The following is a 57,671-nucleotide window of genomic DNA, read 5'->3' on the forward strand; positions in this document are numbered from 1 at the left end:
AGGGTATAATTCTGAGACCTACTATTATTTTGACAGGGTATAATTCTGAGACCTACTGATATTTTGATAAGTGTTAAATAACCTCTAAATTAACAACATTTCCAATTTCTGTCACGACATTCTTCAAATATTCATTTGCCCGGTTCTTCCTTCCAACCGCATAAATGCCAGTCGTTCGATTAGACTTATGATTAGCAGCTCCTTGGGCCAAATTAATGTCAATCACTGGAACTTTGTCAGAAAGTTCATCCAGTATATCTAAAAAAAGATGCTTCAATGAATAGAAATCTTCCGTTACTTCAATCGGTTTTCCATTTTCATCAAGGATATTTTTATTGTTTTTGACAATCCTTGACCATTTTCGGGTAATAGTTGTTGGTTTTACAGGTTCAAGTCCAGGACACTGAAAAACTGCAAAAACATAATCATCTTCATAAATACATTCATTCAAAATTTCTGTCCATAATGGCAAAGCTTCGGGAATGATCACTTTTGTTTCCCAAATGTATTGCCTACCTTTTTTTATCAAAACAACATATTCCTGATTTTCCAAATCCACATGTTTTCTTTGAACTCGTAAAAGTTCGGCGGAACGTGCGCCGGAAAGGAAAAATATTTGTGTGTATCTGTAAAATTCATAATGATTTCCCTGCAGATATTTCAGAATGATATTAACATTCTTTTTTGTCAATACCTTACGAATTTTTGTAGCTTCAATTTTCTTTGTGATATCTCTGACCGGATTGTGGTCAATACACCCATATTGGATCAATTCCCTGAACAAAGTCATTAGATAATGTCTGAATTTATTATAAACAGACGGCGTTAATTTCATTTTTTCCAAAAGGTTTTTGATGTGCCAAATCTTGATATCCTTAATAAAAATAAAATCATATCGCAATACTTCGATAAACTTCTGCATACGATTAACTGCACAGCGAATTTGCTTCAGATGATGCGGTGATGCTGAAATTGTATTCTGTGAAATTGTCAAAGCTTCATAAAGGAATAGATCTGGACGTAGTTCTTCCGATTCAGAGACCATGTACTGTTTAGAGATGGGGTTAAAATTATGGAAATCTAAACCTTTTATCATTTCTTCTTTTGTGGCCTCAACCGCCTTTTTCCGTTCAATAATGTTGTCAAAAACATTGACCTTCATTCGGTATTGAAATCCTTTTGGGTACTTGGACTCAAATAACGGGTCGTAAAATATGCATTGAACAAACCATTTCTTTTTAAGGTCTTCCTTGGACCGTAATTCTTTGTAATTTTTAGGTGAGATGAATACTTCTGTTCGAGAGCATCCGTTCTTGAGATTTTTCATTTTGGCAGAGTTTAATGTTGTCGTTTATGTTGTCGTTTAACATTAAATGCCGTTGTCGAGGTAGTAAAAAAATCAGGAAACCCTTTTGTGGGAGTGGGTTTCCTAATTGTGAGCGCGAAAGGATTCGAACCTTTGACCGTCTGCTTAGAAGGCAGATGCTCTATCCAGCTGAGCTACGCACCCATTTGTAATTTTTAGAAATTACTAAAACTTGTCGGGGCGGCAGGATTCGAACCTGCGACCTCCTGGTCCCAAACCAGGCGCGATGACCGGACTACGCTACGCCCCGTAGATTTTTTTTTGCGGAGGGTAAGGGATTCGAACCCTTGCGACCCTTTCGGGTCGACAGTTTAGCAAACTGCTCCATTAACCACTCTGGCAACCCTCCTTGCAATATTTTAAAGACCGTTTGTTCCTCAATTGCGAGTGCAAATATAGAACAGTTTTGTATATCTACCAAACTTTTTTTCTGTTTTTTTTTCATATTTTTGAATCATAAATACTCCGTAAAACACTTACAGATGCGTAATATACTATATCTCACAACCTTAGGAATAATTATCATTTCCTGCGGTTCACAACAAAAAAATGTAAAAAGTAAAACACCAACTCTTCCGAATGCCCCAAAACCTTTCATCGCAGAAAAAAAGCCACAAATAAAAGAAGATGAAGGCGAATATTACAAGGTCAATATTGCAGATATTACCAAAAATGACAATACCATAAGCTATGGCTCCATCGTAAGCGCAAACCCAGTAGGTTACAAAATCACAAAAAATTATTTTCCGGCTATTGGACAAAACTTCCGCCAGAGATATGTGATTTTACATTACACTGTACTTAATGATGAGAAATCTATTTCAACATTAACTCAACAATCTGTAAGTGCCCATTATTTGGTAAGCACACTTCCCGATAAAGAAATTTATCAAATCGTGGACGAAAATAAAAGAGCTTATCACGCGGGAATCAGCTTTTGGAGAAAAGACCAGCAACTGAATGACATATCTATCGGAATTGAGATCGTGAATCTTGGTTACACGACAGATTCTCTAAATAATAGAGTGTTTTATCCTTATCCGGAAGAACAATTCAGAAAAGTAGGAGCTTTAGTCAAGGATATTGTGACGAGATATAATATCCCGCCAACCAACATTTTGGCCCATTCCGATATTGCGCCAACAAGAAAACAGGATCCGGGACCACTTTTCCCTTGGAAGAGATTGTATGACGAATATCAGATCGGAATGTGGTATGATGAAACAGCAAAACAAACTTTCCTGGATCAAATATTAACAACCAACGATATTGCTTTACAATATAACAATCCTGAATTTGTTTCCAAGATCCAGCAGCAGTTGGTTCAATTTGGTTACGCACTGACAGTGAATGGGGTCTGGGACAAAACCACTAAGCAGACGATCGAGGCTTTCCAATTCCATTTCCGGCCAAGCAATTACAGTGGTATTATGGATGCGGAAACCTGGGCGATCTTGCAGGCTTTGATTCAGAAATATCCGCAGAAGTAAATAATAACAGCCTCGAAAACTAATTTTCGGGGCTGTTATTGTTATTGATAAAAATCTTACTTACTCAACAAAAGAGAAACCCATTCTTCTCTCTGGATTTTCTTTTCAAGCTTCAGATCTTGTTCTGTGCAGACCTCCAGAATATCATCCACATCGAAGAAGCAAAGTCCGGACAACAGCAATTTTCCACCATCTTCCAAAACGGAAACGTAAGTCGGGATATCGGAAATCAAAATGTTTCTGTTGATGTTGGCCAGAATTACATCAAATTTTTCCTTCCCAAGATTATCCGCACTTCCCAGTTCGATGTCCAATTCTACATTGTTACGCTCTGCATTTTCCTTGGAATTCTCTACAGACCATTCGTCGATATCAATAGCCACGGTTCTTCCCGCTCCTTTTTGTTTGGCAAAAATGGCTAAAACAGAAGTTCCGCAACCCATGTCCAGAACTTTCTTATTTTCCAGATCCATGTCCAACATCTGCTGAATCATCAAATGAGTCGTAGGATGATGACCTGTTCCGAAAGACATTTTTGGCTGAATCACAATCTCGTGCAGTTGTGGATTTGGTTCGTGGAATTCTGCCCGGATAAGCACTTTGTCTTCAACATTGATTGGCGAAAAATTCTTTTCCCATTCCTCATTCCAGTTGATATTTGGCATTTCTTCGTAGGTATAAGAAATTTCAACCTCATTATTCTGTAAGAGATAAATATTTTTCAAATCCTCTTCTTTGAAAAGATCTTTCTGGATATAACCCAAGATACCGTCATATTCTTCCGTGAAGCTGTCAAAACCGATTTCAATCAGTTCCGCCATCAATATTTCGTTCCAGGGTTGTAGAGGTTTTATTTTGAAATTGAATTCTAAGTAAGCTGCCATTTTTGATTTTTTGCAAATTTAGTTCATTTTAAAAACTATTTAAACTTGTTTTGAAAATTAAACCATATAGATACATAGTTCTTAAACAGTTCAAATAGTTTTCTCTAAGTGTCTATGTGGTTAATAGACTTTAATTCATTTTAATCTGATATGTAAATCCGACATGAAACCATCTTCCGGGCATGGGAACGAGATTGGTTTCGACATATTTTGTATTTGTCAGATTGTTGATCAAGATATAAAAATTAAGGTCTCTGATCCGGAAGTTAAGTTGTTCATCAAGGACATTATAACTTCCAAGGTTCACGCGTTCCGAATATTTATAGATCAATTGATTGCTGAAAAACTTCAAGAACTTCACACCCAGTTGCGCCACAAACTGGTGTCTCAGATTCTGCAAAGCATATCTGGAAAGTTCCTCATTTTTATATTGATTATCAAGATAAGTATAACTCAATCGATAATTCAGAAATGATAGTAATTGATGACTGAATTCTGTCTCAAAACCTTTTAAATTGATTCTGCCTACATTTTCCGCTGTCCAGGGACTTTCTGGTGCTGGTTTCAGCCAATCGATGCCATCACTTGTATTTCGGATGAAACCGCTCGCTTTCGCCAAGATCTTTTCATTCTGGAATCGATAGCCCAATTCTGACAAAACAGCACTTTCCGGAACCAAATCAGGGTTCCCGATTTCTGTTGGACTCTTATAATACAAATCGGTAAAAGTCGGAATCCTAAATCCTTTAGAAATCGCTCCAAAAACTTTATGATTAGGATTAAAAATAAATCCCACATCCATCCCGGGATACAGAAAATTATCGCCGGAATAATTCGCCCAGCTTGCTCCGGGATTGATCTCTAATTTTTGGTTAAAGAATTTGAACTGATGGTCAAAAAACACCTGTGTTACATCTCTTTTTCTTTCTCCAAGATTACTGCTGGTTAAAAATTCTTTTCTGTAATCGATTCCGACACTCGTAATTCCTATTGATGATTCATAGGTCCCGTTCACTGTTCCGCCAACGTTATTTCCGATGTGCATATTTCTGTAATACGAAGGATTTTGACGGATGAAAAGATACATATCCTGTCCTCTTCTCCAATAGACGCTGGAATTAACAGAGAGATTATTAAATTTCTGTTGATATTGTAAACTTACTACAGAAGCTTGCGTTTCTTCATATTGATTGATTGCTGTTGGTGAAGCATAAAAACCGTTCGCCCCGAATTTCTTCTCGGAAAAACCAGCCTGCAGGCTTACACTTCCATCATTCAGTTTTAATTTGTTTTGATAGAAAAAATTTCTGATTTGATAATCCGTATTGTACCGATAACCGTCGGAAACGCCATTGCTGATTGAGAAAAGATTCGTGAATTTTTCCGAACCAAAGGTTGCAGAGGCCGACAAATCATAAGTTTTGAAATCGCCACCTTGTGCTTTGATGGTTACTTGCTCTTCAGATGACGTTTTGGTAACGATATTGATGACTCCTGCATAAACATTTTGGCCGTAAAGTTTTGCCGATGAGCCTTTTATGATTTCAATCCTTTCCACCGCTGAAATATCAAACGGAATATTGAATGTGTTATGTCCTGTTTGCGAATCATTCATCCGGATTCCGTTAACCAAAACTAAAACCTGTTCAAAAGAACTTCCCCGAATGGTGATATCGCTCTGAACACCATTGGAACCTCGTCTTTTGATATCCAATCCGGAATAAAACTGAAGCAATTCATCTATACTCGTTGCCGGACTATTTTGGATTTGTTGTTTGGTAATGACAACTACATTTTCGTTGACATCATTATAAGGTGTTGATAAAAACCGACCTTGTAAGTTGACTTCATCAATGTCTTTTTCCTTGTTCTGCGCAAAACTGTGGACTGATAAAACCACAATAGACAGAGCCGTGAATATTTTCTTCATATAATTTCCTTTCAGATAATCGGGCGCAAATATAGAGATTAGCCTAATTCATTTAACCAATTTTGTATAATAATTTAACCTGAATTCGGGATAAGGAAATTATTAAATTATTGATTTTACAATGCTCAATTGTTTTTATCGCAAAGAAAAACAAAGGAATATACTCTCTAAAATGATTTTAAGTCAAACAATACCACTTCGTTTATCAAAGTAAAACAAAATTTTTGTCTCACTTTGATAAGTTTTACGCCCTTGTCTTTCTAAATTATTGAAAATCAAATAATCAATTTTTTGTTTGGCTTTGCGATTTATAAATCCTTAACCCGAACTCACGTTAATTTAAACATATCAAATCCCTCCGGGATTACTCACTAATAGAAAAATCAACGAACAACCATTCTATCTCCATCGGAACTAGTCTTCAAAAAACTTATCGTTTCTATTAACAGAACGTTCTTGCGGAACTTGAAAAAACGATTGGATTTTATGATATTATTGTGATGATTTACTCTGAAATGGTGTCGTGATTACTTATTATTTTTTCGTAAATTTGTTGGTCTTATTTTTACTATGGCTACAGCTTCTGAAATCGATATCAAAAAATATATTTTCGTTAAAAACGCACATCTTAACAACCTGAAACACATCGATGTTCTGATACCAAAGAACAAACTGATCGTCATCACGGGTGTCTCAGGAAGTGGAAAATCGTCACTCGCTTTTGACACGATTTATGCCGAAGGACAGAGACGGTATGTGGAAAGTTTGAGTTCCTACGCACGTCAGTTCTTGGGTAAATTGGAAAAACCGAAAATTGATGATATAAAAGGTTTGGCACCTTCTATTGCAATTCAGCAAAAGGTAATTTCGTCCAATCCGCGTTCTACGGTTGGAACTTCAACGGAAATCTATGATTACCTGAAATTGCTTTATGCCAGAGTTGGAAGAACTTTTTCACCAGTTTCCGGAGAAGAAGTCAAAAAAGACAGTGTAACGGACGTTATCGATTTCATTAAAAATTCTAAAAAAGACTCTACTTTTTTACTTTTGGCACCTTTGGCATTTGAAGTAAAAACCTTTGCTGAATTATTGAAAACATTAAAAGTTTCAGGATTCACAAGATTGGAAGTTAATGGCAATGTTGCCGGGATCGAGGATCTGGAAAGCTTCGGATTCGTTCCTGAAAATGGCATGACAATCAATTTGGTCATCGACAGATTCAGTTATGAGGAAGACGAGAATTTCTTACAACGATTAGCGGATTCTATCCAAATGGCGTTCTATGAAGGTCACGGTTATTGTTCTTTAAAAAATACCGAATCAGGGAAAATCCGTGAATTCTCCAATAAATTTGAACTGGACGGAATCATTTTTAACGAACCGAATGTCCATTATTTCAGTTTTAATAATCCTTACGGCGCTTGTCCGACTTGCGAAGGTTATGGAAAAGTGATTGGAATTGATGAAGACCTTGTGATTCCGAATAAAAATCTTTCGGTTTATGAAGATGCTGTGGCTTCATGGAAAGGTGAAAGTATGAGCGAATGGAAAAAGGAGTTCATCAAAAAAGCTAAAGATTTCCCGATTCATAAGCCTTATCACCAATTAACCAAAGAGCAGAAACAATTCCTTTGGAAAGGTGACAAAACCAGAAGTTTTCCAAGCATTGATAATTTCTTCAAAATGCTGGAAGAGAATCTTTACAAAATACAGTACAGGGTGATGCTTTCGCGCTATCGTGGAAAAACCATTTGTCCAACCTGTGAAGGATTAAGATTAAGGGAAGAAACAAGTTGGGTGAAAATCGATGGACATAATATCCAATCGTTAATTGAATTGCCTTTGGACGAATTACTTCCATTAATAAAAAGCTTAAAACTCAACGACCACGACAGAGAAATCGCCAAACGTCTGACTTACGAAATCGAAACAAGATTAGAATTCCTGACGAAAGTTGGTCTTGGTTATCTGACCTTAAACCGAACTTCAAACACCCTTTCCGGTGGCGAAAGTCAGAGAATCAATCTGGCAACAAGTTTGGGAAGTTCGCTTGTGGGTTCCATTTATATTCTGGATGAACCAAGCATTGGTCTGCACTCTCGAGATACGGAAAATCTGATCGGCGTTTTAAAACAACTTCGAGACCTTGGAAATACAGTGATTGTAGTAGAACACGATGAAGATGTGATGCGGGAAGCAGATTACATTATCGACATTGGCCCGGAAGCGGGTTATCTTGGCGGAGATCTGGTTTTCAGTGGTGATTATAAAGAGATGATGAAAGCGGATACTTTGACCGCAAAATATCTGAATGGCGATTTGAAAATTGAAGTACCAAATAAACGAAGAAAAACAAAAGAATTTATTGAGATAAAAGGTGCCCGTCAAAATAACCTGAAGAATATTGATGTCAATGTTCCGTTGGAGTGCCTAACGGTTATCACAGGCGTTTCCGGAAGTGGGAAATCGACTCTGATGAAGGAAGTGATGACGAATGCCATCCAAATTCAGTTGGGAATGGGTGGAAAAAAGGCGGATTATGACGCTGTGGAATTTCCAAAAAAACTGATTCAGAATATCGAATTGATCGACCAAAACCCAATTGGAAAATCGTCCCGTTCCAATCCTGTAACCTATCTGAAAGCCTACGATGATATCCGAGACCTTTTCGCTAAGCAAAAATCAGCCAAAGTCCAGGGTCTGAAACCAAAGCATTTCTCTTTCAATGTAGACGGCGGAAGATGTGACGAATGTAAAGGTGACGGCGTGATTACCGTTTCGATGCAGTTTATGGCAGACATCGAGCTGGAGTGTGAACATTGCCACGGAACGCGTTTCAAAAAAGAAATCCTCGAAATCAAATACGACGAGAAAAACATTTCCGACATCCTTCATATGACGGTTGACGAAGCGTTGGAGTTCTTCAAGGAAAACCACGAAGAAAAAATCGCGACCAAGCTAAAACCGCTTCAGGATGTTGGTTTGGGTTATCTGCAATTAGGCCAGTCCTCTTCTACTCTTTCCGGAGGTGAGGCTCAGCGAGTGAAGCTGGCATCGTTTCTTGTAAAGGGTGTGACAACGGACAAAACGTTATTTGTTTTTGATGAACCTTCAACTGGTCTGCATTTCCACGATATCAAAAAACTACTGGCATCGCTTCAGGCATTGATAGAATTGGGACATTCGGTTGTGGTAATTGAGCATCAGCCGGATATTATCAAATGTGCCGACCATATCATCGACGTTGGTCCAAATGCAGGAAAATACGGTGGCAAAATTGTTTTCACAGGAATACCGGAAGATCTGGTGAAGGAGAAGAAGTCTTTTACAGCGAAATACATCAAAGAAAAACTCAAATAATAAAGTTATCCACAAAAAAATGTGGATAAGTATGAAATTTTAACATTCAGTTTACATTTCGTATTGTTTTTCTTTCTAAATTTACAATAGAGATTTAGGAAATGATCACAAAATTTGCTTTTGACCCAATTGGAATTACTCAAATTAAATTTGATATAAAAATTTAAAGGATAGCATTGTCGGCTGTCCTTTTTTGTTGTTGTCTAACTAAAAAAATGAGATGTTTTTATCTACTGAACCGGCTTCTAAAGAGTCGGTTCTTTCATTGCTAAAACTCTTTAAAATTCATAAAAAAAAATTTTCTCGCAGATTTTTCTGATTAAGCAGATTAATTCAACTCTTGTATCCGCAAAATTTGCTAAATCAGCGAGAGTTAAAAATATTTTACAAAAAAAGACTGTCTCTTTCGAAGCAGCCCTTTCCTTTTCATTCTACAATCTATCTATTTAGAAGCATTCACATTGATTCCAATTTCAATGTCTTTGCTAATCATCCATTCAGCAGGGTCAGTTTCATCAGTCCCGAATTTGATTCCCCAATCTGCTCTGTTTACAGTAAATTTAGCTTCCAAGCTCGCTTTGCCTTCAGCAACAGTCACTTTCGCAGGGAAAGAAACGTTAAGCGTTTTTCCTAACAACGTCAAATTTCCGCTTACAGTTTTGTTAGCTCCGGCAATCGCATCTTTTGGAAGTTCTCCAGCCAAATCAGCTACAGCAGTGATTTTGAAATCAGAAGTTGGTTGTTTCTCAACATCAAAGAAATCAGCATTTTTAAGGTGCGCTTCTAGGTCAGCGGGTTTTTTATCAGCCTCAGTTACAGAAGCAGGGTCAACTTTCAAAGTCGTCATATCGATTACAAAATCTCCAGAAGTTACCGCATCATTTTCAACTGTAATTTCTCCAGATTTCAAGTTAAGCGTACCCCATCTTGGCGCAAATCCACCTTTGTGGAACGCTTTCCAATTTACTTTAGATGCCGTCAAATCCACGTTGTAAGCTTCACCGGTTTTTGCAGCAACTTCTTGCGCATCTTTTACAGTTTCTTTTTTGTCGTTACAAGCCGTGAACAACAAAGCTGCTCCTATAAATGCTAATACTGTTAATTTTTTCATAGATAATATTTTAAATTAATAATTTTTCTTGTAGCAAAAATAATACCTCAAGCCTTATTGAGTATTGATGTAGGTTAATAAAAAACAAGACTGATAATAAAGAAATATTATTCAAATTCCTTTGAAACGCCCAGCCCAAACAAAGCAAAATCGTAAACCGCCGGATCATCTGGATTATATTTTCTGAGAATCGCATCCAACTCTTCCACTGCCTTCCAGTCGTTTTGTTTTCTTGTTAATATTCCTAATTTTCGGGAAATATTGGCGGTATGAACATCTAATGGAACGGATAAAAACTTCGCATCGATCTTTTCCAAAATTCCAAAATCTACACCTTTTTTATCTTTGCGGACCATCCAGCGCAAAAACATGATCAGTCTTTTGGAAGCCGAATTTTTGTAAGGTGAGCTCACGTGTTTTTGTCCGCGATGTTTTTCGGAAATGAAATGATTTCTGAAACGTTCGATGGAATGATAAAAATTGATTTCGTTTTCATTAATGAGAAAAGCATCTTCCAGACTTTCAAATTGGCTATAAATTCTTTTAAAATTCCTTAAGAAGAAAATGAAATCTTCGTGATTAAATGTCCTATGAATCGCTTTCTGTGGAATTCTCGCCAAATCAGAATCGGTGAAATTCATTACAAAATCATACGGCGAATTTCCCATTAGCTCCATCATTTTGTTGGCATCATTGATAATAGATCTTCGGTTTCCCCAAGCGATGCTTGCTGATAAAAATCCAGAAATTTCAATGTCCTGTTTCAAAGAAAAACGGTGTGGGATCTGAATCGGATCATCCGTAATAAAATCGGGAGAATTGTAAAGTTCCGCTTTCTCATTCAGCAAATCGAAGATGTCTTTTTCCTTTAATACCATTCTTCAAAAATACGGATAAGTTTTATCGAAAAGTCTCAAAAAATTATTGATATGATGCAAAAAAGTCGCAAACTTTCCGATTCGAAAACATTTGCGACTTAATAAATTAATGTCCTAAAATCTAATATCTAGATTCTAACAGCTAATTTCTTTTTTATCTTCCAATCACTTCTGTAATTGGTTTTCCAATTGCTCCACTTGGGAATTCGATGTGAAGTAATGCTGAGATCGTCGGCGCAATATCTGTCATATAATAATCGCCGTTGCTCTCACCATGCTTGATTCCCCAACCCATAAAAATCAATGGAATGTGAGAATCATAGGAATTCCAGACGCTGTGCGTTGTTCCTTTTTTCGCATAGGTCGGTAACATTCCGTCGTGCGAAATGATCTGGATATCGCCGCTTCTCTGCCAGTTATAACCATTGATGGCTCTAGATTTTATCGGCTCCGGAATCGCTGACGAGCCAATCTTTTTCAAATCAACAGCGTACAAAACTCTCGGGTCTTTGTTCAGATTATCGATGATCGTTGTTTTGATTGCTTCTTCATCAAGATCTTTCTCTTTGATCAGATTCTGATTCAGGTAAATTTGATAATTATCGATGCCAAGAATCAACTTAGAATTAGCATACTTTTTCTCCAGTTCGGCACCCAGATTTTTTTCCATTCCCTCATCAAAGAAACCACCTAAGATTTTATTGGCTCTCAGGAATCCTTCCGCATTTGCACCACCGTGGTCAGCAGACAAGAACACCAGGTAATTGTTCTTCCCTACCTTTTCATCCAGCATCTTGAAAAAAGCAGCCAAATCTCTGTCCAGTCTGATGTAAGTATCTTCAACCTCGATAGAATTCGGGCCATAGGAATGTCCTACGTAATCTGTCGAAGCCAGGTTAATCGCCAGGAAATCCGTTTCAGTTCCTTTTCCTAAAGCATAATTATCCAAAGCCGCTTCAGCAAACCTCAGCGTCAAAGTATTTCCGAAAGGTGTTGTTCTGATAACGCCTTTTTTAGTGGCATAGTCCGTCAATAGATTTTTATAGGGGAACACGGGTTCTTTCGCTGTTCCAACCGGATATTCCCATTCTACATTATCCGCCGTACTTTCTGTGTATTCATTAATTGGTAAAGCTGTTTCCCAGCCACTAGCCAATAATTTTTCAGGAACTTTCTGGTCGTTGAAATCTTTCACCCATTTTGGCAGTTCATTCATATAATAAGAACTCGTAATGAAGTTCCCGGCAGAATCATCAAACCAAAAAGCACCGGTCGGGTTGTGACCAGCAGGTAAAATCGAAGCACGGTCTTTCAAAGAAACGCCGACGACCTTTGATTTGAAATTACTCGCAATCCTCAATTGGTCTGTAACTGTCGTTGACCAAAGGTTCTTTGGGGAATGACTTCCGTTTCTTCTGTTATCTGTTCCAACTGGATCTACACTATCGTCTGTTGTGCAGTAAACATTTTTCCCGGTTTCCTTATCCGTCCAGTCGTTCCCGGCAATCCCATGAATAGAGGGAACTGAACCTGTATAAATAGAAGTATGGCCAATCGCCGTAACCGTCGGAATGTAAGGAATATGTACATTATTAAGAGAGTAACCTTCTCCCAAAAGCCTTTTGAAGCCGCCCTTACCAAACTTTTTTTCGAAGCGGTAAAGATAATCCCAACGCATCTGGTCCACTACTAATCCTACAACTAATTTTGGTCTTTCTCCTGAATTTAATCTTGTTTTCTGCGCATTTACATTTCCAAATGTAGCCACAGCCAAAATGAAAATCTGAATTTTTCTGAACATTGAATCACTTTTTATTGAAGTCCAAATTTAAGGCTTTCAAAAGTTTTGGGATATGAAATCTCATTAAACTTATTTGAATATTTAACTCAGATAGAAAGACCTTATTAATTCACCTTGATAAATCAATCAAAATTACCTTGATGAATTGATAAAGTTATCTTGATGAATTAATATAATCATCCAAGCAGTTCTAAAGTACGATTACAATAAACAAAAAAGAACGGACAAATTTGCCCGTTCTCTTCAATATAAAATTTAACAATTCTATTTTCCGCCGCCGGAATTTTTCTCGACATCGGTTTTAGTATTTTCCTTGACTTTCTGGTTTCCGAAACGTTTCACGAATGTGAGCGAGAATCCATACCAATCCCATTTATTATAATTTTTCACAGTACCAATCTGGCTGTAAGTTGTCGTGTTCATACTCGGTCTTTTGAAGATATTCATCAGCTGTAAGCTGGTTTCAATCTGAGAAACCGGGAAAATCTTGGTCACAGAAATATTGTGAAAAAAGTTGTACTTATTTGCAACTGAGTTTCCGTAATTCTGATTATCAACGCTGAACCATCCGCTGATATTAATATTCTTATTGAATAAATTGGTATAAGAAAGATTGGTAGAACCGCCAATGTAGCTGATATAATTGTTATCACGGCTCAATCCGTTTCTGATATTGAAATCACTGTTATCTATGTAGTACCACCCAAGTCCGAAGTTCACATTCAGTTTATTTTTCAGGAAGTTTTGATTGGTGTTGGCAAAAAGGTAGAACTTTTCTACTTTTCCTTTGAAATTATCCGGAAAAGAAATCGTTTTCCCATCTTCTTCTTTATAATTGGTCCAATAATCCTGGTCAGTAAACATATATCTGGCCGAGATAAAGTATTTTTTAAACAAGCCAAACTTCAGCACCACTCTATCGCTCGGATTTGGAAGAAGCTCCATATTTCCCCGGTAATAGATTCCGCTATTACTAGGCATTTCAAAAGGATTGAATTCCGAAAACCAAGGTCTCCAAAGGTTATGATTGTAAGTCAAGCTCAAATCATAATTGGTACTGAAAGAATACTTAATCAATAGATTCGGCAAAAACGTACCATAAGAATCTTTTCTTCCCTGATTCCCTACATTTTCTCTGATTTTGAAATCGATGTGTTCATATCGCAGACCAACTCTGGTTTCCAATTTTTCAAAAAATGTTTTGCTGTAATTGAAATAGAGTGAATTGATGTTGTCCGTATAATGAAAATCGCTGTTTGCATTTTTGGTTCCATCCATCAAGTCCAGATAAGCATTTGGGATCACATTATTATTAAAATCTGCTTTTCCGCCGACTTCCAGAGTTCCACCTTTTCCTAATGGCGTTGTGAAATCTACTTTCACATAATAATTTCTGTTTTGAGTATCAGAATTAATCAAAGTCTGTTCAGTTGCCGGAATATTATTCCATATTGGTTCCGCATCCTGTTCATCAAAGCTTTTCAATGTTCTTCCTGTAGAGCCCTCGCTTGTTTCGTAATTAACTCCGAGATTGACGTCCAGAATTTTGTTCTTTTCTTTATCATAATATTTGTAGAAAAAATTGGTCCCCAAAGTATTATTAAGGTTAGAACCCGACAATTTTTGGTAATCAATTTTCTTAAAGTTATTATCATCATACGACCTTATAAATGAGTCCGTTCCAGAGTTATTATCACCTCTGAAATATTCCATCACAAGACCGATATTGTTCTTGTCATTCAGTTCATATTCAGAACTGGAAGAAAAAGACGGATTCTTGTTGATATAAGTACTTTTGGAATCAATTAATTCCCGGTTTTTATTGGTATAATAAGAAAACTCGCTAGAATTTTTGGTAATGAAAACATTATCATTATAACTTCCCGTGAAAGTCTGAGTGAAATTTTTCTTATGATAGTTAAGGTTCAAACTCCCATACTGATTATTCTTGGTATTCTGAGTATTAGTAAGAGAAATGCTTCCCTTCATACCTTCATCATCCCGCTTTTTGAGAACGATATTAATAACCGCTCCGGTTGCTTCATAGCGTGAAGACGGACTCGTAATGACTTCGATTTTCATCAGGTTATCTGCAGGAATGGTCTTTAGATATTCCTTCAGTTCCTTTCCTGTAAAAACCGATTTTCTGTCGTTGATATAAACCGTTACCGATTCCCCTTCCGCTTTTACATTGTCATTGTTATCGATGCTTACCAAAGGCGTCATTCTCACTATATCCCAAGTTGTATTTCCTGCCAGGATAGAGCTGTTTTCCACATTGAAAACTGTTCTGTCGGCCTTACTTTGTACAGTCGGTTTTTTGGCGATAACTGTGACCGCTTCTATTTCTTTGGATTTAAGAGTGTCTTGTGTCTGGGCAAATGTGATTGCAAAAGAGAGTAATCCCAATAAGGATAAAGCTTGCTTCATTGTTATAGTTTATTTGTAAAGATAAGACAACTCAAAAAGGATAATGTTACATCGAAAGTCAATTAAATTTATATTAAATCGAATTTTAATTAAATTTGAAAGAAAACAATTACATACAGTGAATACAAAAGTTAATGAACATATAGAAAAGTCCAGACAATGGAAAAATGAGATGAGCGCATTGAGAACCATTATCCTGGATTGTCAATTGACAGAAGACCTCAAATGGGGAAAACCGTGTTATTCCTTTAGCAAAAAGAATATTGTCATTATCCAAGGTTTTAAAGAATATTTTGCACTTCTGTTTTTCAAAGGCGGAATTATGAAAGACCCTGAGCATCTTCTTGTAAAAATGGGAGAAAATACACAAGCCGGAAGACAAATGCGATTTGAAAATGTTCAGGATATTCTGGACAAAAAATCAATTATCAAGGATTATATTTTCGAAGCCATTGGAATCGAAGAACGTGGAGAAAAAGTACAAATAAAAAAAGACGCAACGCCAATTCCTGAGGAATTTCAAATTAAACTAAATGAAAATCCCGAATTGAAATCCGCTTTTGAGTTCTTAACTCCTGGAAGACAACGAGCATATCTGTTTCATTTTTCTGCGCCAAAACAATCTAAAACCAGAAAATCCAGAATCGAAAAATATATCCCAAATATTCTGGATGGAAAAGGTATGAATGATTGACAATATTTTAAGTCTCATTGATTTTGCAAATCTCGCAGATTCTATAGAAGAAAAAATTTGCGTAAACTTCTAAAACTGCGAGAGAAATATTTTTATCTAAATACAACCAATCAATATGAAAAATAAACCTCAGCTTTCATCAGAACAACAGGAATTAATCAAAACTCTGAAAACCCGTTTTGAAAAGAATCTGAATCGTCACGAAAATATCCAATGGAAAGATGTTCAGAAAAAACTGGAGTCCAATCCAGAAAAACTCTGGTCACTCAGCGAAATGGAAAAAACTGAAGGCGAACCGGATGTTGTAGGTTACGATAAAAAAACAGACGAATATCTTTTCATAGATTGTTCCTTAGAAAGCCCAAAAGGCAGACGAAGCCTTTGCTATGACCGGGATGCGCTCAATTCCAGAAAAGAAAATAAACCCACAAACAGTGCAGTAGATTTGGCCAATGAAATCGGAATCGAGATTTTGGATGAAAAACAATATCGTGAGTTACAATCATTGGGAAACTTCGACCTGAAAACATCCAGCTGGGTGAAAACACCTGATGAAATCCGGAAATTAGGCGGTGCTATCTTCTGTGACAGACGTTACAACACTGTTTTTCTCTATCACAACGGTGCCGAATCGTATTATGCTGCGAGAGGTTTCCGTGGGGTTTTGAAGGTTTGACTCAAGCACAATCTTTACAAATCCCTGTCAAAATACAATTTACGCTTTCAACAGAATAGCCCTTTTCCAGTGAAAACTGAACTTCAACCGGCAGACATTGTATCGTTTCGCATTTTGTACATCTGAAATGAAAATGATGGTCTGCCAGTTTTTTCTCTTCGCATTTGATGCAGACTGCAAAATACTGTTTTCCGTCTTCTGCAACAATTCGGTGGAGAATTCCGTCTTCGCAGAATCTGTTTAATACTCGATAAATCGTTGCTCTATCAATATCAACATTGATATTTTTCTCGATAGAATCCTGACTCATCGCTTTAGCTTTATTAGTTAACAAATTCAAAACAGCTTCTTTTGCTGGCGTATTCCTTCTTTTTATTTTCATTAATGCGATTTAGTTGCAATAATAAAAATTAATCATAACTTTGACAAATAAAATGACAAAAATTATTTAAAATGACAAAACAAGATCAATTTGATGTTATCATAGTTGGGGGAAGTTACGCCGGACTTTCTGCCGCAATGTCTTTGGGAAGGTCACTTCGAAAAGTTTTGGTGATTGACAGTGGAAAACCTTGCAATGAACAAACTCCATATTCGCATAACTTTTTGACCCAGGATGGAAAAACGCCAAAAGAAATATCCAAGATAGCAAAAGAACAAGTTAGGGACTACGATACTCTACAATTTCACGATGGTCTTGCAACAGAAGGCAAAAAAACAGAAAATGGATTTGAGATCACAACAGAAAAAGGCGAAAAGTTTGGCGCCAAAAAACTTATTTTCGCAACAGGGATTATAGATGATGTCCCGAAGATCAAGGGTTTTTCCGAATGTTGGGGAATTTCTCTGATTCATTGTCCGTATTGTCACGGTTACGAATATAAAGGAAAGAAAACTGGAATTATCGCTAATGGCGAACGTGCGTTTCATATTTCATCACTGGTCAACAATCTGACAGATGATTTGACGATCTTAACCAGAGGAAAAGCTGACTTTACAGAAGAACAATTTCAAAAACTGAGACAACATAACATCGATATCATCGAAACAGAGATTGATGAGATCCAGCATCAGAATGGAAATATTGAAACTTTGATATTATCCGACGGCAAAAAACTGAACTTCGATGCAGTATATGGCGCATTCCTCTTCAAACAACATTCAGACATACCAGATTCTTTAGGTTGCGAATTTACAGAACATGGTCATATCAAAATCGACAACAAACAAAATACGACGGTTCCGGGTGTTTATGCTTGCGGCGACAATTCCTGCGCAATGCGTTCTGTCGCCAATGCGGTTTATACTGGCAACCTTACCGGAGCAATGGTCAATATGGACTTGACGAATGAAGATTTTTAATAACCAAAAAACCGCATCAATGATGCGGTTTTAACTTATATAAGGATCTGATTAAAATTTCAAATCACCATTCACTTCTCTTACAGCCTTAGCAGCTTCAGCAAATTTTGCCTTTTCCTCATCGGTCAAAGAGATATCTACAATTTTCTCAACACCGTTTTTCCCAATAATAGCAGGAACACCAAGACAAATATCACTTTCGCCATACTCACCATCCAACATTAGAGAACAAGGAATCATTTTTTTCTGGTCACAAGCAATCGCCTGAACCATTACGGAAACAGCCGCACCAGGAGCATACCAGGCTGAAGTTCCCAATAATTTAGTAAGTGTTGCCCCACCAACTTTAGTTTCTTCGATAACGTAAGCTTTTTGCTCATCACTCAGGAATTCTGAAACAGGAACTCCATTTCTAGTTGCTTTGCTGTAAAGTGGCAACATCCCAGTATCAGAATGTGCCGCGATCACCATACCGTCAACATCAGAAATTGGACTTTCTAATGCCTCAGCTAATCTGTATTTGAATCTTGCAGAATCCAAAGCACCTCCCATACCGATAATCCTTTCTTTTGGAAGGCCGGATGTTTTGTGAACCAAATAGGCCATAGTATCCATCGGGTTAGAAACAACGATGATGATCACATCCGGAGAGTTTTTAACAAGATTTGCAGTAACATCTTTTACGATACCCGCATTGATACCGATCAGTTCCTCTCTTGTCATCCCAGGTTTTCTAGGAATCCCGGAAGTAATGACAGCAACATGAGAGCCAGCTGTTTTGCTGTAATCTCCCGTTGTGCCGGTAATTTTCGTATCAAAACCATTAAGAGAAGCTGTCTGCATCAAATCCATTGCCTTACCTTCTGCAAAACCTTCTTTGATGTCCACCAAAACTACTTCAGATGCGAAATTTTTCATCGCAATATATTCAGCACAAGAAGCTCCAACAGCTCCAGCCCCTACTACAGTTACTTTCATAATATATTTATCAGTTTAAAATTTTTATATTGTATTGTTCGTAAATATAATAAATCTTGTAAGATCCGAAAAAAAATTAAATCAAACATTTGTCATATTTGCAAATGACTGTTCTCTATTACCATATGATATAATTTATCCTATATTACTAAAACATGAGCCAAAATGTGGTTGATATTTCGTAAATTTGCTTAGAAAAAAATTAAAAATATGTCAGAAAACAACATTAAATCTATTGCTGTTTTAACATCTGGAGGTGACGCTCCCGGAATGAACGCAGCACTTAGAGCCGTTGTAAGAACAGCAAATCACTACAATATAGAATGCTATGGGATCCGAGAAGGATATAATGGACTAATTGCTGGTGATGTAATAAAAATGGGACCTCGTTCCGTGAAAAATATAATCAATCAGGGCGGAACTATTCTGAAGTCTGCCCGATCCAAGGAATTTATGACACTGGAAGGGAGAAAAAAAGCTTTCGAGCAATGTCAAAAATTAGGCGTGGATGCATTGGTTTGCATAGGCGGAGACGGAAGTTTCACTGGTGCAAAAGTTTTCAATGAAGAGTTTGGGATCAAAGTTATCGGTATTCCGGGAACTATTGACAATGATATATTTGGTACAGATAAAACCATTGGTTATGATACAGCTCTTAACACAGCAATGGACGCCATCGACAAAATCCGCGATACAGCAACGTCTCACAACCGTGTTTTCTTCGTAGAGGTAATGGGACGAGATGCTGGATTCATCGCCCTTAACAGTGGAATTGCAACAGGAGCTCTTGACATCCTGATCCCGGAAAGAAAAGACAGCCTTGATGATCTTTTTGAAACCTTCACTACGGCTGAAAAAGTGGGCAAATCATCAAGCATTGTTGTGGTTGCAGAAGGTGAAGAATTAGGAAATATCTATGACCTTGCAAAAGCAACAAAAGAAAAATTCCCCAATTATGACATCCGTGTAACAATTCTTGGGCACATCCAAAGAGGAGGCTCACCAAGTTGTGCAGACAGAGTTCTGGCCAGTCACTTAGGATATGGAGCCGTCATCGGTCTGATGGAAGGCAAAAACAAAGTGATGGTCGGGATGCAATCTAACAAGATCACTTATACGCCGATAGAAGAAGCGATTAAAAAACATAACGAAATAGACAAAGACCTGCTTCAGATCGCCGAGATCTTGGCAATGTAATTCTTAATAAAAATAAATATCAAAACAAAACCTTAATTTTTTTAATATGTCAACAATTAAAGTAGGAATCAACGGATTCGGGAGAATCGGACGTTTAGTGTTCAGAGCAATGACTGAAAGATCAAACATCGAAGTTGTAGGTATCAATGACCTTATCGATGCTGAATACATGGCTTATATGCTAAAATACGATTCAGTTCACGGACCGTTCAAAGGAGAAGTATCAGTACAAGGCAACAACCTTGTGGTCAACGGAAAAACAATCCGTGTAACAGCTGAGAAAGACCCTAACAACCTAAAATGGAATGAAGTTGGTGCAGAATATATCGTAGAATCTACAGGATTATTCCTTTCTAAAGATTCTGCTCAGGCTCACATCAACGCTGGTGCTAAGAAAGTGATCCTTTCTGCGCCTTCAAAAGATGATACGCCAATGTTCGTAATGGGTGTAAACCACAAAGAACTGACTGACGATATCAAGATCTTCTCAAACGCATCTTGTACTACAAACTGTCTTGCGCCATTGGCAAAAGTGATCCATGATAACTTCGGTATCGCTGAAGGTCTTATGACTACCGTACACGCAACTACTGCGACTCAGAAAACTGTAGATGGACCGTCTGCAAAAGACTGGAGAGGTGGTAGATCGGCATTGAACAACATCATCCCTTCTTCTACAGGTGCTGCAAAAGCAGTAGGAAAAGTGATCCCTTCTCTTAACGGGAAATTGACCGGTATGTCTTTCAGAGTTCCAACTGCTGACGTTTCTGTAGTTGACCTTACGGTAAAATTGGACAAACCAACTTCTTACGAAGAGATCTGTGCTGCTATCAAAGCTGCATCTGAAGGTGAGTTGAAAGGAATTCTTGGTTACACAGAAGATGCTGTGGTTTCTCAGGATTTCGTAAGCGATGCAAGAACTTCTATCTTCGACAAAGAGGCTGGAATCATGTTGAATCCAACTTTTGTTAAATTGGTATCTTGGTACGATAACGAGTGGGGCTATTCTAACAAATTGGCAGATATGCTTGTACATTCAGCTTCTTTGTAATCTGAAGCTTTATGATAAAATAAAACCTTTCAAAATGAATTGAAAGGTTTTTTTATGTTTAAAAATGATAAAACTCACAACCGTTTTATGGAGCAATAATTGTAATTTTATGTGAGATGGAAAAAACAATTTTAAAGCCTCGATTTAAAGATGCATCTCATTTCAGAAATTTTTGGGAAACCGGGAATGGTAAAAGCCTGATAGAATTTTCCGGCGCCGAGGTAAGCTTCAGAGATTTTGACAAATTCTCTCATTACTATTATGATGTAGATGAGATCGGAGATCAGGTCGTGAAGGACATCTATTTTACCCGATCATTTCCTGAAGCTTCAAAACAAATTGAATCCTATATCAGAAATGGTATTTCTGAAAACGATAATATTTCTGAAAGTGTAAAGGTACTTTTCGGACAAACTCAATCAATTCCAGATTGGGTAGATTTTGATTTGATAAAATATGGTGCAGAACTTTGTATGCGTTGCAATGTGGACTCATTAATTTCATTAAGAGACTATTGTTTAATTGGCGGCTACGATTATGCCTATCTCAACAAACCGCTTATCGCTACAGAAGCTCTGAAAAAGGGCGCTGTAAAGCGTTTATCGGAAACCCTGGACTTTTGGGTGAATGTCACAAGAACCGACGCACTTTTAATTCATAAAAAAGGTTACGAATTTGCTATAAAAACCAGATTGATACATTCCTACGCAAGACTTTCCATAAAGAAGTATTATAAAGACTGGGACACGGAAAACTGGGGCGAACCCATCAATTCCTGGGATATGATGGCGACTTACATCGGTTTCAGTCTGGTATTTTTATACAGTTTGCACAAATTGGGAAATACATTTTCAGAAAAAGAGGAAAAAGGGCTGTTTCATCTTTGGAAATATGTCGGTTATCTTTTAGGAATTCCCGAATATCTTTTACCTGATGATAAAAAACAGGCCACAGAATATTTTTATCTTTGGACCTCCATACAACCGCCATCAGACAAAGATTCTATACTACTGGCTCATTCTTTATTAAATGAATCCCTTGAAAACCCTATCCTAAAATTCAGTTTCCAAAGAAGAAACCTTCGTTATCTGCACATCTGCTGCACATGGTTCTTGTTGGATGATGATGTGTGCGAAAGACTGGAAATCCCAAAAGTAAAATACAAGAACCTATTTCCAAAGTCAAAGCAACTGTTTAATAAAATCTATGAAAGCTTATTAAGTAGAGAAGCCCAAATAAAAAAGGGAAATATGGATCAAATGAAAGTACTGGAGGATTATCTAAACATAACAAAAAATTCAAATTTCCATTAAAATCAAATTGGTAAAACTAAAACCTCCGATTAAAATAATATTGGATTTTGATCTTAAAATTCCGTATTTTTGAGAATAATTTTTTTGAAATAATGAGTACGAACGACGATAAGAAAAAAGCACTCCAGCTAGTGCTTGAAAAACTAGATAAAACCTACGGAAAAGGGACTGTTATGACTTTGGGCGAGGATTCTATAGATTCTACAATTGAAGTAATCCCTTCCGGATCTCTAGGTATCGACCTTGCTTTGGGCGTAGGTGGATATCCAAGGGGAAGGATCATAGAGATCTACGGCCCTGAATCTTCTGGTAAAACCACATTAACTCTTCACGCTATTGCAGAAGCTCAAAAAGCAGGTGGGATCGCGGCCTTCATAGATGCAGAACATGCATTCGACCGAAACTACGCTGCAAAGTTAGGGATCGATCTGGAGAATCTGATCATCTCTCAGCCAGACAATGGAGAACAGGCTTTGGAAATTGCGGACAACCTGATCAGATCAGGAGCCATTGACATTGTTGTAATTGACTCTGTTGCAGCACTGACGCCAAAAGCAGAGATCGAAGGCGAAATGGGAGATTCCAAAATGGGACTTCATGCAAGACTAATGTCACAGGCTTTAAGAAAATTGACGGCTACTATCTCCAGAACAAAATGTACCGTGATCTTCATCAATCAATTACGTGAAAAAATTGGTGTGATGTTCGGAAACCCTGAAACTACAACAGGAGGAAACGCTCTTAAATTTTACGCTTCTGTAAGAATTGATATCAGGAAGGCAAGTGCTCCGATCAAAAATGGGGACGAAGCTGTCGGAAGCCGTGTAAAAGTAAAAATTGTTAAAAACAAAGTTGCACCACCTTTCAAACAAGCAGAATTCGACATTATGTACGGAGAAGGCGTTTCTAAAGTTGGAGAGATTTTAGATACTGCTGTAGACCTTGCTGTGGTCAAGAAAAGCGGATCTTGGTTCAGTTATGAAGACACTAAATTAGGACAAGGTCGCGATGCCGTAAAAGAGGTATTGAGAGACAACCCGGAATTGGCAGAAGAAATTGAAGGTAAGATCAAAGAACTGATCAAACAAAAATAAGAGAAAAGGCTGTGAACAATTTCACAGCCTTTTTTTATTTGAAGAAATAACTCACTCCAAGGCTTATAACCTGCTCTGATTTTTTCTTTTGCGCATCTGGATCCAATGTCCAAGACTCTACCAGATTGGGATATGTATTGGATAGTCCTATATCATACTTCAAAGCAATTTCCAACTGGCGCCTATAGCTATATCCTACGCCTGCTCCTAATCCAAAGTTAAAGGAATTGGCCTTTCCATTGATATTAGGATATTGTGGATTCACAACATTTGGGTCATAATAATCCCTTCCTGTAGGGAGATTTTTTACTTTTTGATTGATTAAAAAATTGAATCTTGGACCAATCAATCCAAAAAATTCCGATTCTGCCTCTGAGAAATAAGCTTTAAAGTTAAGAGGAACACTTAGATAGTTATTGGCGTACACAGCATCATAACCAGATCTGCCTTTAGCTTCTTTGGTCTTTCCTGTTTCTCCCGCCCCATAATATAAGATCTCACCTTGTATATAAAACTGTTCCGTAATACCAACCGGTACTTGTGCCACAACACCTCCTAAAACAGAGAATCTGGGTCCGGAAGGATTGTGTGCATTTCTTACTCTGGAATAAGTTCCTCCTGCCACAAGGCCAAATTCAGTAGACCTGAAATCAATCTGCGCCTGAGAGAACAATGAGATCAATAGTAATGACCCGAAAAGGATTTTTTTCATATTAGTGTTTTATAAATTTTTATGCTCCAAATTTAAATAAAAAAAATGAGAAGCCCAGATAGAGCTCCTCAAATATATTTAAGTACTTAAAATCTTAGTCCTATTATGCTAAAACCGTCGCAACAGTTTTCCCAATCTCAGCAGGAGAATCTACAACATGAATCCCGTTTTCTTTCATAATAGCCATTTTTGCCTGAGCAGTGTCATCAGCTCCGCCAACGATAGCTCCGGCATGTCCCATTGTTCTACCTTTTGGCGCTGTTTGTCCTGCGATGAAACCTACAACTGGCTTGGTTGAGCCACTGGCTTTGTACCATCTTGCAGCTTCAGCTTCCAAAGATCCACCGATCTCACCGATCATTACTACAGCTTCAGTTTCAGGATCGTTTATGAACAGCTCCAAAGCTTCCTTAGTCGTAGTTCCAATAATTGGATCTCCACCAATTCCGATAGCCGTAGAAACCCCGAAACCAGCTTTTACAACCTGATCAGCAGCTTCATAAGTCAAAGTTCCGGATTTTGAAACGATACCGACTTTTCCTTTTTTGAAAACGAAACCTGGCATGATTCCGATCTTAGCCTCATCAGAAGTGATAATACCAGGACAGTTTGGTCCGATCAGACGGACATCTCTGTCTTGGATATAATCCTTAACTTTTACCATATCAGCAACAGGGATACCTTCTGTGATACATACAATAACTTTGATACCCGCTTCAGCAGCTTCCATCACGGCGTCTGCAGCAAATGCAGGTGGAACGAAAATAATACTCACATTAGCTCCTGCTTTTTCTACAGCTTCAGAAACTGAGTTGAAAACCGGCTTACCAAGATGCTCTGTCCCTCCTTTTCCTGGAGTCACGCCTCCAACTACGTTGGTTCCGTAATCGATCATCTGACCTGCATGGAAAGTACCTTCGTTACCTGTAAATCCTTGTACGATAACTTTAGAATCTTTGTTTACTAATACTGACATTTTATATTATAATTTATTGATTTTATAAACATTTGTTATTCGCAAAAATAACGATAATAATCCAAAAATTTCTTGGAATTAAAGATTTTTTGAAGATTTAAAATATGATTTACTTCAGATTTTTGACTTTTACCTCTTTTCTTAGATAATCCCTGAATTCTTCCGCAATTGGGCCAAAATAAGTTCCTTTTTTCAAGTTTCTATTCACACCTACTTGTGCTAAAAGAACAGTTCCGGATTCGATTGTAAGACCAGAAGCTATCCCCACTTGTCCCCACATCGTCACCTCATCTTCGATGATGCAGCAGCCTGCAATTCCGGTTTGCGAAGCGATCAGACATTTTTTTCCAATGACTGTATCGTGGCCAATCTGTATCTGATTATCGAGAATACTTCCTTCCCCAATTCTGGTAGAATCTGTCACACCTCTGTCAATCGTACAACTATTCCCTATTTCCACATTATTTTCAATGACAACGTTTCCTACAGAAATCAATCTGTCAAAATTCCCATTTAGTTTCCTGTAATAGAATGCATCTCCTCCAATCACTGTATTAGATTGAATAACAACATTATCTCCGATGATTGTTCTGTCTCCGATAACAACATTAGGAAAAATGTGGCAGTTTTTTCCAATCCTCACATCATTTCCAATAACAGCCGATGGATGAATGGAAGTTCCATCGCCTACTTCCAGATCGTGAAGTTCTTCCTTAAAATTTGAAATTCTTGTGAAATGGGTATTGATCTTATTAAAATCCCTGAATGGATCATCGGAAACCAAAAGAGCCTTTCCTTCCGGGCATTCTACTTCTTTGTCAATTAAAATGATCGTAGCTGCGGAATTAAGTGCTTTATCATAATATTTTGGATGGTTGACGAAAACAATTTCTCCCGGCTTTATCATATGAATTTCATTAGTTCCAAGAACCGGAAAATTCTCGTCTCCGATATATTTTGCACCAATGATATCTGCAATGGCTTTGAGTGTTTGAGGTTGATTGAAAGTCATAACTAGATGTTATAATTTAAAAATTTGATTTTAAACTGCCATTCGTTATTTTGAAATGACGAATTGCACGCAGCCCGACCTGAGTGGAGCTCTTTTTCTTTTTTGGAAAAAAGAAAAAAGCGGGAACGGAGGGCGGAAATAGCTGCCATAAAAAAATGAAAGCTGGAAAACTTAATGCTTCCAGCTTCCTGCTATAATTTATTTCACTCTTTCCAAGTAAGAGCCGTCTTCTGTACTGATCTTGATCTTGTCACCTGGTTCGATGAATAAAGGAACCATTACTCTTGCACCTGTTTCCACGATTGCATTTTTCAGAGCGTTGGTCGCTGTGTTTCCTTTCACACCTGGATCTGCCTCTATAACTTCCAGGTAAACAGATTGTGGAAGTTCTGCAGAAAGTGGTGTTTCATCCGCTTCTTTCAAAATGATGGTCACTTCTTCCCCGGCTTTCATCAGGTTAGAATTCTCGATCATTTCCTTGTTAAGATAAAGTTGAGAGAAATCCTCGTTATTCATGAAGTGGAAACCGTTCTCGTCATCATAGAGATATTGGAATTTTCTGGTGATCACCTTTACTTCGTCAATTTTATGACCTGCGGAGAACGTATTGTCCAATACCTTTCCGTTGGTTACAGATTTCAGTTTTGTTCTTACGAATGCAGGACCTTTTCCTGGTTTTACGTGTAGAAATTCGATTACTTTGAAAATATCATTGCTGAATTCTATGCAAAGTCCTTTTCTTATATCGTTGCTTGTTGCCATTAGTTATATATAAACTTATATTATTTTTTATTCTTTGTTGGACCCGTATCCTTTTACGATACCTCTTGGGGAATTCTGTATAAAGGTAATGATCTCATCCCTTTCTACAGTAGGAAGCATTTCTTTCTCTATGTATTCTATTGCCTGGGTGGTGTTCATTTTCATCTGGAAAATGGCCCTGTATATCTTTTGGATCTCGAAGATCTTATCATTGGTAAAGCCTCTTCTCCTTAATCCTACGGAATTGATACCGGCATAAGAAATTGGCTCTCTGGCTACCTTCACATAAGGCGGAATATCCTTTCTGATCAATGACCCTCCGGAAACCATAACGTGCTTTCCTATTTTTCCGAATTGCTGAACAGCAGAAAGACCTCCCATCACTACAAAATCACCAATTTCCACGTGACCTGCGATCCCACATCCATTTGCAATAATTACATTATCACCAACGATGCAGTCATGTGCGATGTGAGAAGTTGCCATAATTAAACAGTTATTCCCAACTTTTGTATAACCAAGCGCCTTGGTCCCTCTATTGATAGTAACACATTCTCTGAGTGTAGTTCCATCACCAATGATGACCTGTGTATCTTCTCCATCAAATTTAAGATCTTGAGGTACCGCCCCGATCACTGTTCCGGGGAAAATTTTACAATTCTTACCAATCCTCACGTTTTCCATTATGGTTACATTAGGACCAATCCAAGTATCTGCACCTACTACGACATTTGCACCGATAGTTGTAAATGGTTCGATTGTTACATTTTTGCCAATTTTGGCGCGCGGATCTACTGCTGTAAGCTGGTGAATCATAAATTAAATTTTAGTTTTTGCTACTTGAGCCATCAGTTCTGCCTCTACAACGACACTGTCTCCGACATAACCGTAACCTTGCATATGTACAATTCCTCTTCTGATAGGTTCTATCAACTCGATTTTGAAAATCACCTGATCTCCCGGAACTACTTTTTTCTTGAATTTCACATTATCCATCTTCACAAAATAAGTAGAATAATTTTCAGGGTCCGGAACATTGGCCAATACCAGGATCCCTCCAACCTGAGCCATGGCCTCTATCTGTAAAACCCCTGGCATAACCGGTTCTTTTGGAAAGTGCCCTACGAAGAAAGGTTCATTCATAGAAACATTTTTAAGTCCTACCACATGAGTATCTGATAATTCCAAAATCTTATCTACCAACAAAAATGGAGGTCTGTGTGGCAATAATCTCATGATCCCGTTGATATCGAAAACAGGCTCAGCTTTCAAATCAAAATCTGGAACGTTTTTTCTTTTTTGCAATTTGTATTGTCTGTTTAGTTTTTTTGCAAACTGAGTATTTACAAAGTGTCCCGGTTTGTTAGCAATAACTCTTCCTTTGATCCTAACTCCAACCAAGGCCAGATCGCCAATGACATCAAGGAGCTTATGACGAGCAGCTTCGTTAGTATAATTAAGAGTAAGGTTATCTAAAATTCCGTTTGGACGAATAGAAACTTCGTCTTTACCGAAAGCAACTTTAAGTTTTTCCAAAGTTTCTGGCGTCAATTCTTTATCAACATAAACAATGGCATTACTAATGTCTCCACCTTTGATAAGGTTGGCATCCAAAAGTTGCTCTAATTCGTGTAAAAAGCTGAATGTCCTTGCAGAGGCTATCTCGTCCTTGAATTCTGATAGATTTTTCATGCTGGCATTCTGGGTTCCCAATACTTTGGTCCCAAAATCTACCATTGTTGTAATCTCGTAATCGTCAGCAGGAATTACCGTCAATTCTGAACCTGTAGAAGGGTCGATGTAATTCATCACTTCTTTGATGACAAGATATTCTCTAGGAAGTTCCTGCTCCTGGACACCTACTTTTTCTATTGCTTCTACAAAAAACTTGGAAGAGCCATCCAAAATCGGTGGTTCGGCACTGTTCATCTCAAGAATAGCATTATCAACATCCATCCCTACCAAAGCAGCCAAAAGGTGCTCACAAGTGTGGATTTTGACACCCAACTTTTCAAGCGTGGTTCCTCTTTCTGTAGTGGTTACATAATTGACATCAGCCTCTACCTGAGGGTGACCTTCGAGATCTGTTCTTACAAATACAAATCCGGTGTTTTCTTTTGCCGGTCTGATTTTCAAATTGACCTCTTTTCCTGTGTGAAGACCTATTCCAGATAACTGGATCTCTTCTTTGATTGTTTTTTGTTTATCGCTCATTGTATTAGTTTTGAGGTGGAAGAATGACTTCTTTGCCTGATACCTTTACTCTGATTTTTTATTTTCTAAATCGTTTATTCTCTTAACTATCTCCGTAAAATTACGGAAATGGACATAGTTCCTTCTATAATCACTATAATTGATCGCAGGTGAACCATAAAGCGTTTCCCCATCTTTTGCAGAAGAATTAACACCACTCTGAGCCTGGATCTTCACTCGATTCCCAATTTTGATATGACCAACAATACCTACCTGTCCGCCGATCTGATTCCAGTCCCCGATAACCGTTGAACCGGCAATTCCTGCCTGAGATGCAATCACATTGTTCTTTCCGATCTTTACATTATGTGCAATCTGAATCAAATTATCGATCTTAGTTCCCTTACCGATAATCGTAGAACCTATTGTAGCTCTATCAATACTGCAGTTGGAACCAATCTCTACATCATCTTCGATAATGACATTCCCTAATTGAGGAATTTTCTTGAAACCTTCAGCAGTGGGCTGGAAGCCGAATCCATCACCTCCAACAACCGTGTTGGAGTGGATTACACAATTATCACCGACAATACAATGATCATATATTCTTGCGCCACTGTCAATTTTGCAATTTTTTCCGATCTTCACACCTTTTCCTATGTAAACGTGTGGAAAGATCTGTGTTCCGTCGCCAACAGTTGCTTTCTCAGAAACATAAGTGAATGCGCCTATATAAACATCCTCGCCTACTTTTGCAGTCTCGTGGAAAAATGAACCAGCTTCTATTCCTGTTCTTTTGCCCTGCATCTCCTGATAAAGATTCATCAAAACCTGAAAGGAAAGATAAGCATCTTCCACAACAATGATCACAGGTTTGTAATCTCTGTCCTCGATAAGGTTTTCAGAAACTATCAAAACCGCACATTCCGTCGTATCGATATGATTGGAAAAACGGCTCTGGCCAACGAAAGAAAGATGTCCCCGTTCCCCATTTTCTATTGGTGAAACTCCTGTGATAACAGTCTTTCCATCGCCAATGATCCTTCCGTTTATTAATCCTGCAATTTGTTCTGCGCTAAATTCCATAGTTTGCAAAGATAAATATTTTATTAATTATCTTTTAATTTTTTATAACGAATCAAGGTTACTTTTACCTTACTTATAATATTTCCCGGGGAAAATAAATGATATATTTCTTTGTTGCATTCTCCATACATCCAAATAATATCTGATTTTCAGATTCTTCGAGTTTTATCGTTTTTCCGGTTTTATCCATCAAATAGATTGGCTGCTTCTCTGTATCATAAGGCAAAAGCGAACGTGAGATCTGTCCCACCAATTCTTCTCCGTTTTCTATATTGAAATATTGGTTGACCTTTTCTACCTTTTGTTTCAAAAAATCTTCGGAAAATGGTTTTGATGAAATAATACTTTTAGGAAACTCTCTGTAAATAACTGTTCTGCAAAGTTTTGACAAAATAAAATCTTCATTATCAGTCCAGACTTTTATCGCTTGAAAAACATCCATATCATCCAGCATTGTAAACTTTCTGATATCTTCTTCTGTAGCTTCATCAAATTTATTTTTAACCAAAAAATATTTCAAGTTTGAAGGTGCTTCCAAATCAACATTCTCTGAAACCAGATATTTTGCCCTGTTAAGGATCTGAACCAAAATATGTTCTCCCAAAGCCGCAGTCTTATGATAATAAACCTGCCAATACATAAACATTCTGGCCGTAAGGTAATTTTCTATTGAATAAATTCCTTTTGCATCGATGACGAGTTTCTCATCACTCACATTCATCATAGAAATGATTCTCTCAACATTCACGCTTCCTTCGGAAACACCTGTATAAAAGCTGTCACGTTTCAGATAATCCATTCTGTCAACATCCAATTGAGATGAAATCAACTGATTGAAAAATGGCCTGTGATATTTCCCCTGGAACATTTCGATGGCCAAATCCAGTTTCCCTTTGAATTCCTTGTTCAAACGGTTCATCAAGAGGATTGAAATTTTCTCATGATGCCAATCGTCCATTAGCATGTTTTCTAAAGCGTGCGAAAACGGGCCGTGCCCAATATCGTGAAGAAGAATTGCCAGCATCGCCGCTTTTTCTTCTTCTTTAGAAACTTTTACACCTTTTAGCTTTAAAGTTTCCAAGGCTTTGAACATCAGGTTCATCGCACCAAGAGCGTGATGAAATCTTGTATGTTTTGCGCCGGGAAAAATAAGGGATAGAAGTCCGGTTTGGGATATCCTTCTGAGTCTTTGGAAATAAGGGTGTTCTATAATATCGAACAAAATCTCGTGGGGAATTTTGATAAAACCGTGAACCGGGTCGTTGATAATCTTGAGTTTATTCTGCACCTTTTATAGTTGATGATTGATACAAAAATAGGGAAATTTAAATGGAAAATTTAGTTTTAAATAACGAACAAAATTAATATTAATAATAATTCAAACCATTTGAGTTATTATTATATTTGAAGATAAAAAAAACTATATATCACATATTCAACCAATTAAATGAACCCAAAATCAACATTTGTTATCATCTCGCCATTTCTTATTATAATCGTCAATATTATTACTGCAATTATTTTTGGAAATCTTATCGGAAAATGGGCTTTTATTCCTCTGATCCTGATTGAATGGATTTTATTTCTTTTCTTTATTATAAAATACGGGGGCGCCTCTTCTATTAGGAATTGGTTAAAAAAATCCGGAAAAAACTGGGGATGGAATGTTTTTGCAATTATTATTGCCCTTACTCCATTACCAATTTTTCTAAAACATTATCAGTTATTAGATAATTGGTCGGTCTGGCTTCCGTGGATTTTACTGGCATTGATCAATCCTTGGCTCGAGGAATTTTATTGGAGAGGCCTTTTAAGCGATTTTACAAAAAAATGGAATTCTGCTTTATCAATTCTATTCACTAGTATTGTTTTTTCTGCGAATCATGCTGTATTTGGAATTAATTCTAATTTGTTTAAAGGTTATGAGGTTGTGATTTCGACCTTTGTAATGGGGATCATTTGGGCAATAACCTATAAGAAAACAAACAGCCTAAGATGGGTTATTCTTTCACACTTTCTTGTTGATTTTCTAAGTCTTTCTGCACCCTCATTTTTAGATCTATTCAAACCTGGAATGTAAAAGTTATCCAATGCTAAACCAAAATCCTTACAGTTCCTCAATTTTATTTTGGATAGATCCATTAATAAAATAGGCAACAATCAAATTAGTGACCCAACATAACCAGGCAACTATAAGATAAGAGAGATCTGGATCTCCTGATAATGATTTCAATGCAGGAAACCATAGCCTCAGCGTTACAGCGGCAAATGTGCATGCATAACTATAGACCATCAGCTGCTGATGTTTCATTATATTGTTTTTTTTGATCTCTAAAAAAGAACTTACGGTCGTACCAAACCAAATAATACCCAGACCGACAAACCCTGAAGCAGAAATCCATCCTCCATTAGCGAAAAGACCAATATAAATACCGCTGAGAGAACTTATAACGACGGAAAAAATATAAACAATTCCGATATTCCTGTGAATTTTCGGATATCTTTTTCGAAAACCTGGCCCAAACTGCCGCCATCCGACCAAAAGCGATAATCCACCAAAAATAATATGCGCAAAAAACGAAACTTTCCATAGCATGCTCTGGAGAATTTCCGGAGCTTTGGAACCGATAAAAGTATTTTTATGATCTACAAAAACATAAATCAAAGGGTATAATCCGATGAAAATTGCGAAAATACAAATAAGAACGAATAAGAATTTCTTCATTACAAAAGATTTGTTGTTAGAATTAAATCACTTTATCTACTAAACAAAGTTTCGGCAAAAATGAAGAATATGAGACCGCCAATCGTCCCAAAATGAAAGTTGGAACTAATTTTTGAAGATGTTTTTTGGAGGTATTGGTTAATTTTTCAGGTTCAGATTACTCCAAGCTTATATTTTGACTTTTTAGAAATTCTCTCGGAGAACAATCCATATATTTTTTAAAATTCCTGTTAAAGGAAGTTTTAGAATTAAATCCGCTTTCAAAGGCTAAAGAAAGAATTGTATATTTTTGATTTTCCGGCAATAATGCAATTCTTTTAAACTCTTCGATCCTCTGCCGATTGATGTAATCATAAAAGTTTTTATTTTCCATCTGATTGATCGTTTGAGAAAGCAGATTGGGATGGACATCCAGGATAATTGCCAAATTATTCAATGTCAGTTCAGGATCTTTGAAGACTTTGTCGTTATCTATTTTACTTAACAACTTCTGATAAACATTTTTTATAGACTCATCGCTGGCATTGGATTTCTGATATTTGACGATTACAGGATCAGACATAGGCTCCCGGTTGGTTTCATTTTCGACATTAGCGACAGTAATATCTTTTGAATTTAAAATTCCAACCTTGCTGATGCCAAAATAGGATGCCAACAAAATAAAAACAACAACCATGGTAAAGATGGCAATATCATTTTTCAATAGAACGGCAACCCAGATCAAAGAAATCCCTATAATGAGATAGTTCAACCAATTTAAATTGATTTTATCCGTGTTCGAATATCTCTGAGCTATCTCTTTTTTATATTTTTTAACCGAAATAAAACTTGCAAGGACATAAAAGATCCCAGAGATAATGATGAGAATACCAATATCCCTTCTTAAATATTTATATGAAGAGCCACCATTCTCATAGACGATTTTTTTTTCTTCAGACGTTAAGCAAAAAAAAGGAATCAGGATAATATAGATCAGGATCGGAGGTAAAAAATGCAGGATCCATGTATAGCCTTTTTTACTCTGCCCGGTCAGATCCCGAACATAGAGATACAGCATAGGCCCATGAAGCAGCGGAAGCGGGATTTCCAAACCAAGAAAAAAAGGAAACCTTACATACTCTCCGGAAAAAATCAATAAAAAATAAATTGTATTGATTCCTATTATCCAAAACCATAAAGCGAGAATATAATCGGCAGAAGTTTTCTGCTTTTTTCCTAAAATAAGGAAAGAAGAAAAACATGCAATAAAAATCCCTGCCAAGTAAAACATTAAAAACTAATTAAAATAATAATTGAGCTAAACCAAAATCCTCAAACTTTTCGGAAGAACCTTGATTTTGACCGGCGATTTGATTTTCTTGAATTCCCCATCGATGTGCCAGGTTTTTGTATTCACTTTGAAATCGATCTCCGAAACCGGGAGATAAGTCACATAATCGTCATCTTTCAAACGTTTGGTGAACATCCGGAAAGCAAAAAACGGAGAATAGGTCAAGGGAAATTTCTTAACTAGAACCAGATCCACCAAACCATCACTTTTACTCGCCATCGGTGCAATGTAAGCATTGTTTCCGAATTGGCGTGTATTTGCGATGTTCAGCATCAGATATTTGCCGTTGTATTGTTTATAATTCTCTTCCAGGAATTTGATCTTGATCGGCTTGTATTTGAAAAAGGTCTGAATGGAAACTTTGATATAATTCTTGAAGCCCCGGTCGGTTTTTTCAAATTCTTTCACAACCTTTCCATCAAACCCGGTTCCGGAAACATTGATGGAAAAATGTTCGTTTACCATAAAAGTATCGATTGTACGAAATTTTTCAGCCTCTATTTTTGCTAAAAGCCGAGAAATATTTTTATTGAAATTAGTTTCATTGGAAAAACCATTACCAGAACCAGCAGGAAAAACTGCAAGAATCTTCTTCGTATTAATAAGCTTCTGAGCCACAACAGAAATAGTCCCGTCACCGCCAACCGCCACAAAAACATCAACATCATCCCAATGTCTTCTAATGAAATCGTCTGTATCTTCCAAAGATCTGGAAACGATATAAAGCGGATTTTCAACTTTTTTAGAAAGACTTTCCAAAAAAGGCTGATAGTTTTTTTTCGCCGAATACGGATTGATGATGAAAGCAAATTTCATTTTCCAAAAGTAAAAATACTCTGAGGATTCCAGAGTATTTTTTTATTATTTATGGATTAATTTTTTATCGAAATGCTTCGAGAGCCTCAGCCCGACAACAAACCATTCACTAACAATTATTCGAGTTGTCATCCTGAGACTCTCGAAAGATTTTTTATAGTCTTAAATTCTTCTGTTATCAGCTTTCCAGTTTTTGATATTCTGTTTGATCTGGGAAGAAGACCAATCATTTTCGATGGTTTTATTTATCAAATCCAATAAATCTTGATCATCAGAAAACCTCAATGCAAAAATCTGAGAATCTGAGAAATGATAGGTTTGATCTTCCAGTCTATTTCCTGATAAAGCGAAATATCGAAATTTGAATTCATTAATGATAATTCTATCCTGCAGTCCAAGCGCATAATGTTGACGAAGCATGAATGATAACACGATCATCAAAATAATAACCGCAGAAATAGCCGTCCAAACCCAAACTAAATTTTCATTGACATTAATAAAAGTAAAGATTTCAAAAACTGAAAACACCAGCAGAATCAACGAAACCGGATAGAAAATAAAATGATGTAAAGGATAATATTTCCTGTAATTTTTCAAGTTTTGTCCGCTCATTTTATTTGATGTTAAATTGACTTACAAACTCAGGTTTCAACTGGTCTTTGATGTCTTTGAAATTTAAAGTGATGTAAACAACACCCGCCGCATAAGCCGTAATCTCGTATTGGTTGTAAACAAATGTGATTTTATCTTTGTCAAAATAGAAATTGTTATTTAGTTCGATTTTATCTACCAAAAGCATTTCTTTTTGCTCAGGTTCATCAAAATGATCTTGAAGAATTTTGTTCCAATTGGCACCAGCCGGATCTTTGAAAATATCGGCTTGAGAAATCACTTTGTTATTTTTCAGATCGAAAACTTTATAATTTTCAAAATAATAGCCGTGCGCGCCACCAGAATATCCACTTCCGGAATATTGCAAAGTCAAGACATCATTTTGATGAGATATCAATTTCATTCCCGAAACCTCATCCCAAGTCTGTTTGAATTCCGGTAAATAATCATTCGAATCATCTTTTTTCAACGATTCTTTTTTCAATTTCTCAAGAACATCCGTCAAAGCTTTCCTGGAATAATCTGCGGAGGTGATATTTGCAGGTTTGTAGATACTATCCAAAATCGTTTTGTTCGTAATATTTGGGAATACCAGAACTTGCTTTTCGAAAGACAAGGTCAAAGTTTTCGCGACCTGTAAAGAATCCTGAACTCTGATAGAATCCACAGTGAATTCATTTTTTGTAACGAGACTGTCAGATTTGGGAGATTCGGAAACATTTTTGTTTTCTGTTTTGTTGCAAGAGAAAAGCAGAACTCCAAAAGATAAAATTGCGATCAGGTTTTTCATAATGATATTAATTTTGCGTGAAGGAAAATTAAAAATAATTTCTGATTGAGTAACAAAAAACCTTCCAAAATTGGAAGGTTTGATCTATTAATCTGATTTAAGCATCAATTCTTGCGTAAACCGCATTTTTCTCAATGAATTCTCTTCTCGGCGGAACTTCATCACCCATCAGCATAGAGAATGTAGAATCTGCCTCTACCGCGTTGTCAATGGTTACTTGTTTCAGGATCCTGCCATCCGGATTCAGCGTTGTTTCCCAAAGCTGCTCAGGATTCATCTCTCCAAGACCTTTGTAACGTTGTACCTCTACTCCCTTTCCGTCCGGAGACATTTCAAGAGTGAATTGTTCACGCTCCTTCTCGTTGTATGCATAAGTTTTTTTGTTTCCTTTTTTCAATAGATATAAAGGCGGCTGAGCGATATAAATATATCCGTTCTCAATCAATTCCTTCATATATCTGAAGAAGAAAGTCAGAATCAAAGTTGAGATGTGAGAACCATCAATATCGGCATCGGTCATAATCACAATTTTGTGGTAACGAAGTTTTGCCATATTCAACGCTTTGGAATCCTCTTCTGTTCCTACAGAAACGCCAAGCGCCGTATAGATATTCTTGATCTCCTCGTTATCATAAACTTTATGGACCATAGATTTCTCAACATTCAGGATCTTACCTCTCAAAGGCAAAATTGCCTGAAAATGACGGTCACGACCTTGTTTAGCCGTTCCACCTGCGGAATCTCCCTCTACAAGGAACAATTCTGATTCAGCCGGGTCTTTTGAAGAACAATCCGACAATTTTCCTGGCAGACCAGAACCTCCCATCGGAGATTTTCTCTGAACCATTTCTCTTGCCTTCTTCGCTGCTTGCCTTGCCTTCGCTGCCAAAACAACTTTCTGAACAATGATCTTGGCTTCAGCAGGATTTTCCTCGAGGAAGTTCGTCAGCATTTCGCCCACGATTTTATCAACCGCACCAGAAACTTCTGAGTTGCCTAATTTCGTTTTGGTCTGACCTTCGAACTGAGGTTCCATTACTTTTACAGAAATCACAGCTGTTAAACCTTCACGGAAATCGTCTCCAGTAACTTCAACCTTTTCCTTTGCAGGAAGTCCTAGTTCATCGGCATATTTCTTAAGCGTTCTTGTTAAAGCCCTTCTGAAACCTGCTAAGTGTGTTCCTCCTTCGTGAGTATTAATATTATTAACATAAGAGTGGAGATTCTCGTTGAAAGACGTGTTATAACGCATCGCCACCTCAACCGGAATATCGTCACGCTCGCCTTCCATAAAGATCACATTCTCCATAATAGACTCACGGTTTCCGTCGATATACTCAACGAATTCTTTCAAACCACCTTCCGAATGGAAAACTTCCGTTCTGAAAGTTCCGTCTTCCAGTTTTTCTCTTTCGTCTGTTAAAGTAATCGTAATTCCTTTATTAAGGTATGCCAACTCTCTAAGCCGATTTGCCAAAGTATCGTAGTTGTAAACCAATTCAGTAAAAATGGAATCATCCGGTTGGAAAAACTGTTTTGTTCCTCTTTTGTCACTGTGTCCGATCTCTTCAACACCTGTTTGTGCCTTCCCTCTGGAATAAACCTGCTGATAGATATTCCCATCTCTGTAAACGGTAGTAATCATCTCGTTGGAAAGTGCGTTAACACAGGAAACCCCAACGCCGTGAAGACCTCCGGAAACTTTGTAAGAATCTTTATCGAACTTACCTCCAGCTCCGATTTTGGTCATTACAACCTCCAGCGCAGATTTCTGTTCCTTCTCGTGAAAATCTACAGGAATACCACGACCGTTATCCATAACTTCTACGGCATTACCTTCCTTTATCGCGACAGTGATCGTATCACAATATCCTGCCAAAGCCTCATCGATAGAGTTATCCACTACTTCATAAACCAAATGGTGGAGACCTCTGACCCCTACATCACCAATGTACATCGAAGGACGCATACGAACGTGCTCCATTCCTTCCAATGCCTGAATACTACTTGCTGTATATTGTTTTTGACTCATATTGTAAAAGATTCAAGATATAAAACTCAAATTTTCAAATAGTTAGCTTGAGAATTTTTCTTGTTATTTTTCTGTTAATTATTTTATTAAAGCTTACAAATATCGTTAAAAAAATCGAGATATGAAAGCCTTAAAATCAGTCAAAAAAGATAAGTTTTTAACAGGGATGTTTGGGGATTTTGAATAAAAAAATCGAGCATTATAGTTTGTTTGTTTTTTCTTTAATCATAGTATAAACCCAACCTTGGTCATCATACAATTCCAAATCATCGGCCGAATTAATTTTATAATATTCTCCGCCAGTAGAACCTTTAATAACATAAAGAGTATCCGCACCCTTAAATTTCAATTGCAATTTCTTTTTATCAACACCTAAATCCTTGAAATATTTAAACAAATAAAAAAAACCATCTTCTCTTTTAATTGATATTATCACACCCAAACCGTCATCAATCCAATATTTTCTATCTGAAAAACCATCAGATTTAATATAAGTTATATTATCATTAGATAATCCATAAATAGTCACTTTCAGATTGGGATTAAAATGACTGGTAGCATAAGCACCATTATCTTGAGTCATACCAACAATCAAATAATCAATAAAAACTTTTTCATATGCAGCACCATTGTACCTTTTATAAATTATGTAGGCAAGGTTTTGTAATTCTATCTCATTTATTCGTTCAGAAAGCCTAACATCAAGGCTAAGATTAATTCTAGGAACATCTTTATATTTTCGTACAGAAGATACATAGGAAGGTAAAACCTCTTCTTTTGGTATTATTTTTATTACTAAATACGAAACCAGACCTATAAAAAACAAAATAGCTAAAACCTTATAATCTAAAAAATCCTTATATGAATATTTATTTTCCATAAATAAAATTTATTACAAAATTATTCTAGTTAAAGATAAAGTATTACGGTTTTTCATAAAAAAAACCAAACTAGAAAAGCCCGATTCAAAATTTAATATTTATAAAATTTTTAACTTTTCAAAAACTCATCTACTTTTTTTGCACAATCCCTTCCCTCTGCAATTGCCCAAACCACAAGGCTTTGTCCTTTTCTGGCATCCCCGCAAGAGAAATATTTGGTTTTATTGGTTTGGAATTCTTTATTATTTCCAATCAGGTTTCCTTTTGGGTCAAGATTGATATCCAAAGCTTCCACCAAACCTTTCTGCTCTACATGCGTATAGCCTAAAGCGATGAAAGCATAATCACATTCGATGACAAACTCTGAGTTTGGTTTTTCTGTATAGAGATTCCATTTTCCGTCGGCATCTTTTGTCCATTCTGCTTCTACAAGACGAACGCCCGTAAGATTTCCGTTTTCATCTTTCACAAATTCTTTTGAGTTGACAGACCATCTTCTTTCGCAACCTTCCTCGTGAGACGATGTAACCTGTAAAGTCATCGGCATTGTTGGCCAGGGCATTGTTTCGTCGCGTTTTGTAGGTTGCATCGGTTTATAATAGATCTGATAGACAATCTCCGCACCTTGACGATTCGAAGTTCCGATACAATCCGAACCCGTATCACCGCCGCCAATTACAACAACTTTTTTCCCTTTGACATTAAGCTCTTCTTCATAAAATTTAATTCCGCTGACCTTTTTATTATTCTGAACCAGAAAATCCATTGCGTAATGAACACCTTTCGCATCACGATTCGGAAGCATCAAATCCCGAGGAACCGTACTTCCCAAAGCCAGAACAACCGCATCAAAATTCCGGTTCAATTCCTCGACGGAATAATTAACACCAACATTGACATTAGTTTTAAATTCGACTCCTTCCTGCTCCATCCATTGAACACGACGCTCAACAATATTTTTATCTAATTTAAAATCAGGAATCCCAAATCTCAACAACCCTCCAATTTCAGAATCTCTTTCAAAAACCGTAACCTGATGACCAGCCTGATTCAATTGATAAGCCGAGGCCAGCCCAGCAGGACCGGAACCAATAACCGCTACTTTCTTATCTGTTCTGAACTGAGGGACTTTTGGCTTTGCAAATCCTTGCTCAAAGGCAATTTCGATGATATTTTTTTCAATTTCCTCTATCGCAACCGGAAGATTATTAATCCCTAAAACACACGCTCCTTCACAAGGCGCTGGGCAAATCCGTCCTGTAAACTCAGGGAAATTATTTGTTGAAGTTAAAATATGATAAGCCTTTTCCCATTGCTTTTTATAAACCGCATCATTGAATTCCGGAATGACATTTCCCAACGGACAACCGCTCTGGCAAAACGGAACACCGCAATCCATACATCTTGCGGACTGCTCTTTCAGAAGCTTTTCAGTAGCCGGTTCATAAAATTCTTTATAATTCTTAAGCCTTTCCGAAACCGGAAATTTCGCAGGCAAATTTCTCTCATATATCAAAAAACCATCTGTCTTTCCCATTATTTTTTGTTTTTTGTCCATAGGTTTCCACCTACGGCTATTCAAATTAAACCCTACGGGTTTGTTGGATTAAACTACTTTTATTGATTCACAATTTGTCCTTCTATTACCTTTTTATATTCACGAGGATAAACTTTTACAAAGTGTTTCAGATTGTTTTCAAAATCACTCAAAAGATATTCCGCCAAATAACTTCCCGTGATTTCAAAATGCTCTTTGATTAAATCTAAAACCAGCTCGGTATCTTTCTCCGTCAAGTTTTCCAAGTCCGCCATATCAGGATTGAAATTCTTCTCCAAATCTTTTCCGACATCCCAGATATAAGCAATTCCACCACTCATTCCGGCTCCGAAGTTCCGACCAACTTCGCCTAGAATCACAACCGTTCCTCCTGTCATATATTCGCAACCGTGGTCACCGATTCCTTCAACAACTGCAATCGCTCCGGAATTACGGACACAGAACCTTTCGCCTGCCATTCCATTAATAAAAACCTTTCCGGAAGTTGCTCCATAAAGCGCAACATTTCCGATAATGCTATTTTCATTAGCTTTAATCACCGCTTCTTCATCCGGAAAAACAGCAAGTTTCGCTCCCGACAAACCTTTACCGAAATAATCATTCGCATCTCCTTCCAGAATCATTGTGATTCCTCTATTACAAAAGGCACCAAAACTCTGCCCAGCCGTTCCTTTGAAATTGAATTTCAACGAATCTTCCTGCATTCCTTGTGAATGATAGATTTTCGTCAGTTCGTGAGAAAGAATCGTTCCGACCGTTCTGTCCGTATTTTTAATTAAGAAAGAAGTTTCCACTTTCCCGTTATTTTGCAAAGCTGATTTTGAAGCTTCCAGCATTTTCCACGACAGGGATTCATCCAAACCATTATGCTGTTCTTCGGCTTTTATAATAGGCAAATCCGTTTCCATCTTATAAAGAAGCCCACTCAAATCAATATTCTGATGTTTCCAGAATTTGATTTCTTTTTTCTTTTCAAGACACTGGGATTGACCAACCATTTCATCAATCGTTCTAAAACCAAGACTCGCCATTATCTCACGGACTTCCATCGCCAAAAAGGTAAAATAGCTTACCAAATGTTCCGGTTTTCCTGTGAATTTTTTTCTTAATTCTTCATTTTGAGTGGCAATTCCGACCGGACAGGTATTGAGATGACACTTTCTCATCAGGATGCAGCCTTCCACAATCAGAGCAGAAGTTGCAATTCCCCATTCTTCAGCTCCCAGCAATGTTGCTATTACCAAGTCACGACCGGTTTTCATTTGTCCGTCTACCTGAACAGTAACCCTTTGTCTTAATTTATTTTTGATTAAGGTCTGATGCGTTTCCGCTAATCCCAATTCCCACGGCAGACCTGTATGACGAACTGAACTCAAAGGCGAGGCTCCTGTTCCACCATCGTAACCGGAAATCAGAATATGGTCAGCTTTTGCCTTCGCCACACCAGAAGCAATTGTCCCAACACCGGCTTTTGAAACAAGTTTAACAGAAATCCTTGAGTGTCGATTGGCATTTTTCAAGTCAAAAATCAACTGCGCCAAATCTTCTATGGAATAAATATCATGATGCGGAGGCGGAGAAATCAAACCAACTCCCGGCGTAGAATGTCGTGTTTTCCCAATCCAGGAATCTACTTTCTCCCCAGACAATTGTCCACCTTCACCCGGTTTTGCCCCTTGGGCCATTTTGATTTGAAGCTCTTCTGCTTCCGCCAGATATCTCGCTGTTACTCCAAATCTACCCGAAGCAACCTGCTTAATAGAAGAACGCAAGCTATCGCCATTTTCATCAATAATATACCTGTTTTCATCTTCGCCACCTTCGCCTGTATTACTTTTAGCACCTATCCTATTCATCGCAATTGCCAAAGTTGTATGCGCTTCCCAGGAAATCGAACCAAAAGACATTGCTCCGGTCGCAAAACGTTTCAAAATATTTTCAATCGATTCCACTTCTGATAAAGGAATTGATTGACGGTCATTTTTAAACTCCAGCAAACCTCTTAATAATGAAGCATTTTCTGTTTGACGATTGACAGCCCGGGAATACTTTTTGAACGTTTCGTAATTATCATTCCAAGTTGCCTGTTGCAAAAGATGAATGGATTGAGGATTGAATTGATGATATTCGCTGTCTTTTCTCCACTGGTAGATTCCGCCTGAATCCAGAATTCCAAACGCCGAATCTTTTTCGAAAGCCTGATAATGTTTCGCTAAAGCTTCTTTCGCAATTTCATCAAAACCAATTCCGTTGATTCTGGAAATCGCTCCCGTAAAACAAGTATTGACCAAAGGTTTATTAAGACCTATGATTTCGAAAATCTGCGCACCGTGATAAGACTGTAAGGTAGAAATTCCCATTTTCGAAAAAATCTTCAACAATCCATCACCAACTGCTTTTTTATAATTGTATTTAAGCTGTTCCAAATCTGCATCCTGCTTGAACTCGCCATCATAAAACATCTGCCTGATGCTTGCCAAAGCCAGATAAGGATTAATTGCGGTTGCTCCAAAACCAAGCAGACTTGCGAAATGATGAACTTCCCAAACATCGCCAGCCTCAATCACCAAACCAACTCTTCGCCGAACACCTTTTCTTATCAAATGATGATGAACAGCCGAACAGGCCAGCAAAGACGGAATTGATGCATGCTGAGAATCCAAAGACCTGTCGGAAAGGATAATCACCTCAAAACCATCTTCCACAGCATCCATCGCATAACGGCAAATCCTGTCCAAAGCTTTTTTCAGGCTTCCTTCTTTTTCATCCGCTTTGAAATAGGTATAAATGGTTTTCGACTGGAATTTCCCCGTATCAACACTTCTGAGTTTCTCTAATTGCTCATTATTAAGAATCGGATGTTCGAGTTTTATAGAATGGGCAAAGTTTTTATCATCCTCCAGAAGATTCCCATTTCCACCGATAATCGTTGTTAATGACATTACCAGTTTTTCACGAATCGGGTCGATTGGCGGATTCGTAACCTGCGCAAACAATTGCTTGAAATAAGAACTGAAATGCTGCGGCTTCTCACTCAAAACAGCCAATGGCGCATCAAATCCCATTGAGCCAATCGGTTCTTTGCCGTGAACCGCCATTTCTTTGATAACTTTATCCAGATCTTCCCTGGAATAGCCAAAAGCTTTCTGATATTTGAAAATATCATCGGATTGAAGTTTGTTGAATCTGATTTTCGGAACAGGCAATTCTTCCAGATTGATATTCATTTTATCCAGCCAATCACGATAAGGCTGTGATGTACAAATCTCTTTTTTCAGTTCGTCATCACTTACAATGATGCCTTTTTTCATATCAACCAAGAACATTTTACCTGGCTGAAGACGGCCTCTTTTGATAACATTTTTCGGATTAACAGGCAAAGCTCCCGATTCCGAAGCCATAATCACCAAATCATCCGATGTCACGCAATATCTCGAAGGGCGAAGTCCGTTCCTGTCCAAAGTCGCCCCAATCATTTCGCCATCCGTGAAAGAAATAGAAGCCGGACCATCCCAGGGCTCCATCATACAAGCGTGAAATTCATAAAAATCTTTCTTGTAGTCTTCCATTTGTTTGTTTCCGTCCCAAGCTTCTGGAATCAGCATCATCATCGTATGAGGCAACGAGCGACCGGAATGATAAAGCAATTCCACCATATTATCCAGATAGGAAGAATCGGATTGATTCGGTTTTGTCAAGGGCAAAATCATATCCATTTCCTGAGGTGTGAAATTCGGGTTTGAAAAGGTTTTCTCGGAAGATTTCAGCCAGTTGAGATTTCCACCGATTGTATTGATTTCCCCATTATGGGCCAGAAAACGAAATGGCTGCGCCAAACTCCAGGTGGGAGATGTATTGGTCGCAAAACGGGAATGGATCATCCCAAACGCGGAACGTGTTTTAGGATTCGTCAAGTCTTTGAAATAGTTACGAATCTGCACAGAACGCAATTGTCCTTTGTAAATCAATTTCTTACAAGAAAACGAAGCCACATAAAAACCAATCGGGTCATTGCTAGTCACGCTTGTAATCTGATGGGAAATATAATTGCGGAACACAAACAGTTTTCGTTCAAAATCTTTATCAGTTTCCACATCGAAAGGACGTTCCACAAAAAGCATTTCCATCACCGGCTCTACACTTTTCGCAAGGTCTCCCAAATCTATATTATTTACAGGAACCGGCCGGTAACCCAAAATCTTAAGCCCGAGTTTATCCGCAGATTGCTCAATAATCTCTTTGCACTCTTCGCGAATAAAATTATTTTGAGGAAAAAATAACATCCCCACACCATAGAAACCAGGCTCCGGCAAATCAAAACCGAAATTGAGAGCCTCATCATACAAAAGCTCGTGCGGAATCTGAATCTGCAAACCTGCACCGTCTCCAGTGTTGCTTTCATAACCGGTTGCTCCGCGATGTTCCATATTTTCGAGCATAGTGATGGCATCACTGACAATTTTAAAACTCTTGATACCTTTTATATTGGCCACAAAACCGACTCCGCAGGAGTCGAATTCTGTCTCTGGCAAATAAAGTCCTTGATTTTCGGAAATGGATTTTTGGGAAGTTTTCCTTGCTCTTTTCATCTACATCAATTTTGAATATTAACAAATTTAATAAAAAGACAAGCAAAAATGATTTTAAATTACCAAATCAGCAATTATAAAAACCATAAACAATATTTAAAACAAATAAAACATATTTTATTTGCCGATAATTCACATTAATTTAATATTGAATAATTATTCGTTAAAATTAAATTAATATTAAAAATAGTTAAAATGTTTATAATCAAATAATTAATTAAAATTAACATTTCACTTAAGTTCGAAAAAGATTGAAATAGAATCTAATTTTTCCAAAAAATTTGATATTTATTCAAAATCACCTAATAAAACAAAAACACCCCTAAAAAATTTAGGGGTGTAATATCTTAAAATATAATTTTAAACCAAACTATACTACATTTTATATAATTATTAATTTAAATTAATTTTTAACTATTTGAATTTCAAGCCTTATAAATAAAATTCAATTTTGATAATTCAATAGCAATAATTAAAATTACTTAAAAAATCAATAAATTAAATTTTATTTTAAATAATTTTCAACAACTATTTAAATAAAATATTAAACTAATTTCATTAATAAAACCTCATCAATTTTCTCAACTTTCACCAAATTATTTTTAGTTAAAGTTTTAGATGCTTTGTCCCATTTTTTACCAGAAAGTTGGGAGCGGGTTTTTACTTCATTCAATTCCAACGCATCTTCCTGAGAATTAAGAATTTCAAGGATTACTTTTTCATCTTCTCCTAATTCAACTGCCGGATTTTTCTTTTCTGGTCTCATTTGCGGAAAGAATAGAACTTCCTGAATTGATGGATTATTGGTCAAGAACATGATCAGCCTGTCCATTCCTACACCTAGACCAGAAGTTGGCGGCATCCCATATTCCAAAGCTCTTAAGAAATCTTCATCGATGAATCCCGTAGCTTCATCATCACCTTTTTCAGATAATAACAATTGGTGTTCAAAACGTTGTCTTTGGTCAATCGGGTCATTTAACTCAGAATAGGCATTCGCGATTTCTTTTCCACAAACCATTAATTCGAAACGCTCTGTCAAACCTTCCTGGCTTCTGTGTTTTTTGGTCAAAGGCGACATCTCCACAGGATAATCGGTGATAAAAGTCGGCTGGATGAAGTTTCCTTCACACTTTTCTCCGAAAATCTCATCAATCAATTTTCCTTTACCCATCGTTTCATCTACCTCAATTCCAATAGATTTTGCGAAATCGAATAGCTCCTGCTCAGACTTTCCGGTAATGTCAAAACCTGTGTATTTCAAAATCGCCTCTGTCATAGACACTCTTGGATAAGGTGCTTTCCAGCTGATTTTGTGTTCGCCGAAAGTTGATTCCGCAGAACCGTTCACGGAAGTTGCACAGAATTCCAGCAATTTCTCCGTAAAATCCATCATCCAGTTGTAATCCTTATACGCGACATAGATTTCCATTGCCGTGAATTCCGGGTTGTGCGTTCTGTCCATCCCTTCATTTCTGAAGTTTTTCGAGAATTCATAAACTCCGTCAAATCCACCAACAATCAATCTTTTCAGATATAATTCGTTAGCAATTCTAAGATATAAAGGAATATCCAAAGCATTGTGATGCGTGATAAATGGTCTCGCAGCCGCTCCACCAGGAATGGATTGCAAGATTGGAGTTTCAACTTCAAAATATCCGGCATCATTGAAGAACGTTCTCATTGCATTGAACAATTTTGTTCTTTTCACGAAGATTTCCTTAACGTGAGGATTCACAACCAAATCCGCATAACGCTGTCTGTAACGCAATTCCGCATCTGTGAAACCATCAAAAACGTTTCCTTCAGCATCTACTTTTGGAAGCGGAAGCGGACGAAGAGATTTGGTCAACAATGTGAAATTCTTCACCATCACCGTCATCTCTCCAACCTGGGTTTTGAACAACTCACCTTCGATTCCGATGATGTCACCGATATCTAAAAGATGCTTGTAAACCTCATTATATAAAGTTTTGTCTTCACCAGTACAAATCTCGTCACGGTTAAAATAAACCTGAATCCTTCCTTCGGAATCCTGCAATTCTGCAAAACTTGCCTTCCCCTGAATTCTTCTGGACATCAAACGTCCGGCAATCACCACCTTCTTCCCTTCTTCGAAATCCTGTTTTATAGATTTTGTGGAATCTGTGATTTTGTATTCAGCGGCCGGGAATGCATCGATTCCCAAATCGGTCAATTTCTGTAGTTTTTCGCGACGGATAATTTCCTGTTCTGATAATGACATTTTAATTCAATTTTTTTCGACTTGCAAAAATAGTGATTTTTAAATGGCTATGGAAGTTAAATTTTAGTGAGTGATTTGAAGTCCGCGAAGTTCTTTTCTGACAATCCTGGATATGTTTCGCAAAAAGTCAAATTTAGATTAATGGGAAAAACTTTCAAACCTTGAAAGAACGAATTGAAAACAGCCTTCAAACCCAGACTATTAGTATAAAGTTTTACGGTTAATTTTTGATTAATTTTTTAGTTACAGTATTTCCATTTTCAAATTTGACCTTTGCAACATATACACCTTTTAATAATTCGGTAATGTTTTGATTATTTTCTTTAATCATTTTAATGAGTTTACCCTCTGCTGAATAAAGCTCAATGACAGAGATCTTTTCTTTTGCCTTATAAACGAAATTTGATCTCAACGGGTTCTCGAACAATATTGACTCTTTAGAATCTACTTCTGAAACTTCAAGATCTGGCGTAACATCAAATTTACCAACATATATATTATTGTTGGTTCCGCTGATTTCTCCTGCAACAATGATAGAAGAAGGCGATAATATATTGAAACTTTCAGCCCATTCTGATGATGCATTCGTGTCATAAATATAGATACCATCGTTATCAAACGAACTATCTAAGGTGCCATTAGAATTCAGCCTTCCCAATAAAAGATTTGCTGTTCCACCTTCGAGACTTAAGCCACTAAAATAAATTTGATTTGACAGCGTTTTTAGTCCCGAGATTATAGCATTTGCTAAAACGTAACTTCCATTGTTTGCAAAACCTGTCGCTAGAGAACCATTCGAAGAATATTTTTTAAACGTTACCGTAAAGGCATTATCATTCGATAAAGCATAAATGATATTTTGGGCATCGTCTGTTGAAACATAATCGTAAGAAGCTTCAATTTCACCCAAAGAACCGAAAGAACTTACAATTATACTACCATTTGTGCCAAACGCCATATCCAAATTGCCATTCGTATCCACAAGTGTTAATGATGTAGTCAGGGATTGATAATCAGTCGATTTAACAATTAGCTTCCCATTTGGCCCGGAATAAACTCCTCTTGATTGTGTAAGCCCGGAAATTGTTGATGAAGAGATAACCGATCCTGAATTGATATCAATCTTATCCAAAATCACTTGCGAAGAAACATTTTTAACAGCATACAAATAATTTCCAATCAGCACATCTTTGGTCTGGTATGATGTGGAAGCTAACGTTACCATACCATTTGTCCCGAATGAATTATCAACACTACCATCGTTATTAAATTTAATCAGTACTCCTTGTTCCGGATAAAAAATCAATATTTTGTTTCCATTCAAATATAAATTAGCAGAGTAAGCATTGGGATCCTGATAAGATGTAAAATATCCCGAGTTTGCAAATGTTGTGTCAAGAGTTCCATTTGCATTAAATCTTGCTATAAAAACCTCTTCGTTATTAGCACCGTTAATTCGCATTCCCGTAACAACAATTTTTCCATCAGTCTGGACAATGGAATTTATAACAGAATTACCATTGGTCTGATGGCTTAATACAGAAATACCGTTTGTCCCAAATGTATTGTCAGTGGTGACAGTTTGCGCATGAAGGCACAAGGCTACGATACAGCCCAAAGTTGTAATAATTTTTTTCATTATGTGTGTTTTTTTTAATCCTTATGCTTCCATTTATACGAAGCATAAAAACAATTTATTAATTTGCAAAATAAGTGAAATTATCACCATTTTACAAAATTATTTTAACATCATTACTTAAAAAAGTGAATTTAATCCTTTACCAAAACCAATATTTCTTATTTTCCTTTGGCACAAATGTCCAAGCCAAAATCCTGCTGACCTTCTGACCTTGCGCCATATCAATAATTTTGAATTCGGGTACTTTGAGATTTTTAAGAAGAGTTGTCAATTGATGCAGATTATCCTTTTTGGAAACCAAACTTGTGAACCAAAGAACGTTCGAGGAAAATTCTACACTTTCATTGATCATTTTTTTGATGAAAGCCATCTCGCCACCCTCACACCATAGTTCGGATTGCTGTCCGCTAAAATTGAGATTTGGTTTCTGAGTTTTCGATTTCCTGAGATTGTTATTTTTTCTTCGATTACCTTGTAAAGCTGACTCTTCTGAATCGTGAAAAGGTGGATTGCACATAGAGAATGTGAATTTGTCTTCGGGTGATAGAATATTTTTAAAAATTGAATCAGTTTCAGGTTGAAGTTTCAGTTTTATATTTTCTTTTAGATCAGGATTGCTTTCTAAAATCTTTTGAGCGTTTTCCAAAGAATCCTTATTAATATCAGTTCCCAACATTTTCCAACCATAACAGCCATTTGCAATCAAAGGATAAACAAGATTGGCTCCCGTTCCAATATCCAAACCCTTAACTGAATTTCCTGTTGGGATTTCTCCATTTTCTTCCGCCAATAAGTCCGCTAAATAATGTACATAATCTGCCCTGCCAGGAATCGGTGGACAGAGATTGCCTTCCGGAACATCCCATTCTTTGACATTATAATATTTCAGAAGCAAAGCTTTATTAAGTGACCTAACCGCTTTCGGAATACTGAAATTAATCGTTGATGTGTCGTGATCATTTTTAAAAACGTAATGCTTCAACTCTGGAACAACAGAAATTAATTCTTCAAAATCATAAGAGTTACGATGAAGATTTCTTGGGTGTAAGCTGGATTTTTCGGTCATTTATTTTTCTTTCTCTAATTTTTGAATTCCGGCTTTCACATCGGGATGGTTCATAAAAAGATTCCAGACCAACCCTGTTCTATGATTTTCCATCATAACGGTCATCGGTGCCTGATTGAGTCCCATAAAAATCGGTGAGCACCAATTGTTGTTCAAATCGAATGAATCTCGGAAGCCATATTCTCCCCAAAGAAAATCACCATAATTAAGGTAGAAATTTTTCAGAACAGCCATTGATTCGACTGGTGTATAAGGAAAAGACGCAATCGCACCGGTTGGCGTTAATTTACCTGTATCTTCTCTTTCCACAGGCTCATCAGGATTGTAACCATTCGGCCCGTCAGAAGCCGTTAGACCCCAACCCTCTTTGCCGTAACCTTTTTGTTTCTTCGGATTTTCGACGCAATATAGATAATTGATTTTGGCAATGTTCTGATTGTTTTTAAAATAATTGGTGTATCTGTCCGTCAAACCGTGCGGGTCGTAACCCATAAAGGAATAATGTGCAAAAAACAACGGACCACCTTTGTTGACGCCAACATCCAGCTTGATTCCGTAATAAGTATTTCCGTTTGTATAGAAAGCACCTTCATCTGATTTCCCCCAATCTTTACGATAATCCTGCGCAATCTTATCCTGGCTCGCCCAACCTGAATAATACATACTTGCCGGAACGGAATGCGTTGGCGAAGCAATCGCCATCAAGTAAGTGACCATCGTCTCGTTCCAGCCAATCAACCTGTGATTGATTGTCCATGTCTGGTCAGGCGACCAATGCCAGTAGAGAAATTTGCTGTCGGGAGTTTGCCTGAACCAATCCCACTCTATTGCTTTCCAGAATTTATCGATTTTTGTTCTGATATTTTTTTCTTCAGCATTGTCTTTATTGAAGTATTGATGAGCCGCCAACAATCCCTGGACGAAAAATGATGTTTCCACCAAATCTGCTCCGTTATCCCTTTTCCCAAAAAACGGTTCGGTTTTCCCGGTTTTTCCGTCAATGAAATGCGCCACTGCGCCGTGGTATTTATCTGCTTTTTCAATGAAATTGACGATCTTGGTAAATCTTTCGACAGATTCTTTTCTTGAGATAAAACCCCTTTCGGTTCCTGCAATCAAAGCCATAATCCCGAAACCTGAAGCTCCGGTTGCAATCATATCCTGTCTTCCGTTGGTATTTTCTTTTGACAAACCACTTTCCGGTTCCGCACCATCCCAGTAATAATTGAATGAGGCTTCCTGAACCATTGTCATCAACTCTTCATCCGACATATTTCTGGTTTCAGAAGAAACGATTTCTGATAATTTAGATTCATTGAAAAGCTTATCCAGGAAACTGATTTTATAAGAATATTTCTTTCCTGTTTCATTAGTAAAATCTGCAAATCTATCGATATAAGCATCCTGAATTCCGACCGGTTTGAAATCTTTTCCATTGTCGGAGCGGTAGATTTTCACATACCTGATATTATTATCTGTGATTGGATTCCATTTCAAATCCACGTGTTTCATATAACCTTTGGCAAAAGAGATCTTCGGAGTTTCTACAATCGTTTTCTTTTCTTTTGAATCAATGAAAACTATATCATCTAACCAGATTTTGTTACTGGAATCAGAATTTTCCTGTTGAGAAAATACAATGGCTTTGACTGATTTCGGATCATCTTTCACAGAAGCATCCAAAGTTGAAATATCAATCAGAATATTTTCCCATTGATTCTTTTTTGTCAGCTTAAGTGTTACTGATTTTGAAAAACTTCCATCCGTTTTCTGAAGTTTTAAAGTTGGCAAAATATCAGAATCATTTTTCTCAGATTTGATCCAAAAGCTTAGAAAATTAGATTTGGTGAAGAAATCCTTTCCTCTTACATCTTCATATTCTATGGAAGCGTCCCATTTTCCATCTTTAGCGTTCTTATAATCCAATAAAAGAGAATTTCCGGGAGAATGGAATTCATTTCTATCAACCAATAATTTATTGTTCTGATTTTTGACAGAAGAGCTTCCGGAAGACTTTACATTTCCATAAAAGAAGTTATCTTTCATCAAACTGTTCGTGAAAAAAGTATAATCATATTGATATTCCTGCGCACATAACGATGCAGAAAAAAATAAGGCAGAATATAAGACGGACTTCATTAGATTTTGTTTTTGAAAAGATAATCAAATTCTCCGAAAGAGACATAAAAACAAAAAGACAGTGAAAAAACTGCCTTTAATTCTTATGATCAGAGTAATAATTCTATTTTGATGACAAAATATACTGCGCCATAAATTTCGCATTTTCTTTACTGAACCCATGAGCCGGCATCGGAACATCTCCCCAAACTCCCGAACTTCCTTTGATGATTTTATCTGCCAGTATTTCTACATTTTCCGGTGTGTTCTCATATTTCTCCGCCACTTCTTTGTAAGACGGCCCAATCATTCGCTCATCCAATTTGTGACAACCTAAACAGTCGGAACCTTCAATTAAAGATTGACCTTCTGCAATCGGATCGTTTACAACTTTTGGTGCTGGTTCCGGTTCAGAAACCAATACATCTTTATTACCAGAATTCTCATTTTTGGAACAGGAAAAAATTGTAGTCAAAAAAAACACCATTAAAATAACATTTCTCATTACTTATAATTTGAAACAAACATAAGAACAGATTCTTTACACTACAAATTTGTCAGAGAGAAAAAGCAAAAAAAAACCACAACATATCATATGCTTATGATATCACAGCTAGGCAAAAATCCGTTCCCATAAAATGAAAACGGACTTCCTGATATTATAGCACAAAATTTAGAATAGAAATTTAAACCCGAACGACAGTGGAGTCACTGCATTACTCATGCTTCCTGCTAATGTAGAGTTATACTCGGAACCAACAGATGCTACATGTGCCAATGACAAATCAGTAATTGTCGTTTTTTCACCCACAGAAGGCTTGATCGTAGTTTGTGAAAAATTAACCAGATTATAAGAAAACTCAACTGAAAAATGCTTTGTAACCAGATAGTCAAAACCACCTGCTAATGTAAGCCCGAACTGGTTGATCTTCGTATCAGACATTTTCTCTTTCCCTGTAATAATAGGAGCCGCAACTTGTCCGAAGAAAAACAAACCTCCTGCGACATTCCAGTATTTTCTGGCTAAAGGCTGGATAACCAACAACTGGGAATTGGCAAGCGTTTTAGAGGCATCTTCTGCCTTGATTCCGATATTTCCCGCCGCTATTCCAACCGCGGTAGTTGGCGCAACAAAATACCCCACTATTGGAAGGATAGTCGTGTTTGTAGATTTTACCTCACCTGTTTTTGTCTGTTGATAACCCAATTGTGATGTCACAAACCAGGTTCCTTCCAGTCCTTTTGATTCCTGCCCAAAAGCAAAAGTCATTGTAAATAAAGCCAAAGTAGTTAATAATAATTTTTTCATTTTTTGATTTTTTAATTAGTAAAAATTTAACACTACAAATATATAATTGATAAAAATAAAACCAAATATGAATTATTTCATATGAAAATATCAATAATAAATTATTAAATTAATAAAATTATACATTCAATCTCTTAAACTTTTTCATACGATAGACAAAAGCAATAATGTAGGTGGAATTTCGACCTTTTTATGATGATTATCAGTTCATTTCAGTCTTTGATGACTTATATTGTTAAATGCTCAAAATACCTATCTTTGCAGAATGGTAAAAATTGGCAACATAGAACTTCCAGATTTTCCACTTTTGCTGGCACCGATGGAAGATGTAAGCGACCCACCGTTCAGGAAATTGTGCAAAATGCACGGCGCGGATTTGATGTACTCGGAGTTTATTTCTTCGGAAGGATTGATTCGTGACGCAATCAAAAGCCGGAAAAAACTTGATATTTTCGATTACGAAAGACCTGTCGGAATCCAGATCTTTGGAGGTGATGAAGAAGCGATGGCAATGTCAGCAAGAATAGTGGAGACTGTAGAGCCGGATCTGGTGGATATCAATTTTGGTTGTCCTGTGAAAAAAGTAGTTTGCAAAGGGGCAGGCGCTGGTGTTTTGAAGGATATCGATCTGATGGTCAGATTAACGAAAGCCGTTGTGAATTCTACACATTTGCCTGTTACTGTAAAAACCAGGTTAGGCTGGGATAATGATTCGATTAACATTGATGAAGTTGCTGAGAGATTACAGGATGTTGGAATCAAAGCCTTAACCATCCACGCCAGAACACGTGCTCAAATGTACAAAGGCGAAGCTGATTGGGAACATATTTCCAGAATCAAAAACAATCCGAATATCGAAATCCCAATTTTTGGAAACGGCGACATCGATTCTCCGGAAAAAGCCTTGGAATATAAAAACAAATACAACTGCGACGGCATTATGATCGGTCGTGGGGCGATTGGCTATCCCTGGATCTTTAATGAAATCAAACATTTTTTCGAGACCGGAGAGATCTTACCCGAACCAACCATTGCAGAAAGGTTGGATGCCGTAAAAAATCACGCACTTTGGTCTGTGGAATGGAAAGGTGAACGCCCTGGAATTGTGGAAATGAGGCAGCATTACAGCAATTATTTCCGCGGCATTCCTCATTTCAAAGAATTTAAAACTAAGTTTCTTCAGGCTTTAACCCTTCCTGAGATTGATGAAATCATTGAGGAAACAAAACATTTTTATGCAGAAAATGTGAATTGACCAGATATCCTAATAAAATAAACAAACCCTTTCTGAGTAATGAACTTTGAAAGGGTTTTTGTCTTAATCAAAATACTTTTATTTAATTTTGTAACGTTTCATTTCATAAGTGAAACTAATTTCTAAAGAAAAAATTAAAAATGAAAAAATTATTACTTCTCTCAATATTGATTTCTGGAGTTTCACAAGCTCAGTTTTTCGAGGATGCAAAACCCTCAAAAACAGACACGCTGAAAGGTTCTAATACAGAATTCAGGAACTTTTGGGACGTCAAGAAATATGATATTGTTTTGGAACCGAACTTCGAAGCCAAAAGTATCAAAGGAAGTAATAAAATCAGTTTGACGATTGAGAAAGATATTTTGAATCCTGTTTTCCAAATCGACCTTCAAAGTCCAATGAAAGCTGATAAAATCACGGCCAGTTTTCCTATTGTTGATAAAAAAACAGAAGGCGATTTTATTTTTATCTCATCAAAAAAGAAATTCAAAAAAGGCGAAAAATATACGATTGATATTGAGTATTCCGGAAATCCATTGATTGCAAAACACGCTCCTTGGGATGGTGGATGGATTTTCACCAAAGATAAAAATGGCAATCCGTGGATGACGGCTGCGGACGAAGGAATCGGGGCAAGTATTTGGCTGCCTGTAAAAGATATCTGGAGTGACGAACCTGATAACGGAATCACCTTCAAGATCATCACACCGAAAGATCTTGTGGGCGTTGGAAACGGAAAGTTAATAAAAGAAGAAAACCTGGGCGATAAGAAGTCCTGGCTTTGGGAAGTGAAAAGTCCGATCAATGATTATTCCATTATCCCGTCAATCGGAAAATATGTTAATTTTAATGATACTTTTGATGGGGGAAAGGGAAAACTGTACCTCGATTATTGGGTTTTGGATTACAACCTCGACAAAGCTAAAAAACAATTTGAGCAAGTAAAGCCAATGATGAAAGCCTTTGAACATTGGTTTGGACCTTATCCTTTTTATGAGGATTCTTACAAATTGGTAGAATCTCCGCATCTTGGAATGGAACACCAGAGCAACGTTGCTTACGGAAACAAATATCAGAATGGTTATCTCGGCAGAGATCTTTCCGGAACTGGAATTGGCTTGAAATGGGATTACATCATCATCCACGAAACCGGACACGAATGGTTTGCGAACAACATCACAGCAAAAGACCAGGCCGATATGTGGATTCACGAAAGTTTTACAACATATTCTGAAACTTTATTTGTGGATTATCTTTTTGGAAAAGCCGATGGTAATAAATATCTCCAAGGACTTCGACAAAATATCCAAAATGACAAACCGATTATCGGAACTTACGGCATCCGAAATGAAGGTAGTGGCGATATGTACCCAAAAGGTGCGAATATGATTCACACCATTCGTCAGGTCATCAATAATGATGAGAAATTCCGTCAGATCCTAAGAGGGTTGAACAAAGATTTTTATCATCAAACGGTTACAACCCAACAAATAGAAAAGTATATTATTGACAAATCGGGAATTGATTTGCAATCAATTTTTGACCAATATCTGAGAACCATTAAAATCCCAACCTTGGAATATAAGCAAAATGGAAATCAGCTGACCTATAAATGGACAAATGTTGTTCCGAATTTGAAACTTCCAATCCGATTGGCCGATGGACAAGAATTGAAACCAACAGAACAGAATCAGACAACTACTTTGAAATCTGACAAACCGGTGGAATTTGATAAAAATTATTACATCAACGTAAAGCAGGTTAACTAAGATTTAACTAAATTTATTTCATTAAAACCATTTCAAATATCTTTGAAATGGTTTTATATTTAACATAATTTCAAAAACATATTATGAGAAACAAATTCATCCTTTGGGGAATCGTTGTATTAATCGTGACCTGGGCAACAGCGCTACTGATAAAGGCTCATTATTGGATTCCGATTTTGCTGACATTCCTCTATCTTTTGGGAATTTACAATACATATCAAACCAAACACGCCATTCTCAGAAACTTTCCCGTTCTAGGCTATTTCCGTTATATTTTTGAGGAGATTTCGCCCGAGATCCAGCAATATTTCATAGAAAGAGAAACGGACGGAAAACCATTTCCCAGGCATCAAAGATCGGCAGCTTACAGACGTTCCAAAAATCTGGGCGACACCGTTCCTTTCGGAACTCAACTGGAAATCAATCACAGAAAATATGAGGGCATCAAACACTCCATCTACGCAAAACATCCTAAAGAAGAACTCCCAAGGGTGATAATTGGTGGAGAAGCCTGCAAACAACCTTACAATGCTTCGCTTTTCAATATTTCTGCAATGAGTTTCGGAGCTTTGAGCGATCGT

The 57,671-nt window shown here is 37.2% G+C and carries 45 protein-coding genes and 3 tRNA genes (1 of these 48 only partly in view); 13 read left to right on the forward strand and 35 right to left on the reverse strand.

The features are described from left to right. Window positions 1-73: 73 nt before the first annotated feature. From K319_RS0118415 to K319_RS0118430, 4 genes are all read right to left on the reverse strand, one after another. Window positions 74-1,327 carry a tyrosine-type recombinase/integrase gene (locus tag K319_RS0118415; RefSeq protein WP_027384947.1) on the reverse strand — a complete coding sequence of 418 codons (1,254 nt, stop codon included), beginning with the start codon at window positions 1,325-1,327 and terminating at the stop codon, window positions 74-76. 109 nt (window positions 1,328-1,436) lie between these two features. Then, window positions 1,437-1,510, reverse strand: a tRNA-Arg gene (locus K319_RS0118420). Window positions 1,511-1,541: 31 nt separating this feature from the next. Then, window positions 1,542-1,616 (reverse strand) — tRNA-Pro (locus K319_RS0118425). 14 nt (window positions 1,617-1,630) lie between these two features. Further along, window positions 1,631-1,715 (reverse strand) — tRNA-Ser (locus K319_RS0118430). Window positions 1,716-1,848: 133 nt separating this feature from the next. Here K319_RS0118430 and K319_RS0118435 point away from each other — a divergent pair. Beyond that, window positions 1,849-2,856 carry an N-acetylmuramoyl-L-alanine amidase gene (locus K319_RS0118435; RefSeq protein WP_027384948.1) on the forward strand — a complete coding sequence of 336 codons (1,008 nt, stop codon included), beginning with the start codon at window positions 1,849-1,851 and terminating at the stop codon, window positions 2,854-2,856. Window positions 2,857-2,912: 56 nt separating this feature from the next. Here K319_RS0118435 and prmA read toward each other — a convergent pair whose 3' ends face one another. Continuing rightward, window positions 2,913-3,740: a 50S ribosomal protein L11 methyltransferase gene (gene prmA, locus K319_RS0118440; protein ID WP_027384949.1), complete on the reverse strand. Its 828-nt coding sequence runs from the start codon at window positions 3,738-3,740 to the stop codon at window positions 2,913-2,915. Between the two features lie 130 nt (window positions 3,741-3,870). Then, complete coding sequence (locus K319_RS0118445) at window positions 3,871-5,670, reverse strand: TonB-dependent receptor plug domain-containing protein (RefSeq protein WP_027384950.1); 1,800 nt, start codon at window positions 5,668-5,670, stop codon at window positions 3,871-3,873. Window positions 5,671-6,240: 570 nt separating this feature from the next. Here K319_RS0118445 and uvrA point away from each other — a divergent pair. Then, on the forward strand, window positions 6,241-9,030 hold the full coding sequence (gene uvrA / locus K319_RS0118450; protein ID WP_027384951.1) for an excinuclease ABC subunit UvrA: 2,790 nt from the start codon (window positions 6,241-6,243) through the stop codon (window positions 9,028-9,030). Window positions 9,031-9,472: 442 nt separating this feature from the next. Here uvrA and K319_RS0118455 read toward each other — a convergent pair whose 3' ends face one another. From K319_RS0118455 to K319_RS0118470, 4 genes are all read right to left on the reverse strand, one after another. Next, window positions 9,473-10,141 (reverse strand): YceI family protein, encoded by a 669-nt coding sequence (locus K319_RS0118455; protein WP_027384952.1) that lies wholly within the window; start codon window positions 10,139-10,141, stop codon window positions 9,473-9,475. Window positions 10,142-10,248: 107 nt separating this feature from the next. Continuing rightward, a complete protein-coding gene (locus K319_RS0118460; protein ID WP_027384953.1) occupies window positions 10,249-11,019 on the reverse strand; it encodes a TIGR02757 family protein in 771 nt (256 codons plus the stop codon). 154 nt (window positions 11,020-11,173) lie between these two features. Beyond that, a complete protein-coding gene (gene pafA, locus K319_RS0118465) occupies window positions 11,174-12,820 on the reverse strand; it encodes an alkaline phosphatase PafA (RefSeq protein ID WP_027384954.1) in 1,647 nt (548 codons plus the stop codon). 264 nt (window positions 12,821-13,084) lie between these two features. Then, window positions 13,085-15,250, reverse strand: coding sequence for an outer membrane beta-barrel protein (locus K319_RS0118470; RefSeq protein ID WP_027384955.1), 2,166 nt, complete (start codon window positions 15,248-15,250; stop codon window positions 13,085-13,087). A 118-nt stretch (window positions 15,251-15,368) separates the two neighbouring features. Here K319_RS0118470 and K319_RS0118475 point away from each other — a divergent pair, with 118 nt between their 5' ends. Together K319_RS0118475 and K319_RS0118480 are read left to right on the forward strand one after the other, a co-directional pair. Continuing rightward, the gene (locus tag K319_RS0118475) at window positions 15,369-15,944 is read left to right on the forward strand and encodes a YdeI/OmpD-associated family protein (protein ID WP_027384956.1); all 576 of its coding nucleotides are present in this window, start codon (window positions 15,369-15,371) and stop codon (window positions 15,942-15,944) included. 115 nt (window positions 15,945-16,059) lie between these two features. Further along, complete coding sequence (locus tag K319_RS0118480; RefSeq protein ID WP_027384957.1) at window positions 16,060-16,620, forward strand: DUF4256 domain-containing protein; 561 nt, start codon at window positions 16,060-16,062, stop codon at window positions 16,618-16,620. Between the two features lies 1 nt (window position 16,621). Here K319_RS0118480 and K319_RS0118485 read toward each other — a convergent pair whose 3' ends face one another. Next, complete coding sequence (locus tag K319_RS0118485; RefSeq protein WP_316930949.1) at window positions 16,622-17,002, reverse strand: Fur family transcriptional regulator; 381 nt, start codon at window positions 17,000-17,002, stop codon at window positions 16,622-16,624. A gap of 71 nt (window positions 17,003-17,073) precedes the next feature. Between K319_RS0118485 and K319_RS0118490 the strand changes: the two genes are divergently transcribed. Next, the gene (locus tag K319_RS0118490; RefSeq protein WP_027384959.1) at window positions 17,074-17,982 is read left to right on the forward strand and encodes an NAD(P)/FAD-dependent oxidoreductase; all 909 of its coding nucleotides are present in this window, start codon (window positions 17,074-17,076) and stop codon (window positions 17,980-17,982) included. A 51-nt stretch (window positions 17,983-18,033) separates the two neighbouring features. On the opposite strand, the gene K319_RS0118495 is transcribed toward K319_RS0118490, so the two are convergent. Next, the gene (locus tag K319_RS0118495; protein ID WP_027384960.1) at window positions 18,034-18,960 is read right to left on the reverse strand and encodes a malate dehydrogenase; all 927 of its coding nucleotides are present in this window, start codon (window positions 18,958-18,960) and stop codon (window positions 18,034-18,036) included. Window positions 18,961-19,170: 210 nt separating this feature from the next. Here K319_RS0118495 and pfkA point away from each other — a divergent pair, with 210 nt between their 5' ends. The 4 genes from pfkA (at window position 19,171) to recA (ending at window position 23,615) form a co-directional block, all read left to right on the forward strand. Continuing rightward, entirely contained in the window at window positions 19,171-20,157 is a 987-nt protein-coding gene (gene pfkA, locus K319_RS0118500) for a 6-phosphofructokinase (RefSeq protein WP_027384961.1), read from the forward strand. A 46-nt stretch (window positions 20,158-20,203) separates the two neighbouring features. After that, window positions 20,204-21,208: a type I glyceraldehyde-3-phosphate dehydrogenase gene (gene gap, locus K319_RS0118505; protein WP_027384962.1), complete on the forward strand. Its 1,005-nt coding sequence runs from the start codon at window positions 20,204-20,206 to the stop codon at window positions 21,206-21,208. A gap of 116 nt (window positions 21,209-21,324) precedes the next feature. Then, window positions 21,325-22,521, forward strand: a complete 1,197-nt coding sequence (locus K319_RS0118510) for an oxygenase MpaB family protein (protein ID WP_027384963.1) — start codon at window positions 21,325-21,327, stop codon at window positions 22,519-22,521. 92 nt (window positions 22,522-22,613) lie between these two features. After that, complete coding sequence (gene recA / locus K319_RS0118515) at window positions 22,614-23,615, forward strand: recombinase RecA (RefSeq protein WP_027384964.1); 1,002 nt, start codon at window positions 22,614-22,616, stop codon at window positions 23,613-23,615. Between the two features lie 34 nt (window positions 23,616-23,649). Here the strand turns inward: recA and K319_RS0118520 are convergent, their stop codons facing one another. From K319_RS0118520 to K319_RS0118560, 8 genes are all read right to left on the reverse strand, one after another. After that, window positions 23,650-24,327 carry a porin family protein gene (locus K319_RS0118520; RefSeq protein ID WP_027384965.1) on the reverse strand — a complete coding sequence of 226 codons (678 nt, stop codon included), beginning with the start codon at window positions 24,325-24,327 and terminating at the stop codon, window positions 23,650-23,652. 103 nt (window positions 24,328-24,430) lie between these two features. Further along, window positions 24,431-25,303: a succinate--CoA ligase subunit alpha gene (sucD, locus tag K319_RS0118525; protein WP_027384966.1), complete on the reverse strand. Its 873-nt coding sequence runs from the start codon at window positions 25,301-25,303 to the stop codon at window positions 24,431-24,433. A 109-nt stretch (window positions 25,304-25,412) separates the two neighbouring features. Beyond that, window positions 25,413-26,315 carry a UDP-3-O-(3-hydroxymyristoyl)glucosamine N-acyltransferase gene (locus tag K319_RS0118530; protein ID WP_027384967.1) on the reverse strand — a complete coding sequence of 301 codons (903 nt, stop codon included), beginning with the start codon at window positions 26,313-26,315 and terminating at the stop codon, window positions 25,413-25,415. 198 nt (window positions 26,316-26,513) lie between these two features. Beyond that, entirely contained in the window at window positions 26,514-27,077 is a 564-nt protein-coding gene (gene efp / locus K319_RS0118540) for an elongation factor P (protein ID WP_027384968.1), read from the reverse strand. A gap of 27 nt (window positions 27,078-27,104) precedes the next feature. Beyond that, the gene (lpxA, locus tag K319_RS0118545) at window positions 27,105-27,893 is read right to left on the reverse strand and encodes an acyl-ACP--UDP-N-acetylglucosamine O-acyltransferase (protein ID WP_027384969.1); all 789 of its coding nucleotides are present in this window, start codon (window positions 27,891-27,893) and stop codon (window positions 27,105-27,107) included. A gap of 3 nt (window positions 27,894-27,896) precedes the next feature. Beyond that, the gene (locus tag K319_RS0118550) at window positions 27,897-29,291 is read right to left on the reverse strand and encodes a bifunctional UDP-3-O-[3-hydroxymyristoyl] N-acetylglucosamine deacetylase/3-hydroxyacyl-ACP dehydratase (protein ID WP_027384970.1); all 1,395 of its coding nucleotides are present in this window, start codon (window positions 29,289-29,291) and stop codon (window positions 27,897-27,899) included. A 45-nt stretch (window positions 29,292-29,336) separates the two neighbouring features. Then, window positions 29,337-30,356 carry a UDP-3-O-(3-hydroxymyristoyl)glucosamine N-acyltransferase gene (gene lpxD, locus K319_RS0118555; RefSeq protein ID WP_027384971.1) on the reverse strand — a complete coding sequence of 340 codons (1,020 nt, stop codon included), beginning with the start codon at window positions 30,354-30,356 and terminating at the stop codon, window positions 29,337-29,339. Between the two features lie 73 nt (window positions 30,357-30,429). Beyond that, a complete protein-coding gene (locus tag K319_RS0118560; RefSeq protein ID WP_027384972.1) occupies window positions 30,430-31,644 on the reverse strand; it encodes an HD domain-containing protein in 1,215 nt (404 codons plus the stop codon). 159 nt (window positions 31,645-31,803) lie between these two features. Here K319_RS0118560 and K319_RS0118565 point away from each other — a divergent pair, with 159 nt between their 5' ends. Then, on the forward strand, window positions 31,804-32,436 hold the full coding sequence (locus tag K319_RS0118565) for a CPBP family intramembrane glutamic endopeptidase (protein ID WP_027384973.1): 633 nt from the start codon (window positions 31,804-31,806) through the stop codon (window positions 32,434-32,436). Window positions 32,437-32,463: 27 nt separating this feature from the next. Here the strand turns inward: K319_RS0118565 and K319_RS0118570 are convergent, their stop codons facing one another. The 15 genes from K319_RS0118570 to K319_RS0118640 all read right to left on the reverse strand — a co-directional run bounded on the left by K319_RS0118570 (window position 32,464) and on the right by K319_RS0118640 (window position 54,066). Further along, window positions 32,464-33,081 (reverse strand): DUF2306 domain-containing protein, encoded by a 618-nt coding sequence (locus K319_RS0118570; RefSeq protein ID WP_027384974.1) that lies wholly within the window; start codon window positions 33,079-33,081, stop codon window positions 32,464-32,466. Window positions 33,082-33,238: 157 nt separating this feature from the next. Then, window positions 33,239-34,351 (reverse strand): helix-turn-helix domain-containing protein, encoded by a 1,113-nt coding sequence (locus K319_RS0118575; protein ID WP_027384975.1) that lies wholly within the window; start codon window positions 34,349-34,351, stop codon window positions 33,239-33,241. A 27-nt stretch (window positions 34,352-34,378) separates the two neighbouring features. Further along, entirely contained in the window at window positions 34,379-35,227 is an 849-nt protein-coding gene (locus K319_RS0118580) for a diacylglycerol/lipid kinase family protein (RefSeq protein WP_027384976.1), read from the reverse strand. A 162-nt stretch (window positions 35,228-35,389) separates the two neighbouring features. Further along, window positions 35,390-35,839: a DUF6526 family protein gene (locus K319_RS0118585; protein WP_027384977.1), complete on the reverse strand. Its 450-nt coding sequence runs from the start codon at window positions 35,837-35,839 to the stop codon at window positions 35,390-35,392. Window position 35,840: 1 nt separating this feature from the next. Beyond that, the gene (locus K319_RS0118590) at window positions 35,841-36,629 is read right to left on the reverse strand and encodes an RsiV family protein (protein ID WP_027384978.1); all 789 of its coding nucleotides are present in this window, start codon (window positions 36,627-36,629) and stop codon (window positions 35,841-35,843) included. 97 nt (window positions 36,630-36,726) lie between these two features. Continuing rightward, the gene (gene gyrB / locus K319_RS0118595) at window positions 36,727-38,661 is read right to left on the reverse strand and encodes a DNA topoisomerase (ATP-hydrolyzing) subunit B (RefSeq protein WP_027384979.1); all 1,935 of its coding nucleotides are present in this window, start codon (window positions 38,659-38,661) and stop codon (window positions 36,727-36,729) included. A 199-nt stretch (window positions 38,662-38,860) separates the two neighbouring features. After that, a complete protein-coding gene (locus K319_RS0118600) occupies window positions 38,861-39,541 on the reverse strand; it encodes a hypothetical protein (protein WP_027384980.1) in 681 nt (226 codons plus the stop codon). Between the two features lie 110 nt (window positions 39,542-39,651). Then, window positions 39,652-41,079, reverse strand: coding sequence for a glutamate synthase subunit beta (locus K319_RS0118605; RefSeq protein ID WP_027384981.1), 1,428 nt, complete (start codon window positions 41,077-41,079; stop codon window positions 39,652-39,654). An 80-nt stretch (window positions 41,080-41,159) separates the two neighbouring features. Beyond that, window positions 41,160-45,689 (reverse strand): glutamate synthase large subunit, encoded by a 4,530-nt coding sequence (gene gltB / locus K319_RS0118610; protein ID WP_051230797.1) that lies wholly within the window; start codon window positions 45,687-45,689, stop codon window positions 41,160-41,162. 544 nt (window positions 45,690-46,233) lie between these two features. Then, complete coding sequence (gene lysS / locus K319_RS0118615; protein WP_027384983.1) at window positions 46,234-47,934, reverse strand: lysine--tRNA ligase; 1,701 nt, start codon at window positions 47,932-47,934, stop codon at window positions 46,234-46,236. A 220-nt stretch (window positions 47,935-48,154) separates the two neighbouring features. Next, window positions 48,155-49,573, reverse strand: a complete 1,419-nt coding sequence (locus K319_RS0118620) for a T9SS type A sorting domain-containing protein (protein ID WP_027384984.1) — start codon at window positions 49,571-49,573, stop codon at window positions 48,155-48,157. A 139-nt stretch (window positions 49,574-49,712) separates the two neighbouring features. Further along, window positions 49,713-50,639, reverse strand: coding sequence for a 23S rRNA (adenine(1618)-N(6))-methyltransferase RlmF (gene rlmF, locus K319_RS0118625; protein ID WP_027384985.1), 927 nt, complete (start codon window positions 50,637-50,639; stop codon window positions 49,713-49,715). Further along, entirely contained in the window at window positions 50,640-52,778 is a 2,139-nt protein-coding gene (locus K319_RS0118630; RefSeq protein ID WP_027384986.1) for a glucoamylase family protein, read from the reverse strand. A gap of 103 nt (window positions 52,779-52,881) precedes the next feature. Then, on the reverse strand, window positions 52,882-53,262 hold the full coding sequence (locus K319_RS0118635) for a c-type cytochrome (protein ID WP_027384987.1): 381 nt from the start codon (window positions 53,260-53,262) through the stop codon (window positions 52,882-52,884). 168 nt (window positions 53,263-53,430) lie between these two features. Continuing rightward, the gene (locus K319_RS0118640; protein WP_027384988.1) at window positions 53,431-54,066 is read right to left on the reverse strand and encodes a hypothetical protein; all 636 of its coding nucleotides are present in this window, start codon (window positions 54,064-54,066) and stop codon (window positions 53,431-53,433) included. 265 nt (window positions 54,067-54,331) lie between these two features. On the opposite strand from K319_RS0118640, the gene dusB reads away from it, so the two are divergent. From dusB to K319_RS0118655, 3 genes are all read left to right on the forward strand, one after another. Continuing rightward, a complete protein-coding gene (gene dusB / locus K319_RS0118645; RefSeq protein ID WP_027384989.1) occupies window positions 54,332-55,321 on the forward strand; it encodes a tRNA dihydrouridine synthase DusB in 990 nt (329 codons plus the stop codon). 140 nt (window positions 55,322-55,461) lie between these two features. Further along, window positions 55,462-57,090 carry a M1 family metallopeptidase gene (locus K319_RS0118650; protein WP_027384990.1) on the forward strand — a complete coding sequence of 543 codons (1,629 nt, stop codon included), beginning with the start codon at window positions 55,462-55,464 and terminating at the stop codon, window positions 57,088-57,090. Window positions 57,091-57,173: 83 nt separating this feature from the next. Continuing rightward, window positions 57,174-57,671, forward strand: partial view of an FMN-binding glutamate synthase family protein gene (locus K319_RS0118655; RefSeq protein ID WP_027384991.1) — the beginning only. It continues 1,011 nt past the right edge of the window; the window shows 498 of its 1,509 coding nt (coding positions 1-498); it begins with the start codon at window positions 57,174-57,176; its stop codon lies off the right edge, out of view.

Origin of the sequence: Epilithonimonas caeni DSM 17710, from assembly GCF_000426465.1 — a bacterium.
In the GTDB taxonomy this organism is placed as follows: Bacteria; Bacteroidota; Bacteroidia; order Flavobacteriales; family Weeksellaceae; genus Epilithonimonas; species Epilithonimonas caeni.

Coding starts and splice junctions, on each gene's coding strand:
- K319_RS0118415 (WP_027384947.1), bottom strand. CDS start 1,327: ATGAAAAATCTCAAGAACGGATGCTCTCGAACAGAAGTATTCATCTCA.
- K319_RS0118435 (WP_027384948.1), top strand. CDS start 1,849: ATGCGTAATATACTATATCTCACAACCTTAGGAATAATTATCATTTCC.
- prmA (WP_027384949.1), bottom strand. CDS start 3,740: ATGGCAGCTTACTTAGAATTCAATTTCAAAATAAAACCTCTACAACCC.
- K319_RS0118445 (WP_027384950.1), bottom strand. CDS start 5,670: ATGAAGAAAATATTCACGGCTCTGTCTATTGTGGTTTTATCAGTCCAC.
- uvrA (WP_027384951.1), top strand. CDS start 6,241: ATGGCTACAGCTTCTGAAATCGATATCAAAAAATATATTTTCGTTAAA.
- K319_RS0118455 (WP_027384952.1), bottom strand. CDS start 10,141: ATGAAAAAATTAACAGTATTAGCATTTATAGGAGCAGCTTTGTTGTTC.
- K319_RS0118460 (WP_027384953.1), bottom strand. CDS start 11,019: ATGGTATTAAAGGAAAAAGACATCTTCGATTTGCTGAATGAGAAAGCG.
- pafA (WP_027384954.1), bottom strand. CDS start 12,820: ATGTTCAGAAAAATTCAGATTTTCATTTTGGCTGTGGCTACATTTGGA.
- K319_RS0118470 (WP_027384955.1), bottom strand. CDS start 15,250: ATGAAGCAAGCTTTATCCTTATTGGGATTACTCTCTTTTGCAATCACA.
- K319_RS0118480 (WP_027384957.1), top strand. CDS start 16,060: ATGAAAAATAAACCTCAGCTTTCATCAGAACAACAGGAATTAATCAAA.
- K319_RS0118485 (WP_316930949.1), bottom strand. CDS start 17,002: ATGAAAATAAAAAGAAGGAATACGCCAGCAAAAGAAGCTGTTTTGAAT.
- K319_RS0118490 (WP_027384959.1), top strand. CDS start 17,074: ATGACAAAACAAGATCAATTTGATGTTATCATAGTTGGGGGAAGTTAC.
- K319_RS0118495 (WP_027384960.1), bottom strand. CDS start 18,960: ATGAAAGTAACTGTAGTAGGGGCTGGAGCTGTTGGAGCTTCTTGTGCT.
- pfkA (WP_027384961.1), top strand. CDS start 19,171: ATGTCAGAAAACAACATTAAATCTATTGCTGTTTTAACATCTGGAGGT.
- gap (WP_027384962.1), top strand. CDS start 20,204: ATGTCAACAATTAAAGTAGGAATCAACGGATTCGGGAGAATCGGACGT.
- K319_RS0118510 (WP_027384963.1), top strand. CDS start 21,325: ATGGAAAAAACAATTTTAAAGCCTCGATTTAAAGATGCATCTCATTTC.
- recA (WP_027384964.1), top strand. CDS start 22,614: ATGAGTACGAACGACGATAAGAAAAAAGCACTCCAGCTAGTGCTTGAA.
- K319_RS0118520 (WP_027384965.1), bottom strand. CDS start 24,327: ATGAAAAAAATCCTTTTCGGGTCATTACTATTGATCTCATTGTTCTCT.
- sucD (WP_027384966.1), bottom strand. CDS start 25,303: ATGTCAGTATTAGTAAACAAAGATTCTAAAGTTATCGTACAAGGATTT.
- K319_RS0118530 (WP_027384967.1), bottom strand. CDS start 26,315: ATGACTTTCAATCAACCTCAAACACTCAAAGCCATTGCAGATATCATT.
- efp (WP_027384968.1), bottom strand. CDS start 27,077: ATGGCAACAAGCAACGATATAAGAAAAGGACTTTGCATAGAATTCAGC.
- lpxA (WP_027384969.1), bottom strand. CDS start 27,893: ATGATTCACCAGCTTACAGCAGTAGATCCGCGCGCCAAAATTGGCAAA.
- K319_RS0118550 (WP_027384970.1), bottom strand. CDS start 29,291: ATGAGCGATAAACAAAAAACAATCAAAGAAGAGATCCAGTTATCTGGA.
- lpxD (WP_027384971.1), bottom strand. CDS start 30,356: ATGGAATTTAGCGCAGAACAAATTGCAGGATTAATAAACGGAAGGATC.
- K319_RS0118565 (WP_027384973.1), top strand. CDS start 31,804: ATGAACCCAAAATCAACATTTGTTATCATCTCGCCATTTCTTATTATA.
- K319_RS0118570 (WP_027384974.1), bottom strand. CDS start 33,081: ATGAAGAAATTCTTATTCGTTCTTATTTGTATTTTCGCAATTTTCATC.
- K319_RS0118575 (WP_027384975.1), bottom strand. CDS start 34,351: ATGTTTTACTTGGCAGGGATTTTTATTGCATGTTTTTCTTCTTTCCTT.
- K319_RS0118580 (WP_027384976.1), bottom strand. CDS start 35,227: ATGAAATTTGCTTTCATCATCAATCCGTATTCGGCGAAAAAAAACTAT.
- K319_RS0118585 (WP_027384977.1), bottom strand. CDS start 35,839: ATGAGCGGACAAAACTTGAAAAATTACAGGAAATATTATCCTTTACAT.
- K319_RS0118590 (WP_027384978.1), bottom strand. CDS start 36,629: ATGAAAAACCTGATCGCAATTTTATCTTTTGGAGTTCTGCTTTTCTCT.
- gyrB (WP_027384979.1), bottom strand. CDS start 38,661: ATGAGTCAAAAACAATATACAGCAAGTAGTATTCAGGCATTGGAAGGA.
- K319_RS0118600 (WP_027384980.1), bottom strand. CDS start 39,541: ATGGAAAATAAATATTCATATAAGGATTTTTTAGATTATAAGGTTTTA.
- K319_RS0118605 (WP_027384981.1), bottom strand. CDS start 41,079: ATGGGAAAGACAGATGGTTTTTTGATATATGAGAGAAATTTGCCTGCG.
- gltB (WP_051230797.1), bottom strand. CDS start 45,689: ATGAAAAGAGCAAGGAAAACTTCCCAAAAATCCATTTCCGAAAATCAA.
- lysS (WP_027384983.1), bottom strand. CDS start 47,934: ATGTCATTATCAGAACAGGAAATTATCCGTCGCGAAAAACTACAGAAA.
- K319_RS0118620 (WP_027384984.1), bottom strand. CDS start 49,573: ATGAAAAAAATTATTACAACTTTGGGCTGTATCGTAGCCTTGTGCCTT.
- rlmF (WP_027384985.1), bottom strand. CDS start 50,639: ATGACCGAAAAATCCAGCTTACACCCAAGAAATCTTCATCGTAACTCT.
- K319_RS0118630 (WP_027384986.1), bottom strand. CDS start 52,778: ATGAAGTCCGTCTTATATTCTGCCTTATTTTTTTCTGCATCGTTATGT.
- K319_RS0118635 (WP_027384987.1), bottom strand. CDS start 53,262: ATGAGAAATGTTATTTTAATGGTGTTTTTTTTGACTACAATTTTTTCC.
- K319_RS0118640 (WP_027384988.1), bottom strand. CDS start 54,066: ATGAAAAAATTATTATTAACTACTTTGGCTTTATTTACAATGACTTTT.
- dusB (WP_027384989.1), top strand. CDS start 54,332: ATGGTAAAAATTGGCAACATAGAACTTCCAGATTTTCCACTTTTGCTG.
- K319_RS0118650 (WP_027384990.1), top strand. CDS start 55,462: ATGAAAAAATTATTACTTCTCTCAATATTGATTTCTGGAGTTTCACAA.